Source organism: Pseudoduganella namucuonensis, from assembly GCF_900116645.1.
Taxonomy (GTDB): domain Bacteria; phylum Pseudomonadota; class Gammaproteobacteria; order Burkholderiales; family Burkholderiaceae_D; genus Rugamonas; species Rugamonas namucuonensis.
Window position 1 is genome coordinate 1 of sequence record NZ_FPBO01000009.1, and the last position, 56,264, is coordinate 56,264.

At 68.1% G+C, this 56,264-nt stretch carries 53 protein-coding genes and 1 pseudogene (1 of these 54 running past the window's edge); 35 read left to right on the plus strand and 19 right to left on the minus strand.

The annotated features are described in order from the left end of the window. The 3 genes and pseudogenes from eno to BM436_RS11525 all read left to right on the plus strand — a co-directional run. A pseudogene (gene eno, locus BM436_RS11515) lies at positions 1-402 on the plus strand (phosphopyruvate hydratase); the annotation flags it as partial. Positions 403-454: 52 nt separating this feature from the next. Then, the gene (gene ftsB / locus BM436_RS11520) at positions 455-772 is read left to right on the plus strand and encodes a cell division protein FtsB (RefSeq protein ID WP_093555671.1); all 318 of its coding nucleotides are present in this window, start codon (positions 455-457) and stop codon (positions 770-772) included. A gap of 100 nt (positions 773-872) precedes the next feature. Continuing rightward, a complete protein-coding gene (locus BM436_RS11525; protein ID WP_177307138.1) occupies positions 873-1,814 on the plus strand; it encodes a ChuX/HutX family heme-like substrate-binding protein in 942 nt (313 codons plus the stop codon). A 47-nt stretch (positions 1,815-1,861) separates the two neighbouring features. Here BM436_RS11525 and hslO read toward each other — a convergent pair whose 3' ends face one another. Together hslO and BM436_RS11535 are read right to left on the minus strand one after the other, a co-directional pair. Beyond that, positions 1,862-2,827 (minus strand): Hsp33 family molecular chaperone HslO, encoded by a 966-nt coding sequence (gene hslO, locus BM436_RS11530; protein WP_093555673.1) that lies wholly within the window; start codon positions 2,825-2,827, stop codon positions 1,862-1,864. Positions 2,828-2,830: 3 nt separating this feature from the next. Then, positions 2,831-3,355, minus strand: a complete 525-nt coding sequence (locus BM436_RS11535; RefSeq protein ID WP_093555674.1) for a gamma carbonic anhydrase family protein — start codon at positions 3,353-3,355, stop codon at positions 2,831-2,833. 218 nt (positions 3,356-3,573) lie between these two features. Here BM436_RS11535 and BM436_RS11540 point away from each other — a divergent pair, with 218 nt between their 5' ends. From BM436_RS11540 to bamC, 9 genes are all read left to right on the plus strand, one after another. Then, complete coding sequence (locus BM436_RS11540) at positions 3,574-4,452, plus strand: alpha/beta fold hydrolase (protein WP_177307140.1); 879 nt, start codon at positions 3,574-3,576, stop codon at positions 4,450-4,452. Positions 4,453-4,546: 94 nt separating this feature from the next. Next, positions 4,547-5,380, plus strand: coding sequence for a 3',5'-nucleoside bisphosphate phosphatase (locus BM436_RS11545; protein WP_093555675.1), 834 nt, complete (start codon positions 4,547-4,549; stop codon positions 5,378-5,380). Positions 5,381-5,445: 65 nt separating this feature from the next. Beyond that, positions 5,446-6,327, plus strand: coding sequence for a protease HtpX (gene htpX / locus BM436_RS11550; protein ID WP_093555676.1), 882 nt, complete (start codon positions 5,446-5,448; stop codon positions 6,325-6,327). A 16-nt stretch (positions 6,328-6,343) separates the two neighbouring features. Then, positions 6,344-6,967: an L-threonylcarbamoyladenylate synthase gene (locus BM436_RS11555; RefSeq protein ID WP_093555677.1), complete on the plus strand. Its 624-nt coding sequence runs from the start codon at positions 6,344-6,346 to the stop codon at positions 6,965-6,967. Positions 6,968-7,032: 65 nt separating this feature from the next. Beyond that, a complete protein-coding gene (locus BM436_RS11560; protein WP_093555678.1) occupies positions 7,033-7,704 on the plus strand; it encodes a site-2 protease family protein in 672 nt (223 codons plus the stop codon). Between the two features lie 5 nt (positions 7,705-7,709). Further along, positions 7,710-8,912, plus strand: a complete 1,203-nt coding sequence (locus BM436_RS11565) for a tryptophan--tRNA ligase (RefSeq protein WP_093555679.1) — start codon at positions 7,710-7,712, stop codon at positions 8,910-8,912. Between the two features lie 14 nt (positions 8,913-8,926). Beyond that, positions 8,927-9,487, plus strand: coding sequence for a class I SAM-dependent methyltransferase (locus BM436_RS11570; RefSeq protein WP_093555680.1), 561 nt, complete (start codon positions 8,927-8,929; stop codon positions 9,485-9,487). A gap of 102 nt (positions 9,488-9,589) precedes the next feature. Further along, a complete protein-coding gene (dapA, locus tag BM436_RS11575; protein WP_093555681.1) occupies positions 9,590-10,468 on the plus strand; it encodes a 4-hydroxy-tetrahydrodipicolinate synthase in 879 nt (292 codons plus the stop codon). Between the two features lie 58 nt (positions 10,469-10,526). Then, positions 10,527-11,678: an NlpB/DapX family lipoprotein gene (gene bamC, locus BM436_RS11580; RefSeq protein WP_229490035.1), complete on the plus strand. Its 1,152-nt coding sequence runs from the start codon at positions 10,527-10,529 to the stop codon at positions 11,676-11,678. A gap of 132 nt (positions 11,679-11,810) precedes the next feature. Here the strand turns inward: bamC and BM436_RS11585 are convergent, their stop codons facing one another. The 3 genes from BM436_RS11585 to BM436_RS11595 all read right to left on the minus strand — a co-directional run bounded on the left by BM436_RS11585 (position 11,811) and on the right by BM436_RS11595 (position 13,991). Beyond that, positions 11,811-12,077 (minus strand): hypothetical protein, encoded by a 267-nt coding sequence (locus BM436_RS11585; protein WP_093555683.1) that lies wholly within the window; start codon positions 12,075-12,077, stop codon positions 11,811-11,813. A 291-nt stretch (positions 12,078-12,368) separates the two neighbouring features. Further along, positions 12,369-12,860: a DUF7931 domain-containing protein gene (locus BM436_RS11590; protein WP_093555684.1), complete on the minus strand. Its 492-nt coding sequence runs from the start codon at positions 12,858-12,860 to the stop codon at positions 12,369-12,371. A 9-nt stretch (positions 12,861-12,869) separates the two neighbouring features. Next, positions 12,870-13,991 (minus strand): ribosomal protein uL16 3-hydroxylase, encoded by a 1,122-nt coding sequence (locus tag BM436_RS11595; RefSeq protein WP_093555685.1) that lies wholly within the window; start codon positions 13,989-13,991, stop codon positions 12,870-12,872. Positions 13,992-14,071: 80 nt separating this feature from the next. On the opposite strand from BM436_RS11595, the gene BM436_RS11600 reads away from it, so the two are divergent. Further along, positions 14,072-14,611: an FKBP-type peptidyl-prolyl cis-trans isomerase gene (locus BM436_RS11600; RefSeq protein WP_093555686.1), complete on the plus strand. Its 540-nt coding sequence runs from the start codon at positions 14,072-14,074 to the stop codon at positions 14,609-14,611. Positions 14,612-14,657: 46 nt separating this feature from the next. Here BM436_RS11600 and BM436_RS11605 read toward each other — a convergent pair whose 3' ends face one another. The 4 genes from BM436_RS11605 to BM436_RS11620 all read right to left on the minus strand — a co-directional run bounded on the left by BM436_RS11605 (position 14,658) and on the right by BM436_RS11620 (position 18,966). Beyond that, the gene (locus BM436_RS11605; RefSeq protein WP_093555687.1) at positions 14,658-15,599 is read right to left on the minus strand and encodes a hypothetical protein; all 942 of its coding nucleotides are present in this window, start codon (positions 15,597-15,599) and stop codon (positions 14,658-14,660) included. Next, on the minus strand, positions 15,596-18,295 hold the full coding sequence (mutS, locus tag BM436_RS11610) for a DNA mismatch repair protein MutS (RefSeq protein WP_093555688.1): 2,700 nt from the start codon (positions 18,293-18,295) through the stop codon (positions 15,596-15,598). The genes BM436_RS11605 and mutS overlap by 4 nt, the downstream gene beginning before the upstream one ends. Before the next feature lie 126 nt (positions 18,296-18,421). Next, the gene (locus BM436_RS11615; protein ID WP_093555689.1) at positions 18,422-18,709 is read right to left on the minus strand and encodes a type II toxin-antitoxin system RelE/ParE family toxin; all 288 of its coding nucleotides are present in this window, start codon (positions 18,707-18,709) and stop codon (positions 18,422-18,424) included. Continuing rightward, complete coding sequence (locus BM436_RS11620) at positions 18,706-18,966, minus strand: antitoxin of toxin-antitoxin stability system (RefSeq protein ID WP_443094102.1); 261 nt, start codon at positions 18,964-18,966, stop codon at positions 18,706-18,708. The genes BM436_RS11615 and BM436_RS11620 overlap by 4 nt, the downstream gene beginning before the upstream one ends. 178 nt (positions 18,967-19,144) lie before the next feature. Here BM436_RS11620 and BM436_RS11625 point away from each other — a divergent pair, with 178 nt between their 5' ends. Next, positions 19,145-19,927, plus strand: coding sequence for a substrate-binding periplasmic protein (locus BM436_RS11625; protein WP_093555691.1), 783 nt, complete (start codon positions 19,145-19,147; stop codon positions 19,925-19,927). Here BM436_RS11625 and BM436_RS11630 read toward each other — a convergent pair. After that, positions 19,924-20,805, minus strand: a complete 882-nt coding sequence (locus tag BM436_RS11630) for a LysR substrate-binding domain-containing protein (RefSeq protein ID WP_177307142.1) — start codon at positions 20,803-20,805, stop codon at positions 19,924-19,926. The genes BM436_RS11625 and BM436_RS11630 overlap by 4 nt on opposite strands. A 127-nt stretch (positions 20,806-20,932) precedes the next feature. On the opposite strand from BM436_RS11630, the gene speB reads away from it, so the two are divergent. Together speB and BM436_RS11640 are read left to right on the plus strand one after the other, a co-directional pair. Further along, positions 20,933-21,901 (plus strand): agmatinase, encoded by a 969-nt coding sequence (gene speB, locus BM436_RS11635; protein WP_093555693.1) that lies wholly within the window; start codon positions 20,933-20,935, stop codon positions 21,899-21,901. Between the two features lie 113 nt (positions 21,902-22,014). Next, positions 22,015-22,851, plus strand: a complete 837-nt coding sequence (locus BM436_RS11640) for an HDOD domain-containing protein (protein ID WP_093555694.1) — start codon at positions 22,015-22,017, stop codon at positions 22,849-22,851. 19 nt (positions 22,852-22,870) lie between these two features. Here BM436_RS11640 and msrC read toward each other — a convergent pair whose 3' ends face one another. Further along, complete coding sequence (gene msrC, locus BM436_RS11645) at positions 22,871-23,377, minus strand: free L-methionine (R)-S-oxide reductase MsrC (protein ID WP_093555695.1); 507 nt, start codon at positions 23,375-23,377, stop codon at positions 22,871-22,873. A 175-nt stretch (positions 23,378-23,552) separates the two neighbouring features. On the opposite strand from msrC, the gene BM436_RS11650 reads away from it, so the two are divergent. From BM436_RS11650 to BM436_RS11685, 8 genes are all read left to right on the plus strand, one after another. Next, positions 23,553-24,683: a hybrid sensor histidine kinase/response regulator gene (locus BM436_RS11650; RefSeq protein WP_093555841.1), complete on the plus strand. Its 1,131-nt coding sequence runs from the start codon at positions 23,553-23,555 to the stop codon at positions 24,681-24,683. Then, the gene (locus BM436_RS11655) at positions 24,680-27,643 is read left to right on the plus strand and encodes a hybrid sensor histidine kinase/response regulator (protein WP_229490047.1); all 2,964 of its coding nucleotides are present in this window, start codon (positions 24,680-24,682) and stop codon (positions 27,641-27,643) included. The genes BM436_RS11650 and BM436_RS11655 overlap by 4 nt, the downstream gene beginning before the upstream one ends. A 101-nt stretch (positions 27,644-27,744) precedes the next feature. After that, positions 27,745-29,448 (plus strand): RecQ family ATP-dependent DNA helicase, encoded by a 1,704-nt coding sequence (locus tag BM436_RS11660; RefSeq protein WP_093555697.1) that lies wholly within the window; start codon positions 27,745-27,747, stop codon positions 29,446-29,448. Between the two features lie 115 nt (positions 29,449-29,563). Continuing rightward, entirely contained in the window at positions 29,564-30,658 is a 1,095-nt protein-coding gene (locus BM436_RS11665) for a ligase-associated DNA damage response exonuclease (RefSeq protein WP_093555698.1), read from the plus strand. Then, positions 30,651-32,282 carry an ATP-dependent DNA ligase gene (locus BM436_RS11670; protein WP_093555699.1) on the plus strand — a complete coding sequence of 544 codons (1,632 nt, stop codon included), beginning with the start codon at positions 30,651-30,653 and terminating at the stop codon, positions 32,280-32,282. Before BM436_RS11665 ends, BM436_RS11670 begins: the two co-directional genes overlap by 8 nt. After that, positions 32,279-34,729, plus strand: coding sequence for a ligase-associated DNA damage response DEXH box helicase (locus tag BM436_RS11675; protein WP_093555700.1), 2,451 nt, complete (start codon positions 32,279-32,281; stop codon positions 34,727-34,729). Before BM436_RS11670 ends, BM436_RS11675 begins: the two co-directional genes overlap by 4 nt. Then, positions 34,726-35,394: a ligase-associated DNA damage response endonuclease PdeM gene (gene pdeM / locus BM436_RS11680; RefSeq protein WP_093555701.1), complete on the plus strand. Its 669-nt coding sequence runs from the start codon at positions 34,726-34,728 to the stop codon at positions 35,392-35,394. The genes BM436_RS11675 and pdeM overlap by 4 nt, the downstream gene beginning before the upstream one ends. A 155-nt stretch (positions 35,395-35,549) precedes the next feature. Continuing rightward, entirely contained in the window at positions 35,550-35,984 is a 435-nt protein-coding gene (locus BM436_RS11685; protein WP_093555702.1) for a KGG domain-containing protein, read from the plus strand. 122 nt (positions 35,985-36,106) lie between these two features. On the opposite strand, the gene BM436_RS11690 is transcribed toward BM436_RS11685, so the two are convergent. Both BM436_RS11690 and BM436_RS11695 read right to left on the minus strand, forming a co-directional pair. Further along, positions 36,107-36,607 carry a pyridoxamine 5'-phosphate oxidase family protein gene (locus BM436_RS11690; RefSeq protein ID WP_093555703.1) on the minus strand — a complete coding sequence of 167 codons (501 nt, stop codon included), beginning with the start codon at positions 36,605-36,607 and terminating at the stop codon, positions 36,107-36,109. Between the two features lie 98 nt (positions 36,608-36,705). Beyond that, positions 36,706-38,955, minus strand: a complete 2,250-nt coding sequence (locus BM436_RS11695) for a catecholate siderophore receptor Fiu (protein WP_093555704.1) — start codon at positions 38,953-38,955, stop codon at positions 36,706-36,708. Between the two features lie 252 nt (positions 38,956-39,207). Between BM436_RS11695 and BM436_RS11700 the strand changes: the two genes are divergently transcribed. The 6 genes from BM436_RS11700 to BM436_RS11725 all read left to right on the plus strand — a co-directional run bounded on the left by BM436_RS11700 (position 39,208) and on the right by BM436_RS11725 (position 46,676). Then, the gene (locus tag BM436_RS11700) at positions 39,208-39,840 is read left to right on the plus strand and encodes a PepSY-associated TM helix domain-containing protein (RefSeq protein ID WP_093555705.1); all 633 of its coding nucleotides are present in this window, start codon (positions 39,208-39,210) and stop codon (positions 39,838-39,840) included. A gap of 12 nt (positions 39,841-39,852) precedes the next feature. Next, positions 39,853-40,365 carry a DUF2271 domain-containing protein gene (locus BM436_RS11705; RefSeq protein ID WP_093555706.1) on the plus strand — a complete coding sequence of 171 codons (513 nt, stop codon included), beginning with the start codon at positions 39,853-39,855 and terminating at the stop codon, positions 40,363-40,365. A gap of 8 nt (positions 40,366-40,373) precedes the next feature. Next, entirely contained in the window at positions 40,374-41,195 is an 822-nt protein-coding gene (locus tag BM436_RS11710; RefSeq protein WP_093555707.1) for a DUF4198 domain-containing protein, read from the plus strand. A 20-nt stretch (positions 41,196-41,215) separates the two neighbouring features. Further along, the gene (locus BM436_RS11715) at positions 41,216-42,265 is read left to right on the plus strand and encodes an FAD:protein FMN transferase (protein ID WP_093555708.1); all 1,050 of its coding nucleotides are present in this window, start codon (positions 41,216-41,218) and stop codon (positions 42,263-42,265) included. After that, on the plus strand, positions 42,262-43,626 hold the full coding sequence (locus BM436_RS11720; RefSeq protein WP_093555709.1) for a sulfite reductase subunit alpha: 1,365 nt from the start codon (positions 42,262-42,264) through the stop codon (positions 43,624-43,626). Before BM436_RS11715 ends, BM436_RS11720 begins: the two co-directional genes overlap by 4 nt. A 296-nt stretch (positions 43,627-43,922) precedes the next feature. Continuing rightward, on the plus strand, positions 43,923-46,676 hold the full coding sequence (locus BM436_RS11725) for a TonB-dependent receptor (RefSeq protein ID WP_093555710.1): 2,754 nt from the start codon (positions 43,923-43,925) through the stop codon (positions 46,674-46,676). A gap of 81 nt (positions 46,677-46,757) precedes the next feature. Here BM436_RS11725 and BM436_RS11730 read toward each other — a convergent pair whose 3' ends face one another. The 6 genes from BM436_RS11730 to BM436_RS11755 all read right to left on the minus strand — a co-directional run bounded on the left by BM436_RS11730 (position 46,758) and on the right by BM436_RS11755 (position 51,200). Then, positions 46,758-48,125, minus strand: a complete 1,368-nt coding sequence (locus BM436_RS11730; RefSeq protein ID WP_371859633.1) for a DUF2325 domain-containing protein — start codon at positions 48,123-48,125, stop codon at positions 46,758-46,760. A 2-nt stretch (positions 48,126-48,127) separates the two neighbouring features. Next, entirely contained in the window at positions 48,128-48,472 is a 345-nt protein-coding gene (locus BM436_RS11735; RefSeq protein WP_093555711.1) for a hypothetical protein, read from the minus strand. Between the two features lie 98 nt (positions 48,473-48,570). After that, positions 48,571-48,768, minus strand: a complete 198-nt coding sequence (gene hemP, locus BM436_RS11740) for a hemin uptake protein HemP (protein ID WP_143133086.1) — start codon at positions 48,766-48,768, stop codon at positions 48,571-48,573. A 142-nt stretch (positions 48,769-48,910) separates the two neighbouring features. Next, positions 48,911-49,765 (minus strand): Crp/Fnr family transcriptional regulator, encoded by an 855-nt coding sequence (locus BM436_RS11745; RefSeq protein ID WP_229490153.1) that lies wholly within the window; start codon positions 49,763-49,765, stop codon positions 48,911-48,913. A 274-nt stretch (positions 49,766-50,039) separates the two neighbouring features. Then, positions 50,040-50,684, minus strand: coding sequence for a response regulator (locus tag BM436_RS11750; protein WP_093555713.1), 645 nt, complete (start codon positions 50,682-50,684; stop codon positions 50,040-50,042). 48 nt (positions 50,685-50,732) lie between these two features. Next, entirely contained in the window at positions 50,733-51,200 is a 468-nt protein-coding gene (locus tag BM436_RS11755; protein ID WP_093555714.1) for a universal stress protein, read from the minus strand. Between the two features lie 396 nt (positions 51,201-51,596). Between BM436_RS11755 and BM436_RS11760 the strand changes: the two genes are divergently transcribed. The 5 genes from BM436_RS11760 to leuD all read left to right on the plus strand — a co-directional run. Continuing rightward, on the plus strand, positions 51,597-52,457 hold the full coding sequence (locus tag BM436_RS11760) for a protein phosphatase CheZ (protein ID WP_093555715.1): 861 nt from the start codon (positions 51,597-51,599) through the stop codon (positions 52,455-52,457). Next, positions 52,457-54,343: a chemotaxis protein CheA gene (locus BM436_RS11765; RefSeq protein ID WP_093555716.1), complete on the plus strand. Its 1,887-nt coding sequence runs from the start codon at positions 52,457-52,459 to the stop codon at positions 54,341-54,343. Before BM436_RS11760 ends, BM436_RS11765 begins: the two co-directional genes overlap by 1 nt. Before the next feature lie 186 nt (positions 54,344-54,529). Then, the gene (leuC, locus tag BM436_RS11770) at positions 54,530-55,933 is read left to right on the plus strand and encodes a 3-isopropylmalate dehydratase large subunit (RefSeq protein WP_093555844.1); all 1,404 of its coding nucleotides are present in this window, start codon (positions 54,530-54,532) and stop codon (positions 55,931-55,933) included. 28 nt (positions 55,934-55,961) lie between these two features. After that, the gene (locus BM436_RS36140; protein ID WP_143133088.1) at positions 55,962-56,093 is read left to right on the plus strand and encodes an entericidin A/B family lipoprotein; all 132 of its coding nucleotides are present in this window, start codon (positions 55,962-55,964) and stop codon (positions 56,091-56,093) included. Positions 56,094-56,140: 47 nt separating this feature from the next. After that, positions 56,141-56,264, plus strand: partial view of a 3-isopropylmalate dehydratase small subunit gene (gene leuD, locus BM436_RS11775; protein WP_093555845.1) — the beginning only. 524 nt of this gene lie beyond the right edge of the window; the window shows 124 of its 648 coding nt (coding positions 1-124); the start codon lies at positions 56,141-56,143; the stop codon falls past the right edge of the window.

Here is a 56,264-nt window from a genome sequence, read left to right on the forward strand (position 1 = left end):
GGCTGGGCGATCCTGACCGAGGCGCTGGGCAAGAAGGTGCAGCTGGTGGGCGACGACCTGTTCGTCACCAACACCAAGATCCTGAAGGAAGGCATCCAGAAGGGCATCGCCAACTCGATCCTGATCAAGATCAACCAGATCGGCACCCTGACCGAGACCTTCGCCGCCATCGAGATGGCCAAGCGCGCCGGCTACACCGCCGTGATCTCGCACCGCTCGGGCGAAACGGAGGATTCGACCATCGCCGACATCGCCGTGGGCACCAACGCGCTGCAGATCAAGACCGGTTCCATGTCCCGTTCGGACCGCATGGCCAAGTACAACCAGCTGCTGCGCATCGAGGAAGACCTGGGCGACATCGCTTCCTACCCCGGCCGCGACGCGTTCTACAACCTGAAGTAACACAGCGACAAGCAAACAACGGCCGGGCTGTCCCGGCCGTTTTTCAGTTCCCATGCGCCTGATTACCCTCGCACTCGCAGCGCTGCTGCTGCTGATCCAGTACCCCCTCTGGCTGGGGAAGGGCGGCTGGCTGCGCGTCGCCGACCTGGAAGCCCAGGTGGAGGCCGCGCAGCGCAAGAACGCCGAACTGCAAAGCCGCAACGCCAAGCTCGATTCCGAAGTGCGCGACCTGAAGGACGGCACCGGCGCCGTCGAGGAACGCGCCCGCTACGAGCTGAGCATGATCAAACAGAACGAAATCTACGTGCAAATCCTCGGCAAGGGCCAGACCCAGCCGCAGGCCGCCACGCCGTCGCCCACCAAACCCTGATCCGTCAAGCGGGCTCTGCCCCATTTGGGGCCTGGCGGGGACGCCGAGGCCCCCAATGGGGCAGAGCCCGCCTGGGCGGCCGTTTTCCCGGAGGTCGCAAATGTTAGTCCGTGAACCTTGTGCGCTGGCGCTGGCCGGCGCCCTGATGCTGGCCGCGCCGCCCGCCAGCGCGCTGCAGCCGTCCGACGCCGAGGCGCTGGCGGGCGCGCCCGGCGTGTCCGCCACGCCGCTGAACACCGGCGGCGACGCCGCGCGCGACATCATGCGCCGCGCGCTGGACTTCGGCCGGGTGACCGTGGCGACCGTCAACGCCGCCGGCCGCTTGGAGCGCACCGGCGTCGCCAGCCGCGTGGAACAGGACGACGGCGCCGCCCCGCGGGACGAGCGCGGGCGCGATTTCGCCGGCGGCTACGTCGGCGGCGACATCGACCTGCGTTTCAACTTCGCCGCCTGGCGCCAGGCCTATGCCGTCGAGCGCCCCGGCGCCGATGGACGCCCAACGCGCGGCCTGCAATTCTTCGACGAGGCCGGCCGCGCCGTGTTCCAGCTGTCACTGAGGAACGAAGTGGTCGTGCCCCTGTTCGACAAACTGGTGGCCGATTTCCGCGCGGCGGGCCCCAGCGCGGCGCAGCCGCCGCGGCAGGCAGCTTCCGACCCGGCGGCCCCAGAGGCCGAGACCGCGCGGCAGCCGGAGGCGCCGGCGCGCCGCTTGGCGCCGGCGGCGGCCTGCCAACTGCTGGAGGAGGTCGGGAGACAAAGAATCGCCGTCGTCGTCACGCTGGGCAACGGCGCGGTCGAGCAGACTTATCGCGGAGCGTTTTCCAGCGCCGCGGCGTGCGGCGCGCAGGGTCCGGACGCCGGCGTGCAGCTGAAAGCGGACGCCATCCAGGGCGGCCAACTGCTGGAGCGCGCGGGCGTGAGCACGGTGCGGTTCTTCGACCGCGACGGCGATCCCGCGATCACCGTCACCGCGCCGCGCGCGCGCAACGGCGCCCAGGCGCCGGAATGGACCGCGCTGGTGCGCAAACTGCCGCCGGGCTGAGAACCGGGGCCACGCCGGATGCGCCAAGGGCGATCCGGCGGCGCCGGCTAGTGCTTGGCCCCGCTGGCCGGCAGCAGCGCCTCGGCCGGGTGGCTGGTGGCGAACAGCTGGGCACAGTCCACCTTGTCGTACTCGTAGTGCTGGCCGCAGAAATCGCAGTTGATGGCGACCGTGCCTTGCTCGTCCAGCACGCCTTCCACTTCCTGCTGGCCCAGCATCTTCAGCATGTTGCCGACCTTCTCGCGCGTGCAGCTGCAATGGAAGGTCGGATACACGGGGTCGAACACCCGGATGGTCTCTTCCCAGAACAGGCGCTGCAGCAGCACGTCGATGGTGGTGGACAGGATTTCCGCCTGTTTCAGGGTCGAGCCCAGCATCACGGCGCGGTTCCAGGTTTCCAGCGCGTCGTCGGCCGACAGCGGGGTCGCCTCGGCCTTGCCGCCGTGGTGGGGCAGTTTTTGCAGCAGCAGGCCGCGCGACACCTTGTCGTCCGCCGCCAGCCACAAACGGGTGTCGAGCTGCTCGGAGCGCAGCATGTAGTGCTCGATCACGGTCGCCACGTCGTCGCCGTCCAGCGGCACGATGCCCTGGTAGGGCCGCTGGCCCGGCACCTTCTCCGCCGGGTCCAGCGTGATGATGAAGCGGCCCTTGCCGTGCGCGTTCAGCAGCGTGGTCAGGCCGGCGTCGTCGGGGATGGCCATGTCCAGGTTCAGCTTGGCCGTGGCGCGCAGGCGCAGGTCGGCGTCGCACTCGACCACCAGCAGGCGCACCGGGCCGTCGCCGTGGATTTGCATGATGATGGAGCCGTTGAACTTCACGTTGGCCGACAGCAGGGCGGCGGCGGCCACCATTTCGCCCAGCACGCGCTTGACCGGCGCCGGGTAGTCGTGGCGCGCCTGCACCTCGCGCCAGGTCGCCGAGATGTCGATCAGCTCGCCGCGCACGGAGGCGTTGTCGAAGATGAATTTCTGCAGGATGTCCTGGCCGCCGGCCAGTTCTGGGGTGTTGCTCATGGTTTATCCTATTTTCTTGAGTTGCGACTTGTACTGCTGGCCGCGCTGCGCGTAGTTGGCGGCGCTGGCCAGCAGGCGCTCGGCGTCCTCCGGCGTCAGCGTGCGCACGGCCTTGGCCGGCGAGCCGATGATCAACTGGTTGTCCGGGAATTCCTTGCCCTCGGTGACCAGCGCGCCCGCGCCCACCAGGCAGCCCTTGCCGATGCGGGCGCCGTTCAGGATCACGGCCTGGATGCCGATCAGCGCGCCGTCGCCGATGGTGCAGCCGTGCAACATGGCCTGGTGGCCGATGGTGACGTTCTTGCCCACGGTCAACGGGTAGCCCATGTCGGTGTGCATCACCGTGCCCTCCTGCACATTGCTGTTCTCGCCGATGGTGATGCGTTCGTTGTCGCCGCGCAGGGTGGCGCCGAACCACACCGAGGCGTTCGGTTCTAGCGTGACCTTGCCGATCAGCGTGGCGTTGTCGGCGACGAAGGCGGATGCATCGATCTCGGGCGCGTGTTCGCCCAGCTGGTAGATAGTCATGGGAAGCCTTGTGAGGTTGGCGGGGTTGCGGAATGGCGCTATTTTACGCCGAGCCCGCGAAAACCCGGCAAAATGGCTGGGCACGGCGCTGGAAATCCATTTCGAACGACCGTGCTAAAATCATGTTTCCAGCCATCGAGGCCGGTATCGATGGCCGTATCAATGCTCGTTTCAATGTCCGTATATTGCGCCCCGGGCGCCACTTTCAAGGCTGCATCATGCACACACCTTCCCGATCCGAATTCATCGACGTGCGCGGCGTGCGCACCCACGTGCGCCACTGGGGCAGGGAGGGCGCGCCCAAGATTTTCATGGTGCACGGCTGGATGGACGTGTCGGCCTCGTTCCAGTTCGTGGTCGACAGCCTGCGCGGCGACTGGCACGTGATCGCCCCGGACTGGCGCGGCTTCGGCCTGACCGCGCGCCCACCGGTGGACACCTACTGGTTCGTCGACTACCTCGGCGACCTGGACGCCATCCTGCGCCATTACCAGCCGGACGAGCCGGTCAACCTGCTGGGCCACAGCATGGGCGGCAACGTGGTGGGCCTGTACGCGGGAGCGCGTCCGGCGCGCATCCGCCGCCTGGTCAACCTGGAGGGCTTCGGCATGCCCAGCACCACGCCGGACCAGGCGCCCCGGCGCTACGCGAAGTGGATGGACGAATTGCTGGTGCCGCAGGAGATGCGCGGCTACCCCACGCTGGACGACGTGGCCGCGCGCCTGCAAAAGACCAATCCGCGCCTGACCGACGCGCGCGCCGCCTTCCTGGCGCAGCACTGGTCGGCGCGCAACGAGCGGGGCGAGTGGGCCATCCTGGGCGACCCGGCGCACAAGCGCATCAGCCCGCTGCTCTACCACGTGGAGGAGGTGATGGCCTGCTGGCGCGCGATCACGGCCCCGGTGCTGTGGGTGGAGGCCACCCACACCAATATGTGGCTGTGGATGGGGCCGAAGGAGGAGGCGCGCGTGGAAATCGACCGCCGCCTGGGCCACCTGGCCAATGTGACGGCGAAGATGATGGACAACGCCGGCCACATGCTGCACCACGACCAGCCGGAGGAACTGGCGCGCATGCTGGAGGAGTTCCTGACCTGAGAGGCTGACACCGCCCCGGCCGCCGCCGCGCCATGATGGCGCGGCGCAGCGTACAATGGAGGCTTCGTTGCCTCAATACTATTGAACCTTGCGTATGCTGAAAGTAGACCTGCATTGCCATTCCAATGTCTCCGACGGCGTGCTGCCCCCGGCCAAGGTGGCCGGGATCGCGCGCGACGGCGGCGTGGACGTCTGGGCGCTGACCGACCATGACGAGGTGGGCGGCATCGCCGCCGCGCGCGTGGCGGCGGCCGAGCACGGCATGCGCTTCGTCACCGGCGTCGAAATCTCGATCACCTGGGCCAAGGAGACGGTGCACATCGTCGGCCTGCAGATCGACGAGCACAACCCGGACCTGGTGCGTGGCCTGGGCGCCACCCGCGCCGGGCGCGACCAGCGCGGCCGCGACATCTCCGCCCAGCTGGCCGCCGCCGGCGTGCCGGACGCCTACGAGGGCGCGCTCAAGTACGTGGGCAACCCGGACCTGATGTCGCGCACCCACTTCGCCCGCTACATCGTCGAACTGGGCATCTGCCGCAGCATCTCGGACGTGTTCAAACGCTATCTGTCCGAGGGCAAGCCCGGCTACGTGGAGCACCGCTGGGCGACGCTGGCCGAGGCGGTGCAATGGATCAAGGGCGCCGGCGGCATCGCCGTGATCGCCCATCCGGGCCGCTACAAGTTCAGCCCCACGGCCGAGGGTGCGCTGTTCGACGAGTTCAAGCAACTGGGCGGCACGGCGATCGAGGTCGTCACCGGCAGCCACACGCCGGACCAGTATCCCGAATACGCGCGGCTGGCCAAGCGCTACGGCTTCCTCGCCTCGCGCGGCACCGACTTCCACGCCCCGGGCGAGGCCCGCGTCGATTTCGGGCTGCTGCCGCCGCTGCCGGGCGACGTCATCCCCGTGTGGCATGACTGGTTCTGAATCCGGCTCTTGCATTTCCAGCCGGCGGGCCTTATCTATGACGCGGAAAAACCGGAGGTAGCCCTATGAAACGCATCGTCCTATTTATCGCCACCAACCTCGCCGTCATGGTGGTGCTGTCCATCGTGTTGTCGGTGCTGGGCATCGGCCGGCCCGGCTCGGGCGGCCTGCAGCTCGGCAACCTGCTGGCGTTTTCGCTGGTGGTCGGCTTCACCGGCTCCATCATTTCGCTGTTGATAAGCAAGCCCATGGCCAAGTGGAGCACCGGCGCGCGCGTGATCGACGCGCCGGCCAACGCCACCGAGCAGTGGCTGGTGGCCACCGTGCACGGGCTGGCGCAGCGCGCCGGCATCGGCAATCCCGAGGTGGCCGTGTACGACGGCGAGCCCAACGCCTTCGCCACCGGCGCCTTCAAGGATTCCGCGCTGGTGGCCGTGTCCACCGGCCTGCTGCAGTCGATGAACCGCGACGAGGTCGAGGCCGTGCTCGGCCACGAGGTGGCCCACATCGCCAACGGCGACATGGTGACCATGACCCTGATCCAGGGCGTGGTGAACACCTTTGTCGTGTTCCTGGCGCGCGTGGTCGGCTTCTTCGTCGACAACATGCTGCGCGGCCGCGATTCCGAACGGAGCAACGGCGGCGGCATCGGCTACATGGTCACCGTCGTGGTCTGCGAGATCGTGTTCGGCCTGCTGGCCTCGCTGATCGTGGCCTGGTTCTCGCGCCAGCGCGAATTCCGCGCCGACGCCGGCTCCGCCCAGCTGCTGGGCAGCAGCGTGCCGATGCAGCACGCGCTGGCCCGCCTCGGCGGCCTGGAGCCGGGGGCGCTGCCGCAGAACCTGACGGCCTCCGGCATCACCGGCGGCGGCGGCTGGTCGGCCCTGTTCTCCACCCACCCGCCGATGGAAGAACGCATCGCGGCCCTGCAGCAACTTTCGCGCTAAGCGTCCCCACCTTCATATGAGTCAATACTTCCAGGTCCATCCCGTCAACCCGCAGGCGCGGCTGATCAAGCAGGCGGCGCAGATCATCCACGGCGGCGGCATCGTCGCCCTGCCCACCGATTCCTGCTACGCGCTGGTGTGCCACCTGGACGACAAGGCGGCGGTCGAGCGCCTGCGCCGCATCCGCGGCATCGACGAGAAGCACCATTTGACCCTGCTGTGCCGCGACCTGAGCGAAATCGGCGTCTACGCGCGCGTGGACAACAAGCAGTTCCGCCTGCTGAAGGCGGCCACGCCGGGACCGTTCACCTTCATCCTGGAGGCCACGCGCTGCGTGCCGCGCCGGCTCAGCCACCCGTCGCGCAAGACCATCGGCCTGCGCGTGCCGGAGAACGCCATCGTCGAGGCGCTGCTGGCCGAGTTGCAGCAGCCGCTGCTGGGTACGACCTTGATCATGCCGGGCGACGACGAGCCGCTCACCGACCCGGACGCCATCCGCGAGCGCCTGGAAAAGCAGGTCGACCTGATCGTCGACGGCGGCGCCTGCAGCTTCGAGCCGACCACCGTGGTCGACCTCAGCGGCGCCGAGCCGGAACTGGTGCGCCAGGGCCGCGGCGATCCCGCCGTGCTGGGCCTGTAAGCCCGCCCATCCCCCCATCCACCCTCCCGCCGGGCCGGTTTCGCCGGTCTGGTAGAATTTTACCTATGAACGATTTCAGCCAAACAGTGCAGACCGTCGCGGTGTACGCGATCCCCGTCCTATTCGCCATCTCCCTGCACGAGGCCGCGCACGGCTATGTGGCCCGCTACTTCGGCGACCCCACCGCTTCCCAGCAGGGCCGCCTGAGCGTCAACCCCATCCACCACATCGACCTGTTCGGCACCATCATCCTGCCGCTGATGCTGTACTGGAGCATCGGGATGCCGTTCGGCTACGCCAAGCCGGTGCCGGTGGACTACAGCCGGCTGCGCAATCCCAAAAAACAGATGGGCTTCGTGGCCGCGGCCGGTCCGGCCGCCAACTTCCTCATGGGGCTGGCCTGGACCGCCGTGTTCGTGCTGTTGCACGCGATGGAGGTGAGGGAGCCCTTCCTGCTGGGCATGGCCAAGGCCGGCATCCTGACCAACGCCGTGATGTGCGTGTTCAACCTGCTGCCGGTGCCGCCGCTGGACGGCGGCCGCATCGTCACCGCCATGCTGCCCAACGACCTGGCGCGCCCGTTCGCCCGCATCGAGCAGTACGGTCCCTTCGTGTTCATCGGCCTCATCATCCTGATGTACACCGGCATCCTCAGTGCGCTGCTGGGCAATCTGGTCAACATGATGGTGTCGCTGTTCGCCACCCTGGTGCTGCCGCTTAACATACTCTTGAACTGACCGCCATGTATCCCGACCGTGTCGTATCCGGTATGCGTCCCACGGGCGCCATGCACCTTGGCCACTACCATGGCGCCCTGACCAACTGGGTCAAAATGCAGGCCGAGCAGCCCTGCCTGTTCTTCGTGGCCGACTGGCACGCGCTGACCACGCATTACGACGACCCGTCCGTGATCGAGCGCAGCACCTGGGACATGCTGGTGGACTGGCTGGCCGCCGGCATCGACCCGTCGCAGGCCACGCTGTTCGTCCAGTCGCGCGTGCCGGAGCACGCCGAGCTGCATCTGCTGCTATCCATGGCCACGCCGCTGGGCTGGCTGGAGCGGGTGCCCACCTACAAGGACCAGATCGAGAACCTGGCCAACAAGGATCTCGCAACGTACGGCTTCCTCGGCTATCCGCTGCTGCAGGCGGCCGACGTGCTGATCTATCGCGCGACCCAGGTGCCGGTGGGCGAGGACCAGGTGCCGCACATCGAGATGATGCGCGAGATAGCGCGCCGTTTCAATCATTTGTACGGCAAAGAGAAGGGTTTCGAGGAGAAGGCGCAGGACGCGGTGAAACGGCTGGGCAGCAAGCGCGCCAAGCTGTACACCGAGCTGCGCACCCAGTTCCAGCGCGACGGCGACGACGAGGCGCTGGAGCAGGCCAAGGCCATGCTGGACGACGCCCACAGCCTGTCGATGATAGACCGCGAACGCCTGTTCGGCTACCTGGAGGGTAGCCGCAAGCTGATCCTGGTGGAGCCGCAGGCCAAGCTGACGGCCTCGTCCAAGCTGCCCGGCCTGGACGGGCGCAAGATGTCCAAGAGCTACGGCAACGCGATCGCGCTGCGCGAGGACCCGGCGGCGGTGACCAGGAAGATCCGCACCATGCCGACCGATCCGGCCCGCGTGCGCCGCACCGACGCCGGCGATCCTGCGCGCTGCCCGGTCTGGCAGTTCCACCAGGTGTATTCGGACAACGCCACCCAGGAATGGGCGGTCAAGGGTTGCCAGTCGGCCGGCATCGGCTGCATCGAATGCAAGCAGCCCGTCATCGACGCCATCATCAAGGAGCAGGAGCCCATGCATGAGCGGGCCCAGCCTTACCTGGACGACCCGTCGCTGGTGCGCGCCATCGTCGCCGATGGCAACGACGCGGCCCGCAAACTGGCCCAGGAAACCATGCGCGACGTGCGCGAAGCCATGGGACTCAGCTATTCATGAACACGAGCGTACATATGAGCGATCATCAACTGGAGTCGATTTCCCCCTGGGTGCGGCGTTTCGCGCCCCTGATCCCCAGCGGCGAGGTGCTGGACCTGGCCTGCGGCCGGGGCCGCCACTCGCGCCACCTGGCCGCGCTGGGCCACGCCGTGGTGGCGGTGGACCACAACTCCGATTCCCTGCTGGAGGCGGCCGGCCCGGACATCGTCACCTCCCAGATCGACCTCGAGGCGGACGACGCCGTCTGGCCCTTCGGCGAGCAGCGCTTCGCCGGCATCGTGGTCACGAATTACCTGCACCGGCCCCTGATTGCGGCTATGCTGGGCAGTCTGGCGCCCAATGGCGTCTTGATTTATGAAACTTTCTCCGAAGGCAACGGCCAGTTCGGCAAACCGTCGAACCCGGCCTTCCTGCTGGCGCCGGGCGAACTGCTGGCGTGGGCCGCGCAGCACGGGCTGCGCGTGGTGGCCTTCGAGGATGGACGGGTGGACGGTCCGAAACCGGCGCTGGTGCAGCGCGTGTGCGCGGTCAAGCCGGAGTTCCCGCGCGTGGCGGCGCTGTTGCCGTCATTTTAATCCGTGAATATCTGTGAATATATGGGATACGCGCGCCGCGACGCACCACTCCGGCGGGCTATCGTCTACAATCGTTGTTTTATCTTACTGTTTTGATTTCCTATGATTAAGGGCAGCATAGTAGCAATTGTCACCCCGATGCACGCAGACGGCAGTCTGGACTATCCGGGTTTGAACAAGCTGATCGACTGGCACATCGCCGAGGGCACCGACGCGATCGTGATCGTCGGCACCACGGGCGAATCGGCCACCGTCACCGTTGAAGAGCATTGCGCCCTGATCAAGGCCGCAGTGGACCACACCAAGGGCCGCATCCCCATCATCGCCGGCGCCGGCGGCAACTCGACCGCCGAGGCGATCAAGCTGACCCGCTACGCCAAGGACGCGGGCGCCGACGCCACGCTGCAGGTCGTGCCCTACTACAACCGTCCGACCCAGGAAGGCATGTACCAGCACTTCAAGGCCATCGCCGAGGCGGTGGACCTGCCGGTGATCCTGTACAACGTGCCGGGCCGCACCGTGGCCGACATGAGCAACGAGACCATCCTGCGCCTGGCGGAAGTGAAGAACATCATCGGCGTGAAGGACGCGACCGGCAACATCGGCCGCGGCCTGGACCTGCTGCGCCTGGCGCCGAAATCGTTCGCCGTCTATTCCGGCGACGACCCCACCGCGATGGCCCTGATGCTGGCCGGCGGCAAGGGCAACATCTCGGTGACCGCCAACGTCGCGCCGCGCGCCATGCACGAGCTGTGCAAGGCCGCCATGGAGGGCGACGTCGCCAAGGCCGTGGAAATCAACAACAAGGTCTTCCCGCTGCACCTGAAGCTGTTCGTCGAGCCGAACCCGCTGCCGGTGAAATGGGCGCTGACCGAAATGGGCATGATGCCTGCCGGCATACGCCTGCCGCTGGTGCCGCTGGCTGCCGAGTACCATGAGACCGTGCGCGGCGCGCTGCGCGAAGCCGGCCTGATCAACTAAGTCCCGCCCGGCGGAACTTCCTTTCCAGTAAAACATGACTATTCGCAAGACAGCATCCATGACCCCGCAGCGCGGCCTGGCACTCGCCGCACTGACCGTCAGCCTGACCGGCTGCGGCATGATCGGCTCGGTGATCGGCACCGACAAGGTGGACTATAAATCGGCAAAGAAGGCCAGCACCCTGGACGTTCCGCCGGATTTGACGCAATTGCAGAAAGATAACCGCTATTCGCTGCCGGACAGCAAGCTCGGCGTGGCGACCGCCTCCGGCTACAACGCCCAGCGCGCCGGTGCGACCGGCGCCGCCGCCGTGGCGGCCCCGTCGGCGGGCGCCAACGCGGTGGCCGCCACCGGCGCGGGCGGCGTGAAGGTCGAGCGCGCGGGCAACCAGCGCTGGCTGCTGGTCAAGCAGACGCCTGAAAAGCTGTGGCCGCAGCTGAAGAGCTTCTGGGAAGAGTCGGGCTTCACGCTGGCGCTGGACGCGCCGGCGGCGGGCATCCTGGAAACGGAATGGAACGAGAACCGCGCCAAGATCCCGCAGGACTTCATCCGCAGCACGATCGGCAAGGTGTTCGACGGCCTGTACGGCAGCGGCGAGCGCGACAAGTACCGCACCCGCCTGGAGCGCCTGCCGGACGGCTCCACCGAGATCTACATCAGCCACCGCGGCGCGCAGGAAGTGATCACCGGCGCCCAGAAGGAAAGCACGGCGTGGACCGCGCGTCCGAACGACCCCAACCTGGAGGCGCTGTTCCTGGCCAAGCTGATGACCAAGCTGGGCGGCAGCCAGGACGAGGCCCAGGCGCGCACGGCGGTGGACAACGCCATCGTGCAGCCGCAGCACGCCTCCATCAAGGGCGCCGGCGCCGAGCGCATCGTGGAAACCGACGAGGGCTTCGACCGCACCTGGCGCCGCGTCGGCCTGGCGCTGGACCGCGCCGGCTTCACCGTGGAGGACCGCGACCGCACCCAGGGCGTTTACTTCGTCCGCTACGTGGACCAGGACGCCGGCATCACGAAGGGCTTCTTCTCCAAGCTGTTCAGCTGGGGTTCGTCGGAGAAGGACAAGGAAGCACAGCGCTACCGCATTTCGGTGAAGGCGGGCGAGGGCGCCACCAGCAAGGTCGCCGTGATGGGCAACGACGGCAAGCCGGAAACCTCGGCCACCGGCGAAAAGATCCTGACGTTGCTGCACGAACAGCTGAAATAATCGCGTGTTCGGCGCCGATTCGGCGCCAATGTTAAAAAAACCGGCTTCGGCCGGTTTTTTATTTAACACCTGCTTGGGCTACAGGCGTAAAAAAACCGGCCGCGGCCGGTTTTTTTAATTCCAACCGACTGATTACTTCGCTGGAGCGGCGGCAGCGGAAGCAGCCGAAGCGGCAGCGGAAGCAGCCGAAGCGGCGGCCGAAGCGGCAGCGGCAGCGTCGGTGGCGGCGGAAGCGGCGGCAGCAGCAGCGTCAGCGGCTGGAGCGGCGGCAGGAGCGGCTGCTGGTGCAGGAGCAGCAACTTCAGGGGTGGCTACTGGAGCGGCAGGAGCTTCTTCTTTTTTGGAGCAAGCAGCCAGAGCAACGGCCAGCAGGGAGGCGATCAGCAGGGATTTTTTCATGGGTTTTCCTTAATTAGTTCACAAATAATAAACACAAATGTTGCGATGAATAATTACCGGTAATTATCGCTCATTAGGGCGTCTTCGCAGGTCTTTCGTACCACAGGGTGCCTGACAGACAACAAAAACTTCCTAACCCAATATTATAGCGATTTTTGGTGCGTCGCAATAGCGAATCAAGCCGTTTTCACAATATTTTGCGTTAGCGCAATAATTGCTTCTACAGCCATTTGCTAGCATCCGCGCCGAACACCGGCATCGTCGAACAGCAGCATTCTACAACGATAACACTTAGAGTCCAGTAGTTCCCGCGTGCAGTCCCGGTATCGTTTCGGCCCAGATCGCGGCGAATCGCTCGCAGTTGTCCTGTGTTTCGGCTTCCGAGCCGTACACCGCGACGCCGCGCATGTGGTCGGCGTGGAAACGGCGCACCAAATGGCGGCGGTCGGCGACGCAGAAGGAATCGGTCAGCAGCCGCAGATTGGGGGGCGTCAGCCGGCACTCGATCAGATGGGTGTAGTCCTTCAACAGGCGCAGGAAGCGCGGCGCGTTGCGCTCCAGTTCCGCGTTGGAGTGGGCCACCAGCTCCAGCCTGCCGTGCCGCGCCAGGAAGGCGCGCAGCAGCGCGTCCACCCGGGAGCTGCCCAGCTCCCAGGTGGCGAAGTCGGGATCGAACACCTGCAGCGTGTGCCGCGCCCTGGAGAAGCAGTCGCGCAACTGCTCCTGGAACGCCGCCCGCGTGTCGAAGGGCCGCGTCTGCTTTTCCGTGGTGTCCGGTTCCATGATCGCTCCTTACGCGAATTCCAGCCAGCCGTCCGTGTACCAGGCGTACAGCGCGTCGACCACGTCGTCGGACGCGCCGGCCACGGCCGCGCCGTCCAGCATGCGCTGGTTGGCCAGCGCCACCAGCGCGGCCCGGTCGGCGCGGCCGATGGCGAAGGACTCGCCGTTGATGAAGATATGGCCGCCGCGGTACAGCATCTGCGTCTTGCGCGACAGCGCCACGCCTTTTTTCGTCGCCGACTGGAGGAAACGCTCTAAAGTGAGCGGCTTCGCCGGGCCGGTGAAGAAAACGTTGTGTTTGGGTTCGGACAGGTACTCGCCCAGGAAGATGGTGATGTCGTCCTCCGTGAAGCGCACCTTGTTCAATTCCTCGGCGATGGTGTCCAGCATGTGGCGCGGGATCTCGGCCGGCTTGGCGGTCGCCTCCAGCGCCGGATCGGCGTAGCGGCCCGGCAGGTCGATCGAATCGGCCATGAACTGCAGGAAGTTCTCGCCCAGCTCCTGGTAGGACGGCGAGCGGAAGCCGATCGAATAGGTCTGGCAGTCGCCGATGGCGACGCCGTCGTGCGCGTAGTGCGGCGGCAGGTACAGCATGTCGCCCGGCTCCAGCACGAACTCCTCGTCGGCCTCGAAATTGCTCAGGATCTTGAGCGGCAGGCCCTCGACCAAACTCAGGTCCTTCTGCGCGCTGATGCGCCAGCGGCGCTGGCCCTGCGCCTGCAGCAGGAACACGTCGTAGGAATCGAAGTGCGGGCCGACGCCGCCGCCGTCGGTGGCGAAGCTCACCATCAGGTCGTCCAGGCGGGCGTCCGGCACGAAGCGGAACTGGCGCAGCAGCGCGTCGGCGCGCGCGTCCTGCAGGTTCACGCCCTGCACCAGCAGGGTCCAGGCTTGCTGCGCGCGCGGCGGCAGTTCGGCCAGCGGGCCGTATTGCATGTCCCAGCCGCCGTCGGTCAGCGTGACCAGGCGGGACTCCACGTAATTCTGTTTCGCCAGCTCGGCCAGCTTCTCGAAGGGCAGCAGCGGCTTGAAGCCGGGGATGGCTTGCCGTATCAATAATGGTTTCTTGTGCCAGTAATCGCGCAGGAATTGCGCGGGCGTGATGTCGCCCAGGAGAGGTAGTTTTTTCATACCCCATTATAACTGGCGCTCCGTTGCCGCATTCCGTGAGAGGGTATAATCTGCCAGCTTAAACAAGAAAGGAAGCCATAATGAAGATCGCCAAGAACACCGTCGTGACCGTGAACTACAAACTGTCCGACGCACAGAACAACCTGATCGAAGACGGTCGCCAACCTATGGTCTACCTGCACGGCGGTTACGAAAACACGCTGCCGAAAATCGAAGAAGAATTGGACGGCAAGGAAACGGGCTACGAGTCCACCATCCAGATCGAGCCTGAGGACGCCTTCGGCGACTACGACGCGGCCCTGGTGAAGGTCGAGCCGCGCAACCGCCTGCCCGAGCCGCTGGAAGTGGGCATGCAGTTCGAAGGCATGCCGGACGGCGACGACGGCGAGGAGGAGGCCATGATCTTCACCGTGACCGAAATCGCCGACGACAAGGTGGTCCTGGACGGCAACCACCCGCTGGCCGGCATGGCCCTGCGCTTCGAACTGAAAGTGGTGGACGTGCGCGCCGCCACCGACGAGGAAATCGCCCACGAGCACGTGCACGGCGCCCACGGCCACCACCATGGCGACGACGAGGGCGACGAGGGCGACGAGTTCCGCTCGCACCCGATCCACTAAGCAAACCGATATACCGCCGTTCCCGCGCGAGCGTGAACGGCGGCGTTCAAGGCGCCGCGCCGTCGTCCTTCAAGGCGAACAGCTGCGCGCCGCCCGGCTCCACCCTCACCACTTCCCATTCCATCCCCAGGCCCAGGTGGCCCAGGTTGCCCTTCCAGGCGATGGCGGGCGCGGTCTTCGCATCCCCCTGGCTGTCGACCAGCAACACCTTGCCCTTGAACTTCTCCGCCAGCGCGCGCACCTGCTTGCGCACCGGGGCGAAGCCGTCCTTCTTCGCCGAGAATCCGTCCAGCAGCGAGAAACCGTCCTCCGTGTGCGCGCCGATGTCGCCGTCCGAGAACAGCACCACGCCGGCCAGGGCCCGCCGCTGCGCCATGGCGAACAGGCGGTGCAGCCAGGCGCGGTTGGCGACCAGCCGGTCCTCGTACTCGCCGTTGCGTCCCGCCGCCTGCAGGTAGCGGTTGTTGTCGGCGGGGAGGTTCAGCGTGGCGAACAGCACGCCGCCGTGTTCCCAGTAGGCGTTCTCGGCGTAGGCGCGGAATTTCGCCGTGGCGGACAAGCGCGTGAGCTCGACGCGGCGCGCGCCCAGCGACTGGTTGTCCGGATAGAAGACCTCGCGGATGCGGTTCAGGCGCTCGACCGCGTTCGAGCGGGCCAGCGAATTGCGGCATTCGCTCCAGTCGCTGCCGGCCGGGGAGACCACCAGCGGCCGCGGAGAATCGTCCAGTATTTCCCTGCGCCGCGCGTACAGCCTGTCGCTGCAAGGCTCGCCCTCGGCCTTGATGCCGGTGGCGACGATGAACACCGGCTTTTCCTGGTTCACCTCCGCGATGGCGCGCTTGAGCAGGCCCTCGTCGGAGCCCGCCTTGAACGGATGGCCGATCACGCCGAACTGGAAACCCTTGGGCCCCCTGCCGCCCTTGTCGGCGGCGCACGCCGGCGCCAGGGCCAGCGCCGCCGTCAGCAGCAGCACCGTGCGGCGCATCATGCCAGCGCCGGCTCCGCGAGGCGTTTCAGCTGGTACAGGCGCTCCAGCGCCTCGCGCGGCGTCAGCGCGTCCGGATCGAGTCCGTCCAGCGCGTCGAGCAGGGCGCGCATGGCCGGGCTTTCCTCGGCGGCCGGCGCGGCGTGCGCGTCATGCCGCGGCGCCTCCTCGTCGTTCGCGTCCACCGCCGGCGCGGCGAACAGGTCCAACTGCGGCGTCGCGTCCAGCGCCTGCGCCTCCAGGCGCGCCAGGTGCTTGCGGGCGGCCTTGATCACCGTGCCGGGCACGCCCGCCAATTGAGCCACCTGCAGGCCGTAGCTCTGCGACGCGGGGCCGCTCTGCACCGCGTGCAGGAACACGATGCTGTCCTTGTGCTCCACGGCCGACAGGTGCACGTTGGCGGCGGTTGGATGGCTTTCCGGCAGCTGCGTCAGTTCGAAATAGTGGGTGGCGAACAGCGTGAAGCTGCGGCTGGTGTCGATCAGGTGGCGCGCGATGGCCCAGGCCAGCGCCAGGCCGTCGAAGGTCGAGGTGCCGCGGCCGATTTCATCCATCAGCACCAGCGAGTGCTCGGTGGCGCCGTTCAGGATGGCGGCCGCCTCCGTCATCTCCACCATGAAGGTCGAGCGGCCGCCGGCCAGGTCGTCGGTCGCGCCGATGCGGGTGAACACGCGGTCGATCGGGCCGATCACCGCGCTGGCGGCCGGCACGTAGCTGCCCACGTAGGCCAGCAGCGTGATCAGCGCCACCTGGCGCATGAAGGTCGATTTACCGCCCATGTTCGGCCCGGTGATCAACAGCAGGCGGCGGTCGTTGACGAAGCGGCAGTCGTTGGCGATGAAGCGCTCGATCTGTCCCTCCACCACCGGATGGCGGCCCTCGACGATGTTGACGCAGGGCTCTGCCACCAGTTGCGGCGCGCACCAGTTGTGGCGCAGCGCGTGGTCGGTCAGCGCGGTCAGCGTGTCCAGCTGCGCCAGTCCCTGCGCGATGGTCTGCAGCGCGCCGATGAAGGGCGCCAGGTCCGCCAGCAGCTGGTCGTACAGGATCTTCTCGCGCGCCAGCGCGCGGTCCTGCGCCGACAGCGCCTTGTCCTCGAAGGCCTTCAGCTCCGGCGTGATGTAGCGCTCGCAGTTCTTCAGGGTCTGGCGGCGGCGGTAATCGTCCGGCACCTTGTCGGCCTGGCCGTTGGTCACCTCGATGTAGAAGCCGTGCACGCGGTTGTACTCCACGCGCAGGTTGGCGATGCCGGTGCGGGCGCGCTCGCGCGTCTCCAGGTCCACCAGGTACTGGCCCGCGTTCTCCGACAGGCCGCGCAGCTCGTCGAGCTCCGGGTCGAAGCCGCGCGCGATCACGCCGCCGTCGCGCACCATGGTCGCCGGCTCCTCCATCACCGCGCGCTGCAGCAGGTCCAGGCAGGCGTCCGGCGTGGCCAGCGCGCCGTGGATGGCGGCCAACAGGGATTCCGTGTCCTGGCCTATGCTGCGCAGCATGGAGTGGCGCAGCATGGGCAGCTGTTTCAGGCCGTCGCGCAGGCTGGCCAGGTCGCGCGGACGCGCCGACAGCAGCGCGATGCGCGTGGTGATGCGTTCGATGTCCGGCACCTGCGCCAGCGTGTGCGACAGCGCGCCGGTGGCGTCGGCCTGCGCCAGCGCGGCGATGGCCTGGTGGCGCGAGCGCGCCACGTTCTGTTCGCGCCTGGCGTGGTGCAGCCAGTGGCGCAGCAGGCGCGACCCCATCGCCGTGCGGCAGTGGTCCAGCAGCGAGAACAGGGTGGGCGACTCCTGGCCGCGGATGGTCTCCGTCAGTTCCAGGTTGCGGCGCGTGGCCGCGTCCAGGCCGATGAATTCCGATTCCGTTTCCGTCGACAGGTTGCGCACGTGCTGCAGGCCGCGGCCCTGGGTCGACTGCGCGTAGCGCAGCAGCGCGCCGGCCGCGCCGAAGGCCGCGCCCAGGCCGTCCGCGCCGAAGCCGGTCAGCGTCGCCACGCCCAGCTGGTCCAGCAGCGCCTTGTGGCCGCTCACCACGTCGAAGTGCCAGTCCGGCACGCGGTTCACGTGGCAGGGCGGGGCGTCCTCGAACAGCTCCGCGTTGTCGCCGCGCAGCATCTCGGCCGGCGCGATGCGCTCCAGCTCCTGCTGCAGGCGGGTCGACACGGTGCGGCTGTCGCCCGAGAACTCCATCAGGCGCAGCGAGCCGCTCGCCAGCGACAGCCAAGCCAGGCCCGCCGTCACCACCTTGCGCTGGCTGATCATGCACATGGCCAGCAGCGGACGCTCGGCCTTCTCCGGCAGCAGGTCCGAATCGGTCAGGGTGCCCGGCGTGACCACGCGCATCACCTTGCGTTCGACCGGCCCCTTGCTGGTGGCCGGATCGCCGATCTGTTCGCAGATCGCGCAGGACTCGCCGATCTTGACCAGCTTGGCCAGGTAGCCCTCCAGCGAGTGGAAGGGCACGCCCGCCATCTTGATCGGCTGGCCGTTGGCCGAGCCGCGCGCCGTCAGCGTGATGCCGAGGATGCGCGAGGCCTTCTCCGCGTCCTCATGGAACAGCTCGTAGAAGTCGCCCATGCGGTAGAACACCAGCATCGTCGGATGCTCGGCCTTGATGCGCAGATACTGTTGCATCATCGGGGTGACCTTTTCGGTCGGGCCGTTCTTGACGGCGGCGGCGTTGATTTCGGTAGGGACGGTGGTCATTGGATACGTGTCGATAAAGCGGACTGGAGCGGCGGCGCACGGCGGCGCGGATAAGGCCGACATTTTACCGCTTTCGCAAGATCGCGCCGAATACATCTTCGCGGGGCAATGGCTTGATGCCATAAATTAGCGGTCTGGGGCGGGCGGCCACTGCCGGGCGACATTCACGAGGGCCAGCACGCGAACGGATTCACCATACACTTCGTAGACCAGCCGGTAGCTCTCGTGCGGGATCAGTTCTCGTGTGCCCGGAACCTTGCCTGCATGGCCGAGATAGGGGAAATCGGAAAGTTTCGCTGCGGCCCTTGCGAACAAATCATCCATTCTGGCCGCCGCCACTGGATTGTCCTCCGCAATGTATTCCATGATATCGCCCCGGTCCTGCTCGGCCTCGGGCGACCATACGATTTTCATTTTTTACCTGATCGCAGCAGCTCCGCGCGGCGCGCCGCGAACCGTGCCTCGACCTCGTCATTGGCACGTCCGAGTCCGGCGTCGAGGGACGCCCGCGCGGCATCCACCTTGGTCTGCAGGAACGCGTCATACTCACGCGCCTCGCGCTGCCGCTGGATGAATTCGCGCATCATTTCGCGAACGATCTGCGACGCCGGCCGATGCGTGGCCGCAGCTTCGGCCATGAAGGCTTCCCGCAATTCGGCTTCGAGTTTCATGGTGAAAATAGCTTCCTTCGACATCTGTGGCTCGCAACGTGGCAGGTATGGTTAAAGTATATACCTTGTCCGCACCATGCCGTAAAGACCGGCTCCCAGGCGTTTTGCGCTACCATTGCCATACGGGCGGCCTGAGCCGTCGCCCGCCTCGATTCAACAGGACGACAGGACACCTTCGATGCACCGGTTTTTCAGATTGGCGGGATGGGCCGCGCTGTGCCTCGGCTCGGCGGCCTGCGCGGCGGACCCGGTGACCATCGTTTCCTCTGAAAACGCGCCCTTCGCCTACACCGACGCCCGCACCGGCAAGGTGGCCGGCGTCACCACCGACATCCTGGCCGCCGTGTTCAAGCGCGCCAACATCGCCTACGCGGCGGAGATCTATCCCTGGGCGCGCGCCTATATGATGGGCAAGTCCAACGCGGACACCTGCGTGTTCCCCGTCACCCGCCTGCCCGAGCGCGAGGCGCTGTTCCAGTGGGTGGGGCCGCTGTCGGTGAACACCTGGGTGCTGTTCGCGCGCGCCGATTTCAGCTCCCGGCTGGAAGGCCTGGAGGACTTGCGCTCCCAGCACATCGGCGGCCTGCTCGAGGACGGGCCGTCGCAGTACCTGAAGGCGCAGGGCCTGAACGTCGAACTGGTGGGCGACAACAAGCACAACATCCGCAAGCTGGCGGCGGGCCGGCTGACCCTGTGGGCCACGGGCCTGGAGCGGGGCCGCATCCTGGCCGAGGAAATGGGCGTGACGGGCTTGAAGCCGGTCTTCTTGCTGCGCGAGGTCGACCACTACATGGCTTGCCATCCAGGCATGCCGCCGGCCACCATGGCGAAGCTGAACAAGGCGCTGGAATCCCTGCGCGGCGAAGGCGCGCTGAAGGCCATCGCGGCGCAGCACGAATCGAAACGCCTGCTGGGCAAGTCCACCCAGCCGCCCGGCGGCGGGGAGCGCGCCCGCCGCTAGACCGGCGTGGACGGCAACGCGCGCAGCCAGTCGAACACCAGCTGCACCGACGGCGTGCGCGGCGCCAGCGTCGAGCGGGTCAGCCACAGCGTCGGCAGCGGCAACGTCGGCACCTGCTCCAGCGCGCACACGCGCCCGGCCGCCAGCGCGCTGTCGGCGGCCAGCCGCGACACCAGCGCGATGCCCAGTTCCTGCTCGGCGGCCGACAGCAGCAGCGCCGTGTCGTCCACCGTGATGGCGCGCCGCGGCGTCAGCGCGTGCGCGTCCATCCACGGCGCCCATTCGGGCCGCCGCTCGTCCAGGATCAGCGGCGCCCGCGTCAGCACCTCTGGGAAGGGCAGGGCGCGCAGGCGCCGCGCCGTCTCCGGCCCGCACACGGCCAGCGCGGCGTCCCGCAGCAGCGGCACGGACTGCATGTCGTCCGAGCGCAATTCGCGCTCCGAGATGATGAGGTCGACATCGAGCCGGTCGATCTCGTGCAGCTCGTCCCTGGTGGACAGCCACACCTCCAGCGCCGGGTAGGCCAGGCGCAGCTCGCGCGCGCGCGCCATCAGCCAGCCGCCGGCCAGCGCCGGGCCGCAGGCCAGGATCACGGAATCGGGATTGCGGTAGGGCTCGATGCGTTCGCGGCCGTCGCGCAAAGTCTTCAGCGCGCTGGCCACGGTCTGGCTGAACAGCTCGCCGGCCGCCGTCAGCTTCACGCCCCGTCCCGCCCGGCTGAACAAGGCCTGGCCGACCCAGGTTTCCAGGTTCAATATCTGGTGGCTGATGGCCGACTGCGTCAGCGACAATTCCCGCGCCGCGCGCGAGAAACTGCCCAGCGCGGCGGTGGCCTCGAACGCGAGCAGGCTTTGCAGGGGAGGCAGGCGCTTGTGCATGGTATTAAAAAATCTAATGGGTGGGCCAATATCGTTCATTTTACATCGCGCGGCAACGGGCGGAGAATCATGGTTGCGCGGGGATATCATCATTTCCCTCATAGCCAACCACGCAAGGAAGACCACCATGAGTTCGGAAATCAAGGGCGATGGCGCCATACGCCGCGCATCGCTGTACGGCAGCCACCCGGAAATGACCTACGCCGGCGTGCTCAGCTTCATGCGCCGCAAGTACAGCCGCGAGCTGGACGGCGTCGACGTGGCCGTGTCCGGCATCCCGCTGGACCTGGCCACCACCTTCCGCCCGGGCGCCCGCCTCGGCCCGGCCGCCGTGCGCGCGGCCAGCGTGCAGCTGGCCGAGCTGATGGCCTTCCCGTGGGGCTTCGATCCCTTCGACGAGCTGGCCGTGGTCGACTACGGCGACTGCTACCTGGACGCGCACAACCCGCTGGGCATTCCCGAGGCGATCCGAGCCCACGCCCGCGCCATCCTCGCCGGCGGCGCCAGGATGCTGACCCTGGGCGGCGACCACTACATCACCTATCCGCTGCTGCAGGCCCACGCCGAGAAGTACGGCAAGCCGCTGTCGCTGATCCACTTCGACGCCCACTGCGACACCTGGGCCGACGACAGCCCCGACTCGCTAAACCACGGCACCATGTTCCACAAGGCCGTCAAGGAGGGCCTGGTCGACCCGGCGACGTCGGTGCAGGTCGGCATCCGCACCTGGAACGAGGACTTCATGGGATTCAACGTGATCGACGCGCCGTGGGTGCACGCGCACGGCGCCGGCGCGGCGCTGGAACGCATCCTGTCCATCGTCGGCGACCGCCCGGCCTACCTGACCTTCGACATCGACTGCCTGGACCCGGCCTTCGCGCCCGGCACCGGCACGCCGGTGGCCGGCGGGCTGAGCTCGGCCCAGGCGCTGCACATGGTGCGCGGCATGGGGCCGGTCAACCTGGTGGGCATGGACGTGGTGGAGGTGTCGCCGCCGTTCGACCATAGCGAGCTGACCGCGCTGGCCGCCGCCCACATCGCCGCCGACCTGCTGTGCGTGCTGCGCAACCGCAAGGTCGCCGCCAGGGCTGGCTGACCGTGTAGCGATCGACAACGCCGCCGGGCCGGATTCGCGCCCGGCGTGGCCGGCCGACCACGTATCTTCGGCCCGGTGTGCATAGCGGCCTTGTAGCCCGGTATAATTTGTGTATGGAAAAACTGAGAGACTATGCGCAAGTCGTCGCCGAAGCCCGCACTGGCCAGCTGGTGTTCCCCACCAGCGTGAACGCGGCGTTGCAATTGCAGCAGGCGCTAGCCGATCCGGATTGCCATGTGGAGGACGCGATACGCCGCGTGCTGGCCGAGCCCATGCTGGCGGCGCGCGCCGTCGCGCTGGCCAACTCGGCCGTGTTCAGCCGCCACGGCGGCCCCACCGTCACCAGCGCCCGCGGCGCCGTGGTGCGTGTCGGCTACCGCAACCTGTATTCGCTGGCGGCGGCCATGGTGGTGCGCCAGTTCGGCGCGCGCATCCGCGATCCCCAACTGCGCTACCAGGCCGAGCAGCTATGGAAGCACTGCGCCCACGTGGCGGCGCTGGCGCACCTGCTGGGCCGGCACCTGACGCGGGTGGACCCCGACACCGCCATGTTCGCCGGCATCATGCACGAGGTGGCCGGTTTCTACCTGCTGTCCCGCGCCGACGACGTGCCGGGCCTGCTGGACGATCCCGACCAGCGCATGGGCGCGCTGCACGAGATCCTGTCGCGCGAACTGATGATCAAACTGCAAGTGCCGGAGCCGGTGGCGGCCGCCATCGTCTCGCTGCGCGGCGGCGCCATCGCGGTGCCCCCGCAGGGGCTGCGCGACACGCTGCTGCTGGCCAAGCGCCTGGCCCCGGTCCGTTCGCCGCTGCGCCTGGGCGACGACGCCGTGCTGGCCGGCAAGGCCGCCGTCGACGCCTACCTGCAGGGCAACACGCTGATCGACGAGATCCTGTTCGAATCCGCCGACGACGCGCGCTCGATGAGCGCCGCGCTGCTGGTCTGAGGCCGCGAGGGCCGAGGGCCTAGGCGGCCAGGGCCGCCTCGAGGATCGCCACCAGCGAGGCGACGCCGTCGGCGTCGACCTGGTCGAAGCGGCCGGGCAGCGGACTGTCCAGGTCGAACACGCCGAACACGGCGCCGTCCTTGAACACCGGCACCACCAGCTCCGAGCGGGAAGCGGCGTCGCAGGCGATGTGGCCGGGGAAGGCGTGCACGTCCGCCACCACCATGGCCGCGCCCCGCTCGACGGCCGCGCCGCACACGCCGCGGCCCTTCTTGATGCGGATGCAGGCCGGCTTGCCCTGGAACGGCCCCAGCACCAGCTCATCGCCTTGCAGGAAATAGAATCCGGCCCAGTTCAGGCCCGGCATGGTGTTGAACACGAGCGCGCTGAAGTTGGCCGAGTTGGCGATCATGTCGCGCTCGCCGGCGAGCAGTCCCTGCAATTGTGGGCGCAGGTCGGCGTACATGGCTTGCTTCGCTTCCGGGGTGTCGGTGCGGTATGCCGCGTCGCTGATGGTGAAGGTCATGGTATATATCCCTTGGTGTGTGGAGGGCGTATCTTACGCCGCCCAGCCGGAGTCCGCATTTCCGAAAAAAAACATTGTCAGAAAGAATAATCTCGCAACCATGCGCTAGTTGCCGAAAAAAATTGGTAGTATGGAATAGGAATCCACCTCTGTCCCGAACGTGATGAACACCGCTGTGACTGCCCCCATCAATATCCTGATCGTCGACGACATCGCGCAAAACCTGACGGCGTTCGAGGCGCTGCTGGCGCGGCCCGGCCTCACCCTGCTCAAGGCGTCCTCCGGCGCGCAGGCGCTGGAATTGCTGCTGGTGCACGAGGTGGCCCTGGCGCTGATCGACGTGCAGATGCCCAATATGGACGGCTTCGAACTGGCCGAGCTCATCCGCGGCAGCGAACGCACGCGCGCCATCCCCCTGATCTTCCTGACGGCCGCCACCCGCGAGCGCGGCTACAGCTTCCGCGGCTACGAGGCGGGCGCGGTCGACTTCATGTACAAGCCGGTCGATGGCCAGGCCCTGGTCAGCAAGGTCAACGTCTTCGTCGAGCTGTACCAGCAAAAGAAGCAGATGACGCGGCAGCTGGAGGAATTGCAGCGCTCGCTGCGCCTGAACGAGATGTTCACCGCCGTGCTGGGCCACGACCTGCGCACGCCGCTGTCGGTGGTGATGAACGGCGCCATGCTGTTGCCGATGATGACCGACCATCCGAAGGTGGCGGTCACCGCGCAGCGCATCCAGAGCAGCGCGCGGCGCATGGCGCAGATGGTGGACCAGCTGCTGGACCTGGCGCGCATCCGCTCAGGCGAAATGCGGCTGCGCGCTGCGCCCGCCGGTCTGGACGAGCTGTGCCGCGCGATAGCCGACGAGTTCCAGGCCGTCGACCAGCCGTCCCGCGTCGCCATCGAGTGCGTCGGCGACGCGCGCTGCGTGTGCGACGCCGGCATGGTGTCGCAAGTGCTGTCCAACCTGCTGGGCAACGCGCTGATGCACGGCGAGGCCGCGCAGCCGGTGCGGGTGGAGATCGACGGGACGGCGCCGGACCAGGTCGCCATCCGCGTGTGCAACCATGGCGTGATCGCGGCGGGGCAGTTGGCCTGCCTGTTCGAGCCCTACCAGCAGGGCTGTGAAAGCCGCAAGTCCGGCCAGGGCCTGGGCCTGGGGCTGTACACGGCGCGCATGTTCGTGCAGGCCCACGGCGGCGATATCGCCGTCCGATCGACGGCGGAGGAGGGCACCGTGTTCTCCGTCACGCTGCCGCGCGAGCCGCGGCCGCAGCCCCGGCCGCGGCCCGACGGCGCGGCATGAACGCGCCCTCGATGACCCCCCACGGCTACCAGCCGCACGGCGGCGGCCGCACCGGCCAACTGGTGCGCGATTTCGACTGGTCCGCCACCAGCCTGGGGCCGGCGTCGCACTGGAGCGCGGCGCTGCGCACGGCGGTCGACATCGTGCTCAACTCCCCGGTGCCGATGGTGCTGATGTGGGGCGGCGAGCATGTGATGATCTACAACGACGGCTACGCCGGCATCGCCGGCGCGCGCCACCCGGCGGCGCTGGGCGGCACCGTGCCGGCCGTCTGGCCCGAGCTGTGGTACTGGAACAGCGCCATCCTGGAGGCCGGCCTGCGCGGCGAGGTCCGCAGCGTGGAGGAGCAGGAAATGACGACGCTGCGCAACGGCGCCGAGGAGCTGGTCTGGTTCGACCTGCACTACACGCCGGTGTACGACAGCTGCGGCGCCGTCGGCGGCGTGCTGTGCACGGTGAACGAGGCCACCGCCAGGGTGTTGCGGCGGCGCGAGCTGGCCCAGGCCGGCCGCGAGCCGCGCCACACGGCCGAGCCGCCGCGCGTCGCCGGCGGCGGCGCCACCGGCCGCGCGGTCACCGAGGAATTGCTGCGCATGGCGCAGGAGGCCGGCGGCATCGGCAGCTTCGAATGGTTCCCCGCCACCGGCAGAATGGTGGTGTCGGCCACCTACCGCCGCCTGTGGGGCTTCGCCGACGACGTCGAGGTGACCGCCGAGCTGCTGCTGGGCATGATCGACGAGCGCGACCGGCGGCGCGCCGGCCCGATGCGGATGGACCGGCACAACCCGCTCGAGTACACCGAGTTCCGCATCCGCCGCGCCGACACCGGCGAACAGCGCTGGCTGGCGCGCCAGGGCGAGGGCGTGGGCGACGACGAGGGGCGCCGCTACGTGGGCGTGTCGTTCGACATCACGGTGCGCAAACAGACCGAGCAGGCGCTGCGCGCCAGCCAGGACCGGCTCGCCGCGATCTTCGGCCAGGCCTCGGTCGGCCTGTCCGAGCTGGACCTGACGGGCCGCTTCCGGCGCGTCAACGGGGCCCTGTGCCACATGCTGGGCCGCGCCGAGCAGGCGCTGCTGGGCCTGCACATGGACGACATCATCCACCCCGAGGAGCTGGAGGAGAACCGCGCGCTGGTGCGACGCCTGCTGGCCACCGGCGTGCCGTTCACGCTGGAGAAGCGCTACCTGCGGCCGGACGGCGGCTGGGTCTGGATCTCCAGCAGCATGAGCCGGCTGGACGACGAGGGCGGCCAGCCGCAGGCGCTGATCGCGGTGAAGACCGACATCACCGAGCGGCGCCGCATCGAGGTGGCGCTGCGCGACCTGAACGACACGCTGGAGCAGCGCGTGGGCCGCGAGGTGGAGGAGCGCGGCAAGGCCGAGGAGGCGCTGCGCCAGTCGCAGAAGATGGAGGCCGTGGGCCAGTTGACGGGGGGCGTGGCGCACGACTTCAACAACGTGTTGCAGATCATCTCCGGCAACCTGCACCTGATGCAGCAGCAGGCCGCGCAGCAGGCGCGGCCGGACCCGGCCATGCAAAAGCGGCTGGAGATGGCGGTGGCGGCGGTCGAGCGCGGCGCGCGCCTGTCGGCGCAGCTGCTGGCCTTCGCGCGGCGCCAGCCGCTGCAGCCCATCGTTTCCAACCTGGGGCGCCTGGTCAGCAACATGGACGACCTGCTGCGCCGCACGCTGGGCGAGACCATCGAGGTCGCCACCATCATCGGCAGCGGCCTGTGGAACGCGCTGGTGGACCCGGGCCAGATCGAGAACGTGGTGCTGAACCTGGCCATCAACGCGCGCGACGCCATGCGCGGCGGCGGCAGGCTGTCCATCGAGGTGGGCAACGCGGTGCTGGACGAGTACTACGTCAACAACCTGCTGGACGTGCCGGCCGGGCAGTACGTGATGTTGTCGGTGACCGACACCGGCCACGGCATGGAGCCGGAGGTGCTGCGGCGCGCCTTCGAGCCCTTCTTCACCACCAAGCCGGAGGGCGAGGGCACGGGCCTGGGCCTGTCGATGGCCTATGGCTTCGTCAAGCAGAGCCGGGGCCACATCAAGATCCACAGCGAACCGGGCAACGGCACCAGCGTCCGCATCTACCTGCCGCGCGCCATGACGGACGAGGCGCAGGAGCCGGAGCGGCGCACCGGCCCGGTCACCGGTGGCAGCGAGACCATCCTGGTGGTGGAGGACGACGGCGGCGTGCGCAGCGTGGTGCTGGACATGCTGTCCGGCCTGGGCTACCGCGTGCTGCAGGCGGCCGACGGCGAGGCCGCGCTGCGCATCCTCGAGCGCGAGGCCATCGAACTGCTGTTCACCGACGTGGTGATGCCGGGCCGGCTGAGCAGCCCGGACCTGGCGCGCGCCGCGCGCGCGCTGCAGCCCGACATCGCCGTGCTGTTCACCTCCGGCTATCCGCAAAACGCCATCGTGCACGAAGGGCGGCTGGACGCGGGCCTGGAACTGCTGAGCAAGCCGTACCGGCGCGACGAGCTGGCGCGCAAGCTGCGCCACGTGCTCAACAATCGCGGCCAGGAGATGCTGGCGCGGCGCCTCAGGGCGGAGCCGGTGGGCGACCTGCTGCCGCCGGAACCGGCCATCGCGCGCGACAGTTCGCTGCGCATCCTGGTGGTGGAGGACAACCTGGATTCGCAGCAGATGGTGTGCGAGCTGATCGGCATGCTGGGGCACACGGTGCACGGCGTCGGCGACGGCGAGCAGGCCTGGGCCCAGTTGCGCGCGCACGACTTCGACATCCTGTTCACCGACATCAGCCTGCCCGGCATGTCCGGCATCGACCTGGCCCGCAAGCTGCTGGCCGAGGGCAAGCCGACCCGCGTCATCTTCTCCACCGGCTACGGCAAGGAGGCGCTGGACGGCCTGGAATTCCCCGCCGGCGTGCTGCGCAAGCCCTACGACCTGATGGAGCTGAAGGCCGCGCTGGACAATCCATGAGCTCCCACGCCCGCCTCCTACGCCGGCGGTAGGCCGCGTCCTATGGCGCGCGGCGCTGCGCGGGCCTACAGTGGGAGCATCAACATCGCATGGATGCCCCCATGGTCACCAGGAACAACAGCGCCCTGCACAAGCGTGGCGCCGCGTCGCGCACGCGCGCCATCAACGACTTGCTGCGCCGCGTGTTCGGCGTGGAGCGGCTGCGGCCCGGCCAGCGGCGCGTGATCGACAGCGTGCTGGAAGGCCGCCACACGCTGGCCATCATGCCCACCGGCAGCGGCAAGTCGCTGTGCTACCAGATCCCCGCCGCGCTGCTGCCCGGCGCCACGGTGGTGGTCTCGCCGCTGATCTCGCTGATGCAGGACCAGTTGGAAAAGCTGGACGCCCTGGGCATTCCCGCCGCGCAGGTCAACAGCAGCCTGTCGCGCGGCGAGGAGCAGGCCGCGCTGGACAGCATACGCAGCGGCGTCAGCGGCATCGTGTTCTGCACGCCGGAGCGGCTGGCCAACCCTGAATTCCTGGAACTGCTGAAGGAGGTCGAGATCGCGCTGGTGGTCATCGACGAGGCCCACTGCATCTCGCAGTGGGGGCACGACTTCCGTCCGGCCTACCTGGAGATCGGCGCCGCCGTCGCCGCGCTCGGCAAACCGCCGCTGCTGGCACTGACCGCCACCGCCACCGACGACGTGATCGCCGACATCGGCAAGCAGCTCGGCGCGCCGGGCATGAACGTGGTCAACACCGGCATCTACCGGCCCAACCTGCACTACCGGGTCACGCAGATCACCAATCCGGACGAGAAGCTGGCGCGGGCGCTGGAGCTGGTGCGGCAAACGGAGGGCGTGGGCATCGTCTACTCGGCCACCGTGAAGGCGGCCGAGGAAATGCACGCGGTGCTGGAGCGGGAGGGCGTCGGCGCCGCGCTATACCACGGCAAGCTGGCGGCGCGCGAACGCAAGGAAAACCAGGAACTGTTCATGAGCGGCGAGCGCCGCGTGATGGTGGCCACCAACGCCTTCGGCATGGGCATCGACAAGGCCGACGTGCGCTTCGTGATCCACCTGCAGGTGCCGGCCAACCTGGAGGCCTACTACCAGGAGTCCGGCCGCGCCGGGCGCGACGGCGAGCCCTCCGAGTGCACGCTGCTGTACTTCCAGGACGACAAGCGCCTGCAGCAGTTCTTCCTGGTCAAGCACTATCCGGACGCCGACGAGCTGCGCACCGTGTACCAGGCGGCTTGCGGGCTCGCCGAGCAGGGCGCCTTCCCGTTCGCCGCGCTGAAGGCCGGGATGCCGCAGATGCCCGCGCCCAAGCTGCAGGTCTGCCTCAAGCTGCTCAAGGACGGCAAGCTGCTGCGGCAGAACCGCAAGCTGGCGTGGCTGCCGGCCGCCGGCCAGCCCAGGGCCGAACTGTACGCGTCGCTGGCCGAGATCTACGCGGAAAAGCAGGAGCGCGACCGCGCCTCGCTGGAGCAGATGGTGGGCTACGCGCAGAGCGGCTATTGCCGCTGGAAGGTGCTGCTCGACTACTTCGGCGACGACACGCCCGGCTTCGAGCGCTGCTGCCAGTGCGACAACTGCCTGTCGCCGCCGCAAATCGAGTTGAGCGTGGACGAGACGTTCGCGCCGCCGCCCGCGCCGGTCCCCGCGCCGCCCCAGGCGCCGCCGGTCGCCGTCGGCAGCCGCGTCAAGGTGCCCAAGTTCGACATCGGCACCGTGCTGTCCGTGGCGGGCGACCAGGTCACCATCGAATTCCCCGAGCATCTCACCAAGACCTTCCTGGCCGAATACGTCGAGCCGGTCTGAAGGCGCCCGGGAGCCGGCCGCGTTTGCCGCGCTTTTGTGCGCCAGCGGACAGATGGCGCGCCCCGCCCCTGGCTAAAATGGCGTTTTCCGTGCCGGGAGGGATGCCGTGTCCGATATGGTGGTGGTCCGCAAGGAAGGCTTGTACTGCGTGCCGGGCGATTTCTACATCGACCCCTGGCGCCCGGTCGAACGCGCGGTCATCACGCACGCCCATTCCGACCACGCGCGCTGGGGCCACGGCCACTATCTCGCCGCCGCGCCCGGCGTGGGCATCCTCAGGTCGCGCCTCGGCGAGATCGACATCCAGGGCCTGGAATACGGCACGCAGGTGGCGCACAACGGCGTGCGCATCTCGCTGCACCCGGCCGGCCACGTGCTGGGCTCCGCGCAGGTGCGCATGGAGCACCGCGGCGAGGTGTGGGTGGCCTCGGGCGACTACAAGGTGGAGCCGGACGCGACCTGCGCGCCGTTCGAGCCGGTGCGCTGCGACACTTTCATTACCGAGTCCACTTTCGGGCTGCCGATCTACCGCTGGCAGCCGGAGGCCGAGGTCTTCGCCGACATCAACGCCTGGTGGGCGCGCAACGCGGAGCAGGGCAGGGCCAGCGTGCTGCTGGGCTATTCCTTCGGCAAGGCGCAGCGCATGCTGAGCGGGCTCGATCCGTCGATCGGCGCCATCATCTGCCACGGCGCGGTGGAGCCGCTGAACCGCGTCTACCGCGAGGCCGGCGTGGCGCTGCCGGAGACCCGCATGGTGACGGACGTGGCCAAGGCCGACATCCGGCGCTCGCTCGTGGTGGCGCCGCCGTCGGCGGCCGGCTCGCCGTGGATCAAGCGCTTCGGCGAATACAGCGACGCCTTCGCCAGCGGCTGGATGCTGCTGCGCGGCGCGCGCCGGCGGCGCGGCGTGGACCGCGGCTTCGTGCTGTCGGACCACGCCGACTGGCCGGGGCTGATGTCCGCCATCAAGGCCACCGGCGCGCGGCGCATCATCGTCACGCACGGCTCGATACCCGTCATGGTGCGCTGGCTGTGCCAGAACAGCTACGACGCCAGCGGCTTCGACACCGAATACGGCGACGACGAGGCGGAGGACGCGGCGGCCACCGCCGCCATCACGCCGGCCGCGGCGGCGGCAACCGGCGACGGCGCCACGGAGTCCGCCGCTCCGGCCATCGATCCCGGCGCGGCGGAGGACCGCCATGCGTGAATTCGCCCGCCTGTACGCCGAGCTCGACGAGACCACGGCCACCAACCGCAAGCTCGACGCCCTGCAAGCCTACTTCGCCAGCGCGGCGCCGGAGAACGCGGCGTGGGCGGTGTATTTCCTGGCCGGCGGCAAGCCGCGCCAGGCGGTGCCGGTCAAGCTGCTGCGCCAGTACGCCACCGAGTTCGCCGGCCTGGACGAATGGCTGTTCGACGAGAGCTACCATGCGGTGGGCGACCTGGCCGAGACCATCGCCCACATCCTGCCGGCGCCGCGCCACCGCAGCGACATCGGGCTGGCGGAATGGATAGAGCGGCGCATCGCCCCCCTGCGCGGCGCGGCGCCGGAAACCATACGCGAGGCGCTGTTCCGCTACTGGGACGAGCTGGAAACGCGCGAACGCTTCCTGCTGACGAAGCTGATCGGCGGCGGCTTCCGCGTGGGCGTGTCGCGGCTGCTGGTGACGCGCGCGCTGAGCGCGATCGCGGCGCTGGACAGCAAGTTGATCGCCCAGCGGCTCATGGGCTGGACCGACGGTCGCGCCCAGCCCACCGCGCAGGGTTTCCTGCAACTGATCGGCGCGCAGTCCAGCGACGAGCACGCGCAGCGCGGCGGCCAGCCCTATCCCTTTTTCCTGGCGCACCAGCTGCAGGCCGAGCCGGCGTCGCTGGGCGCGCTGGAGGACTGGCAGGTCGAATGGAAGTACGACGGCATGCGCGCGCAGCTGGTGCGCCGCGAGGGCAAGAGCTGGCTGTGGTCGCGCGGCGAGGACCTGATCACCGACCGCTTCGCCGAACTGGCCGCGTTGCGCCTGCCGGAGGGCACGGTGATCGATGGCGAGATCCTGGTCTGGCGTGGAGGCGATACGCCGGCGCCCTTCGCCGACCTGCAAAAGCGCATCACGCGCAAGACCGTGTCGGCGAAGATGCTGGGCGAGTTCCCCGCCGTGCTGGTGGCCTACGACCTGCTGGAGCTGGAAGGGGCGGACCTGCGCCCGCTGCCGCAGCGCGAGCGGCGCGCCCTGCTGGAACAACTGGTGCACAGGCTGGAGGCGCCGCAACTGCGCCTGTCGCCGCTGGTGCGGGCCGGCGGCTGGGAGGAACTGGCCGCCATCCGCGGGGAGTCGCGCGCGCGCGGCGTGGAGGGCATGATGTTGAAGGCGGCCGGCGCGCAATACGGCGTGGGCCGCACCAAGGACGTGGGCACCTGGTGGAAGTGGAAGATCGATCCCTACAGCGTGGACGCGGTGCTGATCTACGCCCAGGCGGGACACGGCCGCCGCGCCTCGCTGTACACCGACTACACCTTCGCCGTGTGGGACCACGCCGGCGGCGAGCGCCAACTGGTGCCGTTCGCGAAAGCCTATTCCGGCCTGACCGACGCCGAGATCGCGCAGGTGGACCAGACGATACGGCGCACCACGATAGAGAAGTTCGGTCCCGTGCGCAGCGTGAAGCCGACCATGGTGTTCGAGATCGGCTTCGAGGGCATCGGCCTGTCGCCGCGCCACAAGTCCGGCATCGCCGTGCGTTTCCCCCGCATCCTGCGCCGCCGCGACGACAAGACCGTCGACGACGCCGACACGCTCGACACGCTCAGGGGCCTGCTGGCCAGCGGCGCGCCATGAGCGCGGGGGCGGACCGGCGCTTCGACCACTGGTTCGCGCAGCGCGGCTGGAAGATCTTCCCCTTCCAGCGCGAGGTCTGGCGCGCCGCGCTGAAGGGCGACTCCGGCCTGCTGCACGCCACCACCGGCTCCGGCAAGACCTACGCCGTGTGGTTCGCCGCGCTGCTGCGCGCGGCCGCGACCAAGGAAAAGGGCCGCCGCAAGGCCGGCCTGCGGGTGCTGTGGATCACCCCCATGCGCGCGCTGGCCGCCGACACCCTGCGCGCGCTGCAAACCTCGGCCGCCGACCTGGCCCCCGCGTGGACCGTCGACGCCCGCACCGGCGACACCAGCTCCGGCGACCGCGCCCGCCAGGCGCGCCGCCTGCCCGACGCCCTGGTCACCACGCCGGAAAGCCTGACCCTGATGCTCAGCAATGCCGACGCGCGCGAGCGCTTCGCGCAGCTGGACATGCTGGTGGTGGACGAGTGGCACGAATTGATGGGCAACAAGCGCGGCGTGCAGACGCAGCTGGCGCTGGCCCGCCTGCGCCTGTGGAACCCCGGCCTGGTGGTGTGGGGCCTGTCCGCCACGCTGGGCAACCTGGCGCGCGCGGGCGAGGCGCTGCTGGGGGCGGCGCCCGTGAAACCCGGCGTGACGGTCGAGGGCCGGGTGCGCAAGGATATCGTGGTCGACACGCTGATCCCGGACCATCCCTCGCGCTTCCCCTGGGCCGGCCATCTCGGCATCCAGATGCTGCAACCGGTGATCGCCGAAATCGAGCGCCACGCCACCACGCTGGTGTTCACCAACACCCGCTCGCAGGCCGAGCTCTGGTACCAGAACCTGCTGGACGCGCGGCCCGACTGGGCCGGCCGGATCGCGCTGCATCACGGCTCGCTGGACCGCGAGGTGCGCGACTGGGTGGAGCTGGGCCTCAAGAGCGGCCAGTTGAAGGCCGTGGTGTGCACCTCCAGCCTGGACCTGGGCGTGGATTTTCTTCCCGTTGAGCGCGTGCTGCAGATCGGCAGCGCCAAGGGCGTGGCGCGCCTGCTGCAGCGCGCCGGCCGCTCCGGCCACGCGCCCGGCCGCGCCTCGCGCGTGACGCTGGTGCCCACCCACAGCCTGGAACTGCTGGAGGCGGCCGGCGCGAAGCAGGCGGTGGCCGAGCGCGACATCGAGTCGCGTCCCGTGCCGGACAAGCCGCTGGACGTGCTGGTGCAGCACCTGGTCACCATCGCGCTGGGCGGCGGCTTCCGCTCCGGGGAACTGTACGAGGAGGTGCGCGGCGCCTGGTCCTACCGCGACCTGACGCCGGAGGAATGGCAATGGGCGCTGGACTTCGTGGCGCGCGGCGGCCAGAGCCTCACCGTCTACCCGGAATACCGGCGCGTGCTGCCGGACGGGGAGGGCGTGTACCGCGTGCCGGACGCCGCCATCGCGCGCCGCCACCGCATGGGCATCGGCACCATCGTGTCCGAGGCCAGCATCCAGGTGAAGTTCATGAGCGGCGGGCGCCTGGGCAGCGTGGAGGAGGGGTTCATCTCGCGCCTGCGCGCGGGCGACCATTTCCTGTTCGGCGGGCGCATCCTCGAATTCGTGCGGGTGCACGAGATGACCGCCTACGTGCGGCGCGCCACCGGCGCCAAGGGGGCGGTGCCGCGCTGGCAGGGCGGCAAGATGCCGCTGTCGTCGGAGCTGGCCCACGCCGCGCTGGAGCGGATGCGCCTGGCCACCGAGGGCGTCTACGACGGCCCGGAGATGCGCGCCGTGCGGCCGCTGCTGGAGGTGCAGCAGCGCTGGTCCGCGCTGCCCACGCCGGGCGTCACCGTCGTCGAGCGCATGCGCAGCCGCGAGGGGCACCACTTGTTCATGTATCCGTTCGCGGGGCGCGCGGTCCACGTCGGCCTGGCCTCGCTGTTCGCCTGGCGCCTGGCCCGAGCGCGGCCCGCCACCTTTTCCATCGCCGTCAACGACTACGGCTTCGAGCTGCTGGCGCCCGAGGAGGTGGCGTGGCCGGACACCATGGACTTGTTCAGCGACGAGCGCTTGCTGGAGGACGTGCTGGCCAGCCTGAACGCGACCGAACTGTCGCAGCGCCGCTTCCGCGAGATCGCCCGCATCGCCGGGCTGGTGTTCCAGGGCTATCCCGGCCAGCACAAGAGCGCGCGCCAGCTGCAGGCCTCGTCCTCGCTGTTCTTCGAGGTGTTCCGCAAGCACGACGCGGACAACCTGCTGCTGACGCAGGCGCAGCGCGAGGTGCTGGAGCAGGAACTGGAGCTGCGCCGCCTGCGCGCCACGCTGCGGGAGCTGCGGGCGCGCGCCGTGTCGCTGCACGAGGTGAAGCGCGCCACGCCGTTCGGCTTCGCGCTGATGGTGGAGCGCTTCCGCGAAAAGCTCAGCACGGAGAAGCTGTCGGACCGCGTGGCGCGCATGCTGCGCGAGTTGGAGAAGGCTGCCGGGCCATGAGCGCCTGCGAGATCGAACTGGCCGGCGAGCGCGTGCTGCTGCTGGCGCAAAAAGCCTTGTACTGGCCGCGCGAGCGCCTGCTGGCGGTCGCCGACATCCACTTCGGCAAGGCCGCCTCGTTCCGCGCGCTGGGCGTGCCGGTGCCGGCCGGCACCACGGCGGAAAACCTGGCGGCGCTCGACGCGCTGCTGGCCGCGCACGACGTGGCCCACATCGTCTTCCTGGGCGACTTCCTGCACGCGCGCGCCGCCCACGCGGCGGCCACCGTGCGCGCCATGCTGGCGTGGCGCGCGCGCCATCCCGCGCCGCGCCTGACGCTGGTGCGCGGCAACCACGACCTGCGCGCGGGCGACCCGTCCGCGCTGCTGGCCATGCGCGTGGTGGACGAGCCGTACACCATCGCGCCGTTCTCCTTCTGCCATCATCCCGACCTGCCGGCGCCGGGCCACGTGCTGGCCGGCCACGTGCACCCGGCCTACCGGCTGGCGTCCGGGCGCGACTCGGTGCGCCTGCCATGCTTCCTCAGCGGCGCCGCGCGCACCATCCTGCCTTCGTTCGGCGCGTTCACCGGCGGCCACGGCGTGCGGCCGGAGGCGGGCGAGCGTGTGTATGTTGTCGCCGGTGACGCGGTATTGTTTGTAGGAAAATTGGCTGCGGGAACGTAAGAAAAACTCAGTTACCAAATGCGGGACTGCTCCTACATGGCCTACTGCGTGTGTCCTATGTCCTCTACATGAGCGTTGCACTACTATGGGGCCTCCTCATAGAGGAGCAGTGGTATCACCCAAGCAGTTTTGTCAACAGAGAGGAGAGAACTATCATGGCTTCATCCAATCAAGGCGGCAGGGATCAGGACAGCAAACAGGACAGCAAACAGGATGTCAAGCAGGACAGCGGCAGCAAGCAGAGCGGTAGCCAGGGCAGCTCGCAGAGCAGCTCAAGCCAAGGCCGTAGCAAGCAAAGCGGCGACACCAGCAATCGTGGTTTCGCATCCATGGATCCGGCCCGCCAGCGCGAAATAGCGTCCGAGGGCGGCCGCGCTGCGCACGAAAAAGGCACGGCACACGAATTCACTTCGGAAGAGGCCCGCCGGGCCGGCAGCATGAGCCACAAGAACGACCAGAACAGCCAGAGCAGCTCCAGCGGCTCGTCGTCGCGCAGCGGCGGCGGCCAGGGCAACCAGGGCAGCCAGGGCGGTTCCGGCAACCAGGGCGGCCAGGGCGGTTCCCGCTCGGGCGGTTCCGACAAGAAGTAAGCGGGCATAGGCGGGCCGCGCCGGCCCGCCGCGGCGGACCGCCACGGTCCGCCTTACACCAGGCGTGAAGGAAGGCGGACCCTGTGTCCGCCTTCGCCGTTTACGTCACCGTTCCGCCGCCGTTACCGCACCTTGATGGTCTGGTGTTCGGCCATGTCCCGGGGCGGCTCGCCGGTGATGGCGGCGGCCGCCATCTTCAGGAACTGCACCATCTTGCTGGAGTGGACGTCCCAGTATTCGGCCTGCTGGATCTTGACCCTGATGAGCACGAGATGCGGATCGTCGAGGCCGCCGGGGAACCAGGCTTTCACCATCGGGTCCCACAGCTCCTCGGCCTTGGCGCGGTCGCGCAGCAGTTCGGCGCGGCCGGTGATGGAGACGTACAGGCTGGCGTCGACGTCGGCGAAGCTGACGTTGACGGCGGAATTGTTCAGCAGGTCACGCACGAAGGGCGACTGGTCCGAGGTGAAGAACCACAGGTTGCCCTCGTCGTCGAGCTGCTGCTGGGTGAGGGGACGGCTCGTCAAACTGCCCGAGCCGTCGATGCTGGTGAACATGCCGAAGCGCACGCCCTTGATTTTGTGGGCTACGCTGGCCAGCAATTCCTTGTTGTAGAGAGCCATGGCTTTCTCCTGATATGGGGGTGTCCCACGATAAGGCAGGCCGCCATGGCGCTCTGTACGTCAACGTACGCTGGGGAGATGGTCCGGTACCTGAACTTTTAATACATGAAGTTCGCGGTCAACTGGGCGGCGCGGTCGGTGCCGATCACGGCGCGCGAGCCGCCGTTGTTCAGCGTGCCGACGTAGAACTTGTCGAACAGGTTGTAGACGTTCAGCTGCAGCGTCACGTTCTTGGCGACGCGGTAGCTCGCCACCGCGTCCACCACCGTGTAGGCCGGGATGCCCGGCGTGTTCTGGGTGGCCAGGCTCACGGTCGGGTCGATCACGCGTTTCTGCTCGGAGGTGTAGCGCACGCCGCCGCCGAAGGTGAAGGCGTCGTTCAGCTTGTAGGTCGACCACAGCGTCGCCGTCAGGTCGGGCGACCAGCGGGTGCCCACGCCGGCCGCGCTGCCGCCGGTGGTGCCCTCGATGATGGACGCGTCCATGGTGGCGATGCCGGCGATGATGCTCCAGTTGCGGGTCAGCTGGCCCACGGCGCCCAGTTCCACGCCCTCGACGCGGCGCTTGCCGGTCTGGCTGTAGGTGTTGGTGACGGCGTCCTGCAGGAACAGCTCGTTCTTGTTGTCGGTGCGGTAGACGGCGGCGGTCAGCGCCAGCTGCTTGGCGATCACGTCCCACTTGGTGCCGAACTCGATGTTGGTGGTCTTTTGCGGGTCCACGTTGGGCGAGGCCAGGTTGTTGGCGGCCGAGCTGAGCGAGAAGTTGGCGCTGCCCGGCGGCGTCTGCGAGGTCGCGTAGGACAGGTAGACGCTGCCGTTCTCAGCCGGCTTGTACAGCGCGCCGGCCTTCCAACTGGTCAGGTTGTCGGACTTGGCCAGGCGGCTGGCGATCAGCGCGCCGGTGGTGGGCGCCGTGGTCGACACGGTGGCCGAGTTGGTCTCGGTGCTGTAGTGCTCGGCGCGCACGCCGGCGTTCAGCTGCCACCGCTCGTTGAGCTTGACGGTGTCGAAGGCGTACACGGCGGCGGTGTTGGACTTGCCGCGGGTGTAGGCGCCGGTCGGCACGGGCGCGTAGCCGGTCAGCGCGTCGTTGCCGCCGGGGGTGTACAGGTTGGCGTTGGTGGCGGTGCCCAGGCCGCCGCGGGTGGGCGCGAACTGTTCCTCGGACAGGAATTCCAGGCCGGCCGAGACGGTGTGGCCGACGCCGCCGGTGGCGAACTCGGTGACCACGTTGGTGGTGTTGGCCAGGATGTCGTTCTCTTGCAGCACGCTCTGGCGGCTGCGGGCCACGGTCCAGGTGTTCTGCGCGCCGACGGCGGTGATCGCGTTGACGCCGGTCAGGATGCGGTCGATCTTGGACTTGCCGATCCGTGTGGTGTTGGTCAGCGTGCTTTTCGGGCCCAGCTCGTGCTCGATCTTGACGGTGCCCATGTCGGCCTCGGTCTTCTCGTAGTCGCTGGCGTAGCCGTAGAAGTTCTCGCGGTCCACGCGCGGCGCGCCCACGGCGTTGGGGCCGCTGCCGGCGGTCTGGTTGAAGCCCCGCAGGCCGACGGCGGGCACGCCGCCGTCCGGCGTGCCGTCCTGGCGCACGTGCTGCGAGTACAGGTAGACGCGGGTCGGGGTGCCCAGGCCGAAGGCCAGCGACGGCGCGATGCCGTGGCGGCGCTTGTCGATCACCTTGCGGCCCATCTGGCCGCCGTCCTCCACCATGGCGTTCAGGCGGAAGGCGCTGTTCTCGCCGATGCGGCGGTTCAGGTCGGCGGTGGCGCGCGCGGTCTCGCCGCTGTTGTAGCCGGCGGTGCCGGACAGCGCGTCCTCGCGGGTCGGCAGTTTCGAGGCCAGGTTGATGTAGCCGGCGGTCGCGCCGCGGCCGATGTCGGCGCCGGCCGGGCCCTTGGACACCTCGATCTGCTCGATGTTGAAGATGTCGCGCGTGATGGCGCCCAGGTCGCGGATGCCGTCCACGAAGATCGAGGACTGGGCGGAGAAGCCGCGCATCTGGAAGGTGTCGCCGGCGCTGGTGTTGCCGTTCTCGCCCAGCTGCAGGGTGATGCCCGGCGTGTTGCGCAGCGCCTCCACCAGCGACGAGGCGGCCTGTTCCTGCAGCACTTCCTTGCGGATCACGGTGATGGTCTGGGTGGTGTCCACCAGCGGCTGCGTCAATTTGGGGGAGGAGGCCTTCTCGGCCTTGTACGACGCCTCGGCGGCGGCGCTGACTTTCACCTCGCCCAGGGTTTTTTCCTGCGCGTGCGCGGCGAGCGGCAGGCCGACGGCGGCCAGGGCGAACAGGGATTGGTTGAGCAGGGGTTGGGTGCTGAGCGGGTGCTTGCGGCTACGGATGACGGACACGGAACTCTCCAGGACAGTGGTTGGTGGCTGGCTGGTCCGCGGCGGTGCCGGTTGGCTGGCGTGATTATGTTGTTGCAAATGATAATCGTTCTCAGTCCTATTTGCAATGCGGCAGTAACCTTCCAGCAATATATAGTGGATATAAATATCGAAATGTAACAATACGCCATCGTTCATTGACTCCGAGAATGATAATCATTATCATCTTCGAGTTCGCCAGCCACCAACCCCGACCACCCTGGAAATCACCAATTGAGCGCCTCCCCCCAAGCCAGCCGCGCCGTCTGGCTCAAGAACCTGCACCAGTGGCACTGGATCAGTTCCGCGCTATGCCTGCTGGGCATGTTTTTGTTCAGCATCACCGGCATCACCCTGAACCACGCCTCGCAGATCGAGGCCAAGCCCAGCGTGGTGCGCCGGCAGGGCACGGCGCCGGCCGCGCTGACCGCCGAGCTGAGGAGGTTCGCCGAGGCGCACGACGGCGACAAGGCGCCGCTGCCGCCGGCGGCCGAGCTGTGGCTGCGCGACACCTGGTCGCTGAAGGCGGGCGGGCGCGCGGCCGAATGGTCGGTGGACGAGGTCTACCTGCCGCTGCCCAAGGCCGGCGGCGACGCCTGGGTGCGCATCGGCCTGGAGGACGGCGCGGCCGAGTTCGAGAACACCGACCGCGGCTGGATCTCGTGGCTGAACGACGTCCACAAGGGCCGCAACACGGGCGCCGCCTGGAACTGGTTCATCGACATCTTCGCCGGCGCCTGCCTGGTGTTCTGCGTCACCGGCCTGCTGATCCTGAAATTCCACGCCGCCAACCGGCCGTTCACCTGGCCCATGGTGGGACTGGGCGTGCTGATCCCGTTTGTCATCGCTTTGCTGTTCATACATTAAAGAAGGCTCCTTATGAAATTACGCTATTCCATCGCGCTCAGCCTGCCGCTCGCCAGCGCCTCCGCCATGGCCGCCGACCTGGCGCTCAAGTTCGAGGTTCCACAACTGAACGTGGCCGAATACCACCGTCCCTACATCGCCGCGTGGCTGGAGAACGCGGACCAGAAGGTGGTGACCAACCTGGCCGTGCTGTACGACGTCAAGAAGAAGGACAACGCCGGCACCAAGTGGCTGAAGGACATGCGCCAGTGGTGGCGCAAGAGCGGGCGCGACCTGGCGATGCCGGTGGACGGCGTCAGCGGCGCGACCAGGGCGCCGGGCGAGCACACGCTGGCCTTCCCGGTGGCGAAAGAGGCGCTGGACAAGTTGCCGGCCGGCCAGTACGTGCTGGTGGTGGAGGCCGCGCGCGAGGCCGGTGGCCGCGAGCTGGTGAAAGTGCCGCTGACCTGGCCGATGAAGCCGGCGCAGACGGCCAGCGCCAAGGGCAAGGAAGAACTGGGCAACGTCACCGTACACTATAAATAAGGCTCGCCATGAACAATCCAAGCAAACCCCTGCTGGCGCTGGCCCTGGCCGGCCTGGCGCTGAACGCCTACGCCCACAAACCGTGGATACTGCCGTCGTCCACCGTGGTGGAGGCCAAGGACGCGTGGGTCACCATCGACGCCGCGATTTCCGAGGGCCTGTTCGAGATCGACCACCAGCCCATCAAGCTGGACGGCTTCTTCGTCAACGGCCCGGACGGCGCCAAGGTGCCGCTGCAAAACGCCACCACCGGCCGCCTGCGCAGCACTTTCGACGTGCAACTGGCCAAGCCGGGCACCTACAAGGTGGCGCTGGTGCAGCAGACCGTGTTCGGCAGCTACAAGCTGAATGGCGAGACCAAGCGTTTCCGCGGCACCGAGGAGTCGCTGGCCAAGGACGTGCCGGCCGGCGCGGAGGACGTCAAGCTGACCCGCAACCACAGCCGCCTGGAAACCTTCGTGTCGGCCAACAAGACCGACGACGCGGTCCTGAAGCCGACCGGCGTGGGCCTGGAGCTGGTGCCGGTGACGCATCCGAACGACTTGCGCGCGGGCGAAAAGGCCACCTGGCGCTTCCTGCTGGACGGCAAGCCGGCCGCCAACCTGGGCTTCAGCCTGATCCCGGGCGGCGTGCGCTATCGCGGCACGCTGGGCGAGATCCGCAAGAACACCGACGCCAAGGGCGAGATCAGTTTCGAGCTGCCGGAGCCGGGCATGTACCTGGTGACCACCATCTGGCCGGCGCCGGCGCCGCAGGTGCAGGGCCAGCCGCCGCAAATGCAGCCGCGCCGCGTGACCTACGCGGCGACGGTGGAAGTGCTGCCGCAGTAAGCGCGGCCGCCGCTTCCGCCATGCGCCGGGTACTCCTGCCTCATCGGCTCTCCGACGACCCGGCGCCCGCCGGCGCCATCCAGGAGCTGCGCGGCGCCTCCATGGGCACCTCCTGGTCGGTGCGGCTGGCCGCCACGCTGGACGCGGCCCGGCTGGAGGAGCTGCGCGCCGGCCTGCAGGCGCAGCTCGACGCGGTGGTGGCCGAGATGAGCCACTGGGACCCGGATTCCCATCTGGGCCGCTTCAACCGCGCGCCCGCCGGCACCTGGCACGCGCTGCCGCCGGCTTTCCACGATGTGCTGGCCTACGCGATGGAGGTGGGCCGCCTGTCCGGTGGCGCCTACGATCCCTGCGCCGGCGCCATCGTCGACGCCTGGGGTTTCGGCCCGCTGGATCGCCACGACCAGCCCGGCTTCACCGCGCCCGACGCGGCGCGCGTGCGCGCCTTGCTGGCGCAACGCGCGGCCTCGAACGTGGTGCTGGACACGGATGGCCGCCGCGCCTTCCAGCCGGGCGGCGCGCGGCTGGACCTGTCCGCCGTGGCCAAGGGCTACGGCGTGGACCGGCTGGCGCACTGGCTGGCGGCGCGGGGCCACCGCCACCACCTGGTGGAGGTGGGCGGCGAGCTGCGCGGCGCCGGCGTCAAACCGGACGGCCAGCCGTGGTGGGTGGGGCTGGAGCGGCCCATCGGGGATACGCTGGCGTCGTCCGCGCCCGGCGAGATCGTGCTGGCGCTGCATGGCCTGGCCGTCGCCACCTCGGGCGACTACCGCCGCTATTTCGAGCACGGCGGCCGGCGCTACTCCCACACCATCGATCCCCGCACCGCCATGCCGATCGCCAACGAGCTGGCCTCCGTCACGGTGGTCCATCCCCACTGCATGGCGGCGGACGCGTGGTCCACCGCGCTGGGCGTGCTTGGGCCGCGGCACGGTCTGGCGCTGGCCGAGCGGCGGGGCCTGGCGGCGCGCTTCCTGGCGCGCGGCGAACACGGCTATACGGAACACCTCAGCGGCGCCATGCGCGCCATGCTGGAGGACGACGACGATCCGAATGAAGAGCAGCAATGATATTGACCAATGATTCCACCCGGCTGTTGTTGACCGCCGCCTGCTTCCTCGGCTACGGCCTGGTGTGCCTGGCGCCCTGGCTGCGGCTGCGCCGCAAGCGGCTGGCGGCCGGGCTGGTCGGCGAGGCCGCCGCGCGCGCGCCGGGCTGGATCGTGGCGCACGCCAGCCAGACCGGCAACGCCGAGGCGCTGGCAGGTCAGACGCTGGAAACCTTGCGCCTGGCCGGCATCCCCGCGCGGCTGTGCGAACTGTCCGAGCTGAGCGGGGCGGACCTGCAGGCGGCCGAGCGCGTGCTGTTCCTGGTCAGCACCTATGGCGAGGGCGACGCGCCGGACGCCGCCGCCACCTTCTGCAGCCGGCTGATGACGCGCGCGCTGCCGCTGCCGAAGCTGCATTACGCGGTGCTGGCGCTGGGCGACAGTTCCTACGGCCAGTATTGCGGCTTCGGCCGCGCGCTGGACGGGTGGCTGCGGGAGCAGGGCGCCAGCAGCCTGTTCGAGCGCATCGAGGTGGACCGCGGCGCCGAGCCGGCCATCGCCGCGTGGCGCCAGCAGCTGAGCCACCTGGCCGGCACCAGCGACGCGCCGGACTGGAGCGCGCCCGACTTCGGCGCCTGGCGCCTGGCGGAGCGGCGCCAGCTCAACCCGGGCAGCCCCGGCGCCCCCATCTTCCACCTGGAACTGGAACCGGAGGAGGGCGCCTTGCCGGACTGGCAATCGGGCGACCTGGCCCAGGTGGCCGCGCCGGGCGACCCGTCGCGGCCGCGCGAATACTCGGTGGCCTCGATCCCGGCGGACGGCCGCGTGGCCCTGCTGGTGCGGCTGCACCTGCGCGCCGACGGCGGCGCCGGGCTGGCGTCCGGCTGGCTGTGCCGCGAGGCGGCCGTCGGCGCCACGGTGCGGCTGCGGCTGCGGCAGCACCGGCGCTTCCGGCTGGAGGCCAACGCCGGCCGGCCGCTGATCCTGATCGGCAACGGCAGCGGCATCGCCGGCCTGCGCGGCCACCTGCGCGCGCGGGCGCTGGCGGGCCAGGGGCGCAACTGGCTGCTGTTCGGCGAGCGCAACGCCGCGCACGACTATCATTACGCGGCCGAGTGGGACGCGCTGCGCGGCGGCGGCATGCTGGCCGGGCTGGACCTGGCATGGTCGCGCGACGGCGGCGCGGCGCGCTACGTGCAGGACCTGCTGCCGCCCCGCGCCGACGCGCTGCGGGCCTGGCTGGACGATGGCGCGGCCATTTACGTGTGCGGCAGCCTGGACGGCATGGCGGCGGGCGTGGACCGGGCGCTGGAGGGCATCCTGGGCCGCGCCTATCTGGACCGGCTTATCGCCGAAAACCGCTACCGGCGCGACGTTTATTGAGCCGGTTTATGATCCACATCAAACGATGTGGTAAAACCGCCACAGATAAGAACGGTTCTGCTGTGGTTTTTCGATACAAAATTCAATTTGATACGGTTTTTTCGAAATAATATACATTTATCGCATTTTTATGCCATTCTTGTAACTGAATTGCTGAAAAACATCCCCCTTCTTTCACAAAGCTGTCACATAATCCTTGCTCGATGAGCAATGGCTGTTAATTTTTCGCACTCGCGTTCCCGCATGCATTCACCTTGCTCATGTGTTTTGTAACCCCACATTACAGGGAGTAATGAATGATTTTGCAAGAGAAGATCGGCACGCGATCCGTGCGTCTGGCCCTCGCGGTTCTGACCGGTACGGCGATGTTCGCGGGCCACGCGGCCGCGCAAGAACAAGCAATCCAAAAGGTTGAGATCACCGGCTCCGCCATCAAGCGCATCAACGTCGAGGGCGCCCTGCCGGTGCAGCGCCTGTCGCAAGAAGCGATCGCCAAGTCCGGCGCCACCACCGTGGCCGACCTGATCCAGGCGCTGCCCGCGATGCAAGGCTTCACCATCGAGGCGATCGCCGCCGGCACCAACTCGGGCGGCCGCGTTTCCGCCAACATCCACGACATCGGCGAAAGCTACACCCTGGTGCTGCTGAACGGCCGCCGCATCGCGCCGCAAGGCTCGGGCGCCACGATCAATCTGAACGCCATCCCGATGAGCGCGATTGAGCGCGTCGAGATCCTGACCGACGGCGCCTCGGCCCTGTACGGTTCGGACGCCATCGCCGGCGTGATCAACTTCATCCTGAAGAAAAACCTGCAAGGCGGCTCCGTCGACGCGACCTACAGCCAGCCCGGCGAAAGCGGCGCCGGCCAGAAGCACAATGTCAACCTGACCTACGGCTTCGGCAATCTGGAAGAGGACCGCTTCAACATCCTGGCCAGCTTCCGTCACGACGAGCAGAAGCAGCTGAAGGCGACCGACCGCGAATTCGCCAAGACCGCCTATGTTCCGTTCACGCGCAACGGCACCAAGTATGTGTACGACCGCACCAGCACCGCCGCCGTGCCGGCCAACGTGTCCGTCGCCTTCAACGGCGGCCTGGCCCCGGTCGGCTTCAGCCCGTACCTGAAGCAGAACGGCACCTGCCCGACCCTGAACTTCATCAGCCTGGCCAACACGGCGACCACGCAGAACTGCGCGTTCGACTTCGTGTCGACCATCGAGATCGTGCCGGAAAGCAAGCGCGACAGCTTCTTCTCCAAGGGCACCTTCAAGGCGACCAACGACATCAACCTGTTCGCCGAAGTCGCGTTCTCGCGCCTGGACCTGACCGCGCGCATCGCGCCGAACACCGCGCCGTTCACCATCACCAAGGGCAGCGACCAGTACAACAAGTACGTCAAGCCCTACCTGACCACCGCGCAGGACGCCGCCATCCGCACCGTGTCGGGCAACTACCGCACCTACGACTGGGGCACCCGCGACAGCCAGACCATCACCGATTCGTCCAACCTGGTGCTGGGCGCCGAGGGCGATATCGGCGCGTGGAGTTTCGGCACCGGCCTGACCTGGTCGCGCAACGAGATCGAAGAGCGCTACACCGGCGGCTACGCCAAGAACGCCGAGTTCCGCGACATGCTGGCCAAGAACCAGTTCGATCCGTTCGCGCCGATCGGCGCCCAGTCGGACGCGACCAAGGCCCTGATCGCCAACTCGATCTTCAAGGGTTCGATCCGCGAGGCGTCGACCACGCTGAAGAGCATCGACGCGCGCGGTTCGCGCGAGCTGTTCAGCCTGCCGGGCGGCAAGGCGCAGATCGCGCTGGGCGGCGACTACCGCAACTACCACTACGTGCAGACGCCGAGCGCCGAGTCGCTGGGCATCTACAACTTCAACCAGTCGCCCGCCTACGACCTGGAGCGCGACAACTATGGCGCGTTCGCCGAGTTCATGGCCCCCGTCGTCAAGGGCCTGGAGCTGACCGCCGCCGGCCGTTACGACACCTTCGAGGCCGTCAAGAACGCGCTGGCGAACCGCGAAATGGGCAAGAAGGAATCGTCGTCGACCTACAAGGTGTCGGCGCGCTGGCAGCCGACCCAGTCGATGCTGTTCCGCGCCTCCTACGGCACGGGCTTCAAGGCGCCGTCGATGCTGGACATCGGCCAGCCGCTGGTCAACGCCGGCTTCACCGCCAGCTCGTGGAACTGCCCGGCCAACCTGGAACGCGAAAACTCGAACTTCTGCCGTATCGGCAAGACCCAGTACAACGTGATCTCGGGCGGCAACGAAAACCTGGCGCCGGAAAAATCGAAGCAGTACTCGCTGGGTTTCCGCATCGAGCCGACCCCGTCGTTCTCGATCCAGGCCGACCTGTGGAACCTGAAACTGCGTGACGCCGTGTCGAGCGTGAGCGAAGCCCAGATCTTCGCCGATCCGGTCAAGTTCCGCGACCTGTTCACGACCTACACCGAACCTTCGACCGGCAACACCTACTGGGCGAAGAAGACGCTGTCGGTCAACATCGGCCAGACCCACAAGCAGGGTATCGACTGGGAAACCACCTATCGCCACCGCTTCAGCTTCGGCAACCTGACGTCGACCCTGAACGGCACCTACATGCTCAAGTCGGACTACACCCGTCCGGGCACCAGCAACGACTGGACCACGAACATGAACATCTTCGGCATCACCGACGAAGTCACGTTCCGCCACATCGTGCGCCTGGCCACCACGCTGGACACCGGCGCCTTCAGCAACACGCTGACCGCGCAGTACCGCAACGGCTACACCGACGCGGAGGCGACCAGCCGCAACACCGCCACCGGCCTGAACGAGACCTTCCGCCTGGAAGTGCCTTCGTACCTGACGTTCGACTGGCAGGGTAAGTGGCAGGTGACCAAGGCCGCCCAGCTGCGCGCCGGCGTGAAGAACATCGCCGACCGCAACCCGCCGTTCTCGCTGCGCGCCTCGTCCGGCCACCAGGTTGGTTTCGACCCGCGTTACGCCGATCCGATGGGCCGCACCTTCTACATGACCGGTTCGTACAACTTCTAATCGAAGTTCGGCCGAGTTTCCGGCATGAACAAAAACCCCGCGGGCGCGAGCCGGCGGGGTTTTTTACTTTGCGGACCGTGGTCAGGCCAGGTCGGCCTGCTCCAGGCCGCGCGCCAGGCTGGAGATGCTGGGGTTGTCGATGAAGACGCAGCGCTTGCCGGTGCGCTTGCAGTAGTCCTTCACGCGCCAGTAGGCGCTGTGGCTGATGCAGCCGGTCTGGCAGATCACCAGGTCGGCGGCGGCCAGGCTGGCCTCGAGCTTGTTGGCGTTGTCCTCCAGGCCGCCGTCGTGGTGGCTGAACTGGGCGCCCACCCGTTCCAGCAGCGCGCGGTAGGTGGCCACGTTGCCGCTGCGTCCGCCCACGCACAGCACGCTGCGGTCGGCCAGGCGCACGGGCATGCGCACCACCTGCCCGGTGACGGGGCGGCGCGGCGCGGCCTCGCCGCCGTGGCCGGCCTGGTCGCCGCCGGCCGGCAGGGCTGAAGGCTGCGCGGCACCGGGCCCCGTGTCGGCCGGGGCGCCCGGAGCGCCCGGATTGCACGAGGCGGCGGCGGCCGCCAGTTGCCGTGAGCGCGCCAGTTCCTGCCGCAAGTCCTGCACCTGCAGCCGCAGCGTCCGTTCGCGCTCGTCCATTTGTTGCAGGCGTTGCGCCAGCCGGTCGCGCGTTTCCAGGCCGGGGATGGCGGCGCGCAATTGCTCCAGGTCCTGGCGCAGGGAGTCGATCATGCTGTCGCGGCCGACGACTTGGGCGCGCAGTTGCATCAGCTGGCTGGCGTGGCCGTCCTGCTCGGCGTTGCGCTCCAGCTGCATGGCGGCGCCGCGCTGCTGCAGCCGCGCCAGCTCGCGCGCCATGCGCGCGTTGTCCTCCAGCACGGCCTGGTGGCGCGTCAGGTCGGCGCGCACGCAGGCGCCGGCCTGGTGCTGGATCATGTGCAGGTCGCGGCACATCCGCTCCTCCAGCTCCGGCGTGCAGCGCGGGTGCGTGAGGCCGGCCCAGAACGCGCCGGCCACGTCGCCGTTGGCGACCGCCGCGCGCCACTGCTCGGCCACCTGCGCGGCGTCCCTGGCCGCGCGGAAGCGCAGCAGCACCGGCGCGTAGCGCCGCTCCAGTTCCTTCTGCAGCGCCTCCGACAGGCGGTTGCGGGCGCCGCATTCGGTGACCACGCCCACGTGCACCTCGTAGTCGTCGGCGACGACGGTGCCGCCGGTGACTTTGCCCACCAGCTTGCGCAGCGCGGCCAGCGGCATGCACACGCCGACCAGCGGGCAATGGCAGGCGTGCGCCAGCTCCCATAGGCGTCGCCGGCGCGAGGTGTGGGCCGTCCCCTGCGCGGATGGCGCGGCGGTCCGCGTGGCGGGCGCGCGGCGCATGGCCGCCGCGACGGCGGCGGCGGCCGCGCCGCCCGCGCCGCTGGTGTCGGCCGCGATGGCCGGATGTTTATCGCACATGCTCAATCACCCCAGGCCGGCTGCTGCGGGGCGCGCCCGCGGCTCATCAGGCGGCTGAGGAAGCCGTCCCTTTCCGGTTCAGGCATGGCGCGTTCGACCACGACGGCCCACTGTTCGGACAGTTGGGAGCAGGTGGCGCTCAGCACCGGCGCCAGGTCGGGCAGGCTGGCCAGCGCCTTCAGGTGGCGCTCGATGACGGACGCCAGCTTGACGCAGGCGCCGTTCTCGCCGGTGCTGGCGGTGTAGTGCGACATCAAGTGCAGCACGGCCGACAGCATCAGCTCTGGGCGCTGCCCGCCCTGTTCGGTGGTCAGGAAGATAGGATCGGTACGGTCGGTGATGGCCATCGGGCACTCCTCGGAAGGTGTGGGTGGCTGGCGACCGCGGCGCGGCTGGCTGGCTGGGGGAAGGGGCGCGCGGGGCGCCGGAAGCACGGTTCGCCGGCTCAGGCGGTCAGTATCAGTTTGCCGAGCTGGGTGATGCGCAGGCGGTAGATCTTGTTGCCGTGTTCGATTTCCACCTCGCGCTGGTCCTGCATCAGGCCGGCGCTGGTCAGGCGGCGGACGGCGGGGGCGGGCGTGGCGGCGGCGCGCGACGGCGCCGCGGGCATGCCGGCGATGGCGGGGTTTTTTTCAGTGTGCATCTATGCGCTCCGTTTAATGATAATGATTCTCATTTGTATTATTGAGCATCGCTATCAGAAAAGCAAGGGAAATCTGCGCATAAAAAAGGCCCGCGCGGGGCGGGCCAACTGGGTGCTGCTTTGGGAGGTACTCTGTGCCGCGTCAGACGGCGGCCAGCAGGGGCGGCGCCGTGTGCGGCGCCGGGGCCGCCGCCGCGGTTTCGGCGGCCTCCGCGGCGCGGGCGCGGGCGGCGGCGCCGTTCTGGCGGCCGCGGGCGCGCGAAGGCGGCAGGCGGCGCAAATTCTTCAGCGCGTCCGGGTCCTTGATGCCGATGGTGCGCTGGTCCACGCTGATCAGGCCGACCTCGTTGAAGGCCGACAGCGTGCGGCTCACCGTTTCCAGCGTCAGGCCCAGGTAGCTGCCGATCTCGTGGCGCGTCATGCGCAGGTTGAACAGCTTGCTCGAGTAGCCCATTTGCGCGAAGCGGTCGGCCAGCGACACCAGGAAGCGGGCCACGCGCGCCTCGGCGCTGAGCGCGCCCAGCATGCCGATCATCGCCTGCTCGCGCACCAGTTCACGGCTCATCACGCCGTACATCATGTTCTCCAGCTCGACGTGGGTGCGGCCCAGCGAGGCCAGCTTGCGGAAGGGCAGCAGGATCAGGTCGCAATCGGACAGGGCCACCGCCTCGGACGCGTAGTGGCGGGTGTGGATGCCGTCCACGCCCATCATGTCGCCCTTCATCGGGAAGCTCAGCACCTGCTCGTTGCCGAACTCGTCGATCAGCACCGTCTTGAGGAAACCGGAGTTGACCACGTACAGCATGTCGAAGGGCTGGCCGATGGTGTGGATGCGCTGGCCGGTCTTGAACTGCACGTGCTGGAACAGCAGTTCATCGGTCTGCGCGATGTTGAACGAAGGGATGTGCAGCAGGTCGCAAACCTCCTTCAGGTTCGACCAAAGCCGGCCTTGGCGCTGGCGTCCTGCTTCATGGCCGGTCGGCTGGGCGGCCGCCATGCCGGGGCGAAAGTCTGCTATGTGAGTGGACTGCATGCTGTTCTCCTGTTGGCTGTTCCATCGGGGGACCGATCGGTTAAACGCCGTAATGACTGTTCGGCAACTTCTTGGTATGGTTTCAGTATGCCAACTAGGGGTAGGCGTGAATATCAGCAGGCGCTGAATATGACCGTAGGAGCCGGCGCACTCTTGTAGGAATATTCCTACCGGGAGGGCGCCGAACGCGGGAGGGACGGGAAGGAGGGCGGACGCCGCGGCGCGGCGCGGCGGAGGGTCAGGCCTTGAAGGGGGCCAACAGGCGGTGGGCCACCGCGTATTGAACCATTTCGGACAGCGAATGCATGCCCATTTTCTGCATGATGCGGGTTTTATGGGTGCTGACGGTCTTGACGCTCAGGTGCAGGCTGTTGGCGATGTCGGTGATGGACTTGCCGCCCACCAGCAGGGAGAACACCTCGAATTCGCGGTCCGACAGCTGCTTGTGCAGCAGGGCCTCGTTCGGCATCATGATGTTCAGGGCCAGCTGCTCGGCCACCTCGGTGCTGATGTAGGGGCGGCCGGCGGCCACGCGGCGGATCGCGCCCACCAGCTGGGTGCCCGCGCTTTCCTTGGTCAGGTAGCCCTGCGCGCCGGCGCGGATGGCGCGCACCGCGTACTGTTCCTCCTCGTGCATGGTGAGGATCAGGATGGCCAGCTTGGGCGCCTCGCTCTTGATCTGCCGTATCAGTTCGACGCCGCTGCGGCCCGGCATGGACAGGTCCAGCAGCAGCAGGTCGAAATCGCCCTGCCGGACCCGGTTCAATACTTCGAAGCCGTCGATGGCTTCCCCTACGATGTCGATGTCTGGCGCGCCGTCGAGGATGCGTTTCAACCCCTCGCGCATGATGGTGTGGTCGTCAGCGATGACTATTCTGATCATATATCGTGTTGCTTTAAGTGTGGCGGCGGCCGTCGGGCCGCCGGAGGGTCAATCGGGCAGGGGCTCTTTCAGCAAGCGGTGCACCAGCACCGGCAGCTTCGAATGCGACAGCACCTTGTTCGTGACGCTGCCCAGCAGCAGCTGGCCCCAGCCGCTGCGGCCGTGCGAGCCCATGAAGATCAGGTCGCAGCCATGCTGCCCGGCGACGTCGACGATCTTCTGCGCCGTGCTTTCGGCGAACGCGGTCATGCCGGAGCAGGGCACGCCCTTGCGCTCGCACGACTCCAGGATGGGACGCACGTGGTCGGCGCCGGCGCGCTGCATGGCGGCGCGGTATTCCTCCTCGCTGGGATAGCTCGGCGGGATGATTTCCACGTAGATCGGATACTGGTATTCCGGCGCCACGAACAGGGCCAGCACCTCGGCGCCCATCTGCTGCGCGAACTTCACGCCGGCGCAGGCGGTCATATTCGATACGGCGGAACCGTCGGTAGTAATCAGGATTTTCCGGTACATACCCCGCTCCTTTGCTGGCGTAGATACTTCATTGTAGCCTCGGATTGGAACATGGTTGCGAAGTTAATACTTGATATCCATCAATAACTTGCTTGCCTGGGCATAAAAAATGCTGTGTCAGGGACATTTTTTTGCACGGAAGCATCGGAAATTGTCGCGACGGGGCGTGCCTTCCCGGGCGTAGCGATGTTAGTATCTCCAAATACAACAGTAAACTTGGTTTTGCCCCCGCCACGGGGGAAGGCAAGCGGCTTTCAGGTGGCGGTGATTGAACAAGGGACCGGCCCCCTGCTAAACTCGCGGAAGCGGTTTGATATTGCCGGGCGTCATCAAATGCATGAGCTTGGGCGAACAGCAAGTCGAAGCAGCAATTTTACAAATTATGGAGAAGCAGGAATGACCAACGCCGCTGATGATTTCGATGCACTATTTGATGAAGTATCCGCGCAACGCGCTACAGATCCTGCACCGGTCCCGGCCCCTGCTCCGGCCGCACCAGCGGCTTCAGCCGAAGATGACTTAGAAAGCTTGTTCGACCAGGTCTCCGCCGCGTCGGCGGGGCCGGCGCATGCGCCGGCCGCTGCCGCGCCGGTCGCCGCGCCCGCCGCCGCCGCGCCCGCAGCCCCCCCGGCCGAGCCCGCCGACGGCGGCGACGGTTCCGGCAACCCCATGTTCGAACGCCTGGGCGGCATCGTGCGCCTGCTGCACGATTCGCTGCGCGAACTGGGCTACGACAAGGCGCTGACCGAGGCCTCGGCCCAGATCGGCGACGCCCAGGACCGCCTCGAATACGTCGCCTCGCTGACCGAGCAGGCCGCCAACAAGGTGCTCAACACGCTGGACGACGGCATGCCGGCGCAGGACGTGCTGTCGAAGAAATCCAAGGAAATGGAGGACCGCTGGGCCGCGCTGTTCGCCGGCAAGCTCAGCATCGACCAGTTCAAGGTGCTGGCCGGCGACTCGCGCGCCTTCGCCGCCGCCGTCTCCGAGGCGACCGAGGCGGAAAAGGCCCGCCTGCTGGAAATCATGATGGCGCAGGACTTCCAGGACATCACCGGCCAGCTGATCAAGAAGGTGGTGGTCATCACCAAAACCGTCGAGGCCGAACTGGCGCAGCTGCTGCGCGACAACGCGCCGACCGAGGTGCGCGAGAAGATCGCGCAAAAAGAGGTGTCGCTGATGTCCGGCCCATCCGCACCGGCGGTGGCGCTGAACCAGGACAGTGTCGATGACCTTCTTGCCGATCTGGGATTCTAATGGACGATATGCTCAAGGAGTTCGTCGTCGAGGCGATGGACTTGGCGGTCAACGTTGAAGAAAACCTGCTGCGCCTCGAACGCGATCCGGAAAACAAGGAAACGCTGAACGCGGTGTTCCGCGCCTTCCACACCATCAAGGGCGGCGCCGGCTTCATGAGCCTGGGCGCGCTGGTCTCGGCCTGCCACTTGACGGAAAACCTGTTCGACGCGCTGCGCACCGGCGCCGCGCCGGTGACGCCGATCGCGATCGAGGCGGCGCTGCAGGCGTCCGGCTTCGTGGCCGACCAGCTCACCGAACTGAACAACGGCGGCACGCCGGAGGACCTGCCGGCCATGCCTGCCGACCTCGAGGCGATCCTGAAGGACGCCATCGAGGGCAAGGACAAGGCCCCGGCCAAGCCGGCCGCGCCCGCGCCGACCGCCGCCCCCACCGCCGCGCCCGCGCCGGTCGCGGCCGCCCCGGCCCCGGCGGCGGCCCCGTCCGCCGATGGGCTGGACTGGGAAGGCATGTACATCTCCGTGGTGCCCGAAGGCACGTACACCCGCGGCGCGGCGCCCGTCGCCGCGCCGGTCGCCGCCCCGGTGGTGGCCGCCGCCGCGCCGGCCCCGGCCGAGGCGACAGCCGAGGCGGCCCCGGCCGCCGCGCCCGCCGCGCCGCGCGCCCGTCCGGAACGCGAGGAAAAGCCGCACGCCGCGCCGGCCAAGGAGGAATCGATCCGCATCGACGCCGTCAAGCTGGACGCGCTGCTGGAAGTGGCGGGCGAGTCGGTGCAGGCCGCCAACCAGGCCGCCGTGCTGCTGGAACGGCTGCAGCAGTTCAAGTTCGAGGGCCAGGCCGCGTCGCTGATGTCGGCCCTGACCGAGACGCTGGAACGCGCCTCGCGCTACTCGAGCGAACTGCAGCGCGCCACCTTGGCGACCCGCATGCAGCCGGTCGGCCGCCTGTTCCAGAAGTTCCCGCGCCTGGTGCGCGAGCTGGCCAAGGACCTGGGCAAGGAGGTCGAACTGACCATCGAGGGCGCCGAGACCGAGGTCGACCGCGTGGTGGTGGACAGCCTGTACGACCCGCTGGTGCACATGCTGCGCAACGCGCTGGACCACGGCGTCGAATCGCCGGACGTGCGCGTGGCCGCCGGCAAGCCGGCCAAGGCCTACATCTCGCTGAAGGCGTGGCAGGAGGCCAACAGCGTCATGATCGTGCTGCAGGACGACGGCAAGGGCATGGACCCGGTCGGCCTGCGCAAAAAAGCGGCCGAGAAGGGCTTGATCAGCCCGTCTGCTAACATGACGGACGACGAATCGTACCAGCTGGTGTTCCTGCCGGGCTTTTCGACCAAGGAGGTCGCCTCCAGCGTGTCCGGCCGCGGCGTCGGCATGGACGTGGTGAAGACCGCCGTCGAGAAGAACCGCGGCGCCATCCACATCGAATCGGCGCTGGGCAAGGGCACCAAGTTCGCCATCCGCCTGCCGATCGAGCTGTCGATCGTGCCGACCATGCTGGTCTCGACCTCGGGCGCGCTGCTGGCGCTGCCGATGGCCGTGGTGCAGCGCGTGGTCGAGCTGCCGGAGGAGTTCATGGAGGTGGGCGGCGCGCCGGTGCTGAAGGACCAGGGCCGGCCGCTGCCGGTGCGCACGCTGGCCGGCGCGCTGGGCTACGCGCCGGCGTCCGAACGGGTGGGCATCGTGGTCAACGCGCCGCAACCTTATATACTGGCGGTCGAGGCGGTGGACGGCACGGCCGACCTGGTGATCAAGCCGATGACCGCGATTTCGGTCGAGGGCATCACCGGCACCGCGCGTTCCGCCGAGGGCGAACTGGTGCTGGTGGTGGGCCTATCGTTCCTGATGGACGGCTGCAGGAGTAGTGTACGCATGGCGGCTTGAAGTTCGCGGCCGCGGCAAAAAACACAAAAGCCTGCGAGATCCGCAGGCTTTTTTATTGAAAAGGGCGTCATACAGTCATGCTAACCCCAGCCGCATCGGCCCACGAGGCGGAGAGACGGGCTTGGATTTGCATTGGGCAAACTATGGCATAATCGAAGATCGCATTTTTTACGGGCAGTAGCAGCAATCATGAAGACGCTTTACGACAAACTGTGGGAATCCCACGTGGTGCGCACGGAAGACGACGGCACCGCCATCCTCTATATCGACCGCCACCTGGTGCACGAGGTGACCAGTCCGCAGGCCTTCGACGGCCTGCGCGCCGCCGGCCGCGCGCCCTGGCGCATCTCGGCCAACCTGGCCGTGGCGGACCACAACGTGCCCACCACCGACCGCTCGCACGGCATCGAGGACCCCGTGTCCCGCCTGCAGGTCGAGACGCTGGACAAGAACACCAAGTCGGTCGGCATGACCTACTTCAACATGAACGACAAGCGCCAGGGCATCGTGCACGTGATCGGGCCGGAGCAGGGCGCTACCTTGCCGGGCATGACGGTGGTCTGCGGCGACTCGCACACCTCCACCCACGGCGCCTTCGGCGCGCTGGCGCACGGCATCGGCACCTCGGAAGTGGAGCACGTGCTGGCCACCCAGACGCTGCTGCAGAAGAAATCGAAATCCATGCTGGTGCAGGTCGACGGCGAGCTGCCGCCCGGCGTGACCGCCAAGGACATCGTGCTGGCCATCATCGGCCGGATCGGCACCGCCGGCGGCACCGGCTACGCGATGGAGTTCGGCGGTTCCGCCATCCGCGCGCTGTCGATGGAGGGCCGCATGACGGTCTGCAACATGGCGATCGAGGCCGGCGCGCGCGCCGGCATGGTCGGCGTGGACGACACCACCATCAACTACGTCAAGGGCCGCCCGTTCTCGCCGGCCGGTCCGCACTGGGACCGCGCGGTCGACTACTGGCGCACCCTGCACACCGACGCCGGCGCCAAATTCGACCTGGTGGTGACCCTGGACGCGGCCGAGATCAAGCCGCAGGTCACCTGGGGCACCTCGCCCGAGCAGGTGGTGGCGATCGACGCCCGCATCCCCGACCCCGAGCAGGAAAAGGATCCGGTCAAGCGCGACGCGATGGAAAAGGCGCTGGTCTACATGGGCCTGAACCCGAACACCGCCATCGAGGACATCCGCATCGACAAGGTCTTCATCGGCTCCTGCACCAACTCGCGCATCGAGGACTTGCGCGCCGCCGCCGCCGTGGTGCGCGGCAAGCAGCGCGCCTCCAACGTCAAGCTGGCGCTGGTGGTGCCGGGCTCCGGCCTGGTCAAGGAACAGGCCGAGCGCGAAGGCCTGGACACCATCTTCAAGGCCGCCGGCTTCGAATGGCGCGAGCCTGGCTGCTCCATGTGCCTGGCCATGAACGCCGACCGCCTGGAACCGGGCGAGCGCTGCGCCTCGACCTCGAACCGCAATTTCGAAGGCCGCCAGGGCCAGGGCGGACGCACCCACCTGGTGTCGCCCGCGATGGCGGCGGCGGCGGGCATCGCCGGCCACTTCGTCGACGTGCGCGCGATGCGCTGAACCATCCTTAACAAATAGACACATCATCATGAAAACCATCACCGCTCTGATCATCGCCACCTTCGCCGCCGTCGCCCTGTCCGGCTGCAACACCATTTCCGGCATCGGCAAGGACGTGCAAAAAGTCGGGCAGGTCGTCACGAGCGCTGGCGGCAAATAACAGCTTGCCGGCGGCGGAACATGGCCGCCGGCGCAATGAAGAAGATCATGGAAAAATTTACCATCTATGAAGGCCTGGTGGCGCCGCTGGATCGCGCCAACGTCGATACCGACGCCATCATTCCCAAGCAGTTCCTGAAATCCATCCACCGCACCGGTTTCGGCCCCAACC

Coding starts and splice junctions, on each gene's coding strand:
- BM436_RS11655 (WP_229490047.1), top strand. CDS start 24,680: ATGAACGCGCCCTCGATGACCCCCCACGGCTACCAGCCGCACGGCGGC.
- BM436_RS11760 (WP_093555715.1), top strand. CDS start 51,597: ATGACCAACGCCGCTGATGATTTCGATGCACTATTTGATGAAGTATCC.
- BM436_RS11730 (WP_371859633.1), bottom strand. CDS start 48,125: ATGTGCGATAAACATCCGGCCATCGCGGCCGACACCAGCGGCGCGGGC.
- msrC (WP_093555695.1), bottom strand. CDS start 23,377: ATGACCTTCACCATCAGCGACGCGGCATACCGCACCGACACCCCGGAA.
- hemP (WP_143133086.1), bottom strand. CDS start 48,768: ATGCACACTGAAAAAAACCCCGCCATCGCCGGCATGCCCGCGGCGCCG.
- BM436_RS11525 (WP_177307138.1), top strand. CDS start 873: ATGTTAGTCCGTGAACCTTGTGCGCTGGCGCTGGCCGGCGCCCTGATG.
- BM436_RS11710 (WP_093555707.1), top strand. CDS start 40,374: ATGAACAATCCAAGCAAACCCCTGCTGGCGCTGGCCCTGGCCGGCCTG.
- BM436_RS11735 (WP_093555711.1), bottom strand. CDS start 48,472: ATGGCCATCACCGACCGTACCGATCCTATCTTCCTGACCACCGAACAG.
- BM436_RS11630 (WP_177307142.1), bottom strand. CDS start 20,805: ATGCACAAGCGCCTGCCTCCCCTGCAAAGCCTGCTCGCGTTCGAGGCC.
- BM436_RS11720 (WP_093555709.1), top strand. CDS start 42,262: ATGATATTGACCAATGATTCCACCCGGCTGTTGTTGACCGCCGCCTGC.
- pdeM (WP_093555701.1), top strand. CDS start 34,726: ATGAGCGCCTGCGAGATCGAACTGGCCGGCGAGCGCGTGCTGCTGCTG.
- hslO (WP_093555673.1), bottom strand. CDS start 2,827: ATGAGCAACACCCCAGAACTGGCCGGCGGCCAGGACATCCTGCAGAAA.
- BM436_RS11565 (WP_093555679.1), top strand. CDS start 7,710: ATGTATCCCGACCGTGTCGTATCCGGTATGCGTCCCACGGGCGCCATG.
- BM436_RS11670 (WP_093555699.1), top strand. CDS start 30,651: ATGCGTGAATTCGCCCGCCTGTACGCCGAGCTCGACGAGACCACGGCC.
- mutS (WP_093555688.1), bottom strand. CDS start 18,295: ATGACCACCGTCCCTACCGAAATCAACGCCGCCGCCGTCAAGAACGGC.
- BM436_RS11755 (WP_093555714.1), bottom strand. CDS start 51,200: ATGTACCGGAAAATCCTGATTACTACCGACGGTTCCGCCGTATCGAAT.
- htpX (WP_093555676.1), top strand. CDS start 5,446: ATGAAACGCATCGTCCTATTTATCGCCACCAACCTCGCCGTCATGGTG.
- BM436_RS11605 (WP_093555687.1), bottom strand. CDS start 15,599: ATGATGCGCCGCACGGTGCTGCTGCTGACGGCGGCGCTGGCCCTGGCG.
- BM436_RS11555 (WP_093555677.1), top strand. CDS start 6,344: ATGAGTCAATACTTCCAGGTCCATCCCGTCAACCCGCAGGCGCGGCTG.
- bamC (WP_229490035.1), top strand. CDS start 10,527: ATGACCCCGCAGCGCGGCCTGGCACTCGCCGCACTGACCGTCAGCCTG.
- BM436_RS11660 (WP_093555697.1), top strand. CDS start 27,745: ATGGTCACCAGGAACAACAGCGCCCTGCACAAGCGTGGCGCCGCGTCG.
- BM436_RS11585 (WP_093555683.1), bottom strand. CDS start 12,077: ATGAAAAAATCCCTGCTGATCGCCTCCCTGCTGGCCGTTGCTCTGGCT.
- BM436_RS11625 (WP_093555691.1), top strand. CDS start 19,145: ATGCACCGGTTTTTCAGATTGGCGGGATGGGCCGCGCTGTGCCTCGGC.
- BM436_RS11675 (WP_093555700.1), top strand. CDS start 32,279: ATGAGCGCGGGGGCGGACCGGCGCTTCGACCACTGGTTCGCGCAGCGC.
- speB (WP_093555693.1), top strand. CDS start 20,933: ATGAGTTCGGAAATCAAGGGCGATGGCGCCATACGCCGCGCATCGCTG.
- BM436_RS11665 (WP_093555698.1), top strand. CDS start 29,564: ATGGTGGTGGTCCGCAAGGAAGGCTTGTACTGCGTGCCGGGCGATTTC.
- BM436_RS11765 (WP_093555716.1), top strand. CDS start 52,457: ATGGACGATATGCTCAAGGAGTTCGTCGTCGAGGCGATGGACTTGGCG.
- BM436_RS11690 (WP_093555703.1), bottom strand. CDS start 36,607: ATGGCTCTCTACAACAAGGAATTGCTGGCCAGCGTAGCCCACAAAATC.
- BM436_RS11540 (WP_177307140.1), top strand. CDS start 3,574: ATGCACACACCTTCCCGATCCGAATTCATCGACGTGCGCGGCGTGCGC.
- BM436_RS11685 (WP_093555702.1), top strand. CDS start 35,550: ATGGCTTCATCCAATCAAGGCGGCAGGGATCAGGACAGCAAACAGGAC.
- BM436_RS11590 (WP_093555684.1), bottom strand. CDS start 12,860: ATGGAACCGGACACCACGGAAAAGCAGACGCGGCCCTTCGACACGCGG.
- BM436_RS11745 (WP_229490153.1), bottom strand. CDS start 49,765: ATGGCGGCCGCCCAGCCGACCGGCCATGAAGCAGGACGCCAGCGCCAA.
- BM436_RS11705 (WP_093555706.1), top strand. CDS start 39,853: ATGAAATTACGCTATTCCATCGCGCTCAGCCTGCCGCTCGCCAGCGCC.
- BM436_RS11560 (WP_093555678.1), top strand. CDS start 7,033: ATGAACGATTTCAGCCAAACAGTGCAGACCGTCGCGGTGTACGCGATC.
- BM436_RS11595 (WP_093555685.1), bottom strand. CDS start 13,991: ATGAAAAAACTACCTCTCCTGGGCGACATCACGCCCGCGCAATTCCTG.
- BM436_RS11750 (WP_093555713.1), bottom strand. CDS start 50,684: ATGATCAGAATAGTCATCGCTGACGACCACACCATCATGCGCGAGGGG.
- ftsB (WP_093555671.1), top strand. CDS start 455: ATGCGCCTGATTACCCTCGCACTCGCAGCGCTGCTGCTGCTGATCCAG.
- BM436_RS11715 (WP_093555708.1), top strand. CDS start 41,216: ATGCGCCGGGTACTCCTGCCTCATCGGCTCTCCGACGACCCGGCGCCC.
- BM436_RS11640 (WP_093555694.1), top strand. CDS start 22,015: ATGGAAAAACTGAGAGACTATGCGCAAGTCGTCGCCGAAGCCCGCACT.
- BM436_RS11620 (WP_443094102.1), bottom strand. CDS start 18,966: ATGAAACTCGAAGCCGAATTGCGGGAAGCCTTCATGGCCGAAGCTGCG.
- BM436_RS11600 (WP_093555686.1), top strand. CDS start 14,072: ATGAAGATCGCCAAGAACACCGTCGTGACCGTGAACTACAAACTGTCC.
- BM436_RS11725 (WP_093555710.1), top strand. CDS start 43,923: ATGATTTTGCAAGAGAAGATCGGCACGCGATCCGTGCGTCTGGCCCTC.
- BM436_RS36140 (WP_143133088.1), top strand. CDS start 55,962: ATGAAAACCATCACCGCTCTGATCATCGCCACCTTCGCCGCCGTCGCC.
- BM436_RS11570 (WP_093555680.1), top strand. CDS start 8,927: ATGAGCGATCATCAACTGGAGTCGATTTCCCCCTGGGTGCGGCGTTTC.
- BM436_RS11535 (WP_093555674.1), bottom strand. CDS start 3,355: ATGACTATCTACCAGCTGGGCGAACACGCGCCCGAGATCGATGCATCC.
- BM436_RS11615 (WP_093555689.1), bottom strand. CDS start 18,709: ATGAAAATCGTATGGTCGCCCGAGGCCGAGCAGGACCGGGGCGATATC.
- dapA (WP_093555681.1), top strand. CDS start 9,590: ATGATTAAGGGCAGCATAGTAGCAATTGTCACCCCGATGCACGCAGAC.
- BM436_RS11545 (WP_093555675.1), top strand. CDS start 4,547: ATGCTGAAAGTAGACCTGCATTGCCATTCCAATGTCTCCGACGGCGTG.